The 57,671-nt window shown below is 41.6% G+C and carries 46 protein-coding genes (1 of these 46 running past the window's edge); 18 read left to right on the top strand and 28 right to left on the bottom strand.

Going from position 1 to position 57,671, the window contains the following annotated elements:
* The first annotated feature begins 220 nt into the window (after positions 1-220).
* Together N482_RS17750 and N482_RS17755 are read left to right on the top strand one after the other, a co-directional pair.
* Positions 221-610, top strand: coding sequence for a helix-turn-helix domain-containing protein (locus N482_RS17750; protein WP_063378313.1), 390 nt, complete (start codon positions 221-223; stop codon positions 608-610).
* Positions 611-679: 69 nt separating this feature from the next.
* On the top strand, positions 680-859 hold the full coding sequence (locus tag N482_RS17755) for a hypothetical protein (protein ID WP_063378314.1): 180 nt from the start codon (positions 680-682) through the stop codon (positions 857-859).
* Between the two features lie 316 nt (positions 860-1,175).
* On the opposite strand, the gene N482_RS17760 is transcribed toward N482_RS17755, so the two are convergent.
* From N482_RS17760 to N482_RS17800, 9 genes are all read right to left on the bottom strand, one after another.
* Entirely contained in the window at positions 1,176-4,268 is a 3,093-nt protein-coding gene (locus tag N482_RS17760; protein WP_063378315.1) for an efflux RND transporter permease subunit, read from the bottom strand.
* Positions 4,265-5,338, bottom strand: coding sequence for an efflux RND transporter periplasmic adaptor subunit (locus N482_RS17765; RefSeq protein ID WP_063378316.1), 1,074 nt, complete (start codon positions 5,336-5,338; stop codon positions 4,265-4,267). The genes N482_RS17760 and N482_RS17765 overlap by 4 nt, the downstream gene beginning before the upstream one ends.
* 242 nt (positions 5,339-5,580) lie before the next feature.
* On the bottom strand, positions 5,581-6,432 hold the full coding sequence (locus N482_RS17770) for a formyltransferase family protein (protein ID WP_063378317.1): 852 nt from the start codon (positions 6,430-6,432) through the stop codon (positions 5,581-5,583).
* Positions 6,432-7,547 carry an acyl-CoA dehydrogenase family protein gene (locus N482_RS17775; protein WP_063378318.1) on the bottom strand — a complete coding sequence of 372 codons (1,116 nt, stop codon included), beginning with the start codon at positions 7,545-7,547 and terminating at the stop codon, positions 6,432-6,434. The genes N482_RS17770 and N482_RS17775 overlap by 1 nt, the downstream gene beginning before the upstream one ends.
* Entirely contained in the window at positions 7,544-7,990 is a 447-nt protein-coding gene (locus tag N482_RS17780) for a type II toxin-antitoxin system RatA family toxin (protein ID WP_063378319.1), read from the bottom strand. The genes N482_RS17775 and N482_RS17780 overlap by 4 nt, the downstream gene beginning before the upstream one ends.
* 9 nt (positions 7,991-7,999) lie before the next feature.
* Positions 8,000-9,223, bottom strand: a complete 1,224-nt coding sequence (locus N482_RS17785) for an aspartate aminotransferase family protein (RefSeq protein ID WP_196763645.1) — start codon at positions 9,221-9,223, stop codon at positions 8,000-8,002.
* Between the two features lies 1 nt (position 9,224).
* On the bottom strand, positions 9,225-10,238 hold the full coding sequence (locus N482_RS17790) for an SDR family oxidoreductase (protein ID WP_063378321.1): 1,014 nt from the start codon (positions 10,236-10,238) through the stop codon (positions 9,225-9,227).
* A 336-nt stretch (positions 10,239-10,574) separates the two neighbouring features.
* A complete protein-coding gene (locus N482_RS17795; protein WP_063378322.1) occupies positions 10,575-12,461 on the bottom strand; it encodes a M6 family metalloprotease domain-containing protein in 1,887 nt (628 codons plus the stop codon).
* Between the two features lie 74 nt (positions 12,462-12,535).
* Positions 12,536-13,582 (bottom strand): tetratricopeptide repeat protein, encoded by a 1,047-nt coding sequence (locus tag N482_RS17800; protein ID WP_063378323.1) that lies wholly within the window; start codon positions 13,580-13,582, stop codon positions 12,536-12,538.
* A gap of 717 nt (positions 13,583-14,299) precedes the next feature.
* Here N482_RS17800 and nudB point away from each other — a divergent pair.
* On the top strand, positions 14,300-14,728 hold the full coding sequence (gene nudB / locus N482_RS17805) for a dihydroneopterin triphosphate diphosphatase (protein ID WP_063378324.1): 429 nt from the start codon (positions 14,300-14,302) through the stop codon (positions 14,726-14,728).
* Positions 14,729-14,771: 43 nt separating this feature from the next.
* On the opposite strand, the gene N482_RS17810 is transcribed toward nudB, so the two are convergent.
* Complete coding sequence (locus tag N482_RS17810) at positions 14,772-15,392, bottom strand: class I SAM-dependent methyltransferase (RefSeq protein ID WP_063378325.1); 621 nt, start codon at positions 15,390-15,392, stop codon at positions 14,772-14,774.
* Positions 15,393-15,624: 232 nt separating this feature from the next.
* On the opposite strand from N482_RS17810, the gene N482_RS17815 reads away from it, so the two are divergent.
* From N482_RS17815 to N482_RS17825, 3 genes are all read left to right on the top strand, one after another.
* Entirely contained in the window at positions 15,625-16,578 is a 954-nt protein-coding gene (locus N482_RS17815) for a slipin family protein (protein ID WP_063378326.1), read from the top strand.
* Between the two features lie 2 nt (positions 16,579-16,580).
* Complete coding sequence (locus N482_RS17820; protein ID WP_063378327.1) at positions 16,581-17,036, top strand: NfeD family protein; 456 nt, start codon at positions 16,581-16,583, stop codon at positions 17,034-17,036.
* A 1,010-nt stretch (positions 17,037-18,046) separates the two neighbouring features.
* Complete coding sequence (locus N482_RS17825) at positions 18,047-18,253, top strand: hypothetical protein (RefSeq protein ID WP_063378328.1); 207 nt, start codon at positions 18,047-18,049, stop codon at positions 18,251-18,253.
* A gap of 140 nt (positions 18,254-18,393) precedes the next feature.
* On the opposite strand, the gene N482_RS17830 is transcribed toward N482_RS17825, so the two are convergent.
* A complete protein-coding gene (locus N482_RS17830; protein WP_081228056.1) occupies positions 18,394-19,500 on the bottom strand; it encodes an SGNH/GDSL hydrolase family protein in 1,107 nt (368 codons plus the stop codon).
* Between the two features lie 186 nt (positions 19,501-19,686).
* Between N482_RS17830 and N482_RS17835 the strand changes: the two genes are divergently transcribed.
* From N482_RS17835 to N482_RS17850, 4 genes are all read left to right on the top strand, one after another.
* Positions 19,687-20,427, top strand: a complete 741-nt coding sequence (locus N482_RS17835) for a response regulator transcription factor (RefSeq protein ID WP_063378329.1) — start codon at positions 19,687-19,689, stop codon at positions 20,425-20,427.
* The gene (locus N482_RS17840; RefSeq protein WP_063378330.1) at positions 20,414-21,745 is read left to right on the top strand and encodes a HAMP domain-containing histidine kinase; all 1,332 of its coding nucleotides are present in this window, start codon (positions 20,414-20,416) and stop codon (positions 21,743-21,745) included. The genes N482_RS17835 and N482_RS17840 overlap by 14 nt, the downstream gene beginning before the upstream one ends.
* Positions 21,746-21,902: 157 nt before the next feature.
* Positions 21,903-23,918 (top strand): TonB-dependent receptor domain-containing protein, encoded by a 2,016-nt coding sequence (locus tag N482_RS17845; RefSeq protein ID WP_063378331.1) that lies wholly within the window; start codon positions 21,903-21,905, stop codon positions 23,916-23,918.
* Positions 23,919-24,102: 184 nt separating this feature from the next.
* Positions 24,103-24,738, top strand: a complete 636-nt coding sequence (locus N482_RS17850) for a hypothetical protein (protein ID WP_063378332.1) — start codon at positions 24,103-24,105, stop codon at positions 24,736-24,738.
* A gap of 85 nt (positions 24,739-24,823) precedes the next feature.
* On the opposite strand, the gene N482_RS25725 is transcribed toward N482_RS17850, so the two are convergent.
* Positions 24,824-25,132 (bottom strand): hypothetical protein, encoded by a 309-nt coding sequence (locus tag N482_RS25725; RefSeq protein ID WP_063378333.1) that lies wholly within the window; start codon positions 25,130-25,132, stop codon positions 24,824-24,826.
* Positions 25,133-25,227: 95 nt separating this feature from the next.
* Entirely contained in the window at positions 25,228-25,497 is a 270-nt protein-coding gene (locus N482_RS25730) for a hypothetical protein (RefSeq protein WP_063378334.1), read from the bottom strand.
* A gap of 388 nt (positions 25,498-25,885) precedes the next feature.
* On the opposite strand from N482_RS25730, the gene N482_RS17865 reads away from it, so the two are divergent.
* Together N482_RS17865 and N482_RS17870 are read left to right on the top strand one after the other, a co-directional pair.
* A complete protein-coding gene (locus N482_RS17865; RefSeq protein WP_063378335.1) occupies positions 25,886-26,761 on the top strand; it encodes a GGDEF domain-containing protein in 876 nt (291 codons plus the stop codon).
* 150 nt (positions 26,762-26,911) lie between these two features.
* A complete protein-coding gene (locus tag N482_RS17870; protein ID WP_063378336.1) occupies positions 26,912-27,094 on the top strand; it encodes a hypothetical protein in 183 nt (60 codons plus the stop codon).
* 96 nt (positions 27,095-27,190) lie between these two features.
* Here the strand turns inward: N482_RS17870 and N482_RS17875 are convergent, their stop codons facing one another.
* Positions 27,191-27,829, bottom strand: a complete 639-nt coding sequence (locus N482_RS17875) for an ABC transporter substrate-binding protein (RefSeq protein WP_063378337.1) — start codon at positions 27,827-27,829, stop codon at positions 27,191-27,193.
* A 234-nt stretch (positions 27,830-28,063) separates the two neighbouring features.
* Between N482_RS17875 and N482_RS17880 the strand changes: the two genes are divergently transcribed.
* The gene (locus N482_RS17880) at positions 28,064-28,600 is read left to right on the top strand and encodes an acyloxyacyl hydrolase (protein WP_063378338.1); all 537 of its coding nucleotides are present in this window, start codon (positions 28,064-28,066) and stop codon (positions 28,598-28,600) included.
* Between the two features lie 594 nt (positions 28,601-29,194).
* On the opposite strand, the gene N482_RS17885 is transcribed toward N482_RS17880, so the two are convergent.
* The 4 genes from N482_RS17885 to N482_RS17900 are packed head-to-tail and all read right to left on the bottom strand — an operon-like array spanning position 29,195 to position 35,972.
* Positions 29,195-30,202 (bottom strand): zinc-binding dehydrogenase, encoded by a 1,008-nt coding sequence (locus N482_RS17885; RefSeq protein WP_063378339.1) that lies wholly within the window; start codon positions 30,200-30,202, stop codon positions 29,195-29,197.
* A 39-nt stretch (positions 30,203-30,241) separates the two neighbouring features.
* Positions 30,242-31,660, bottom strand: coding sequence for a TolC family protein (locus N482_RS17890; protein WP_063378340.1), 1,419 nt, complete (start codon positions 31,658-31,660; stop codon positions 30,242-30,244).
* 1 nt (position 31,661) lies between these two features.
* On the bottom strand, positions 31,662-34,790 hold the full coding sequence (locus N482_RS17895; protein WP_063378341.1) for an efflux RND transporter permease subunit: 3,129 nt from the start codon (positions 34,788-34,790) through the stop codon (positions 31,662-31,664).
* Positions 34,791-34,799: 9 nt separating this feature from the next.
* The gene (locus N482_RS17900) at positions 34,800-35,972 is read right to left on the bottom strand and encodes an efflux RND transporter periplasmic adaptor subunit (protein ID WP_063378378.1); all 1,173 of its coding nucleotides are present in this window, start codon (positions 35,970-35,972) and stop codon (positions 34,800-34,802) included.
* Positions 35,973-36,097: 125 nt separating this feature from the next.
* On the opposite strand from N482_RS17900, the gene N482_RS17905 reads away from it, so the two are divergent.
* Positions 36,098-37,045, top strand: coding sequence for a LysR family transcriptional regulator (locus tag N482_RS17905; RefSeq protein WP_063378342.1), 948 nt, complete (start codon positions 36,098-36,100; stop codon positions 37,043-37,045).
* 75 nt (positions 37,046-37,120) lie between these two features.
* On the opposite strand, the gene N482_RS25295 is transcribed toward N482_RS17905, so the two are convergent.
* The 5 genes from N482_RS25295 to N482_RS17930 all read right to left on the bottom strand — a co-directional run bounded on the left by N482_RS25295 (position 37,121) and on the right by N482_RS17930 (position 48,020).
* The gene (locus N482_RS25295) at positions 37,121-37,342 is read right to left on the bottom strand and encodes a hypothetical protein (protein ID WP_196765349.1); all 222 of its coding nucleotides are present in this window, start codon (positions 37,340-37,342) and stop codon (positions 37,121-37,123) included.
* 318 nt (positions 37,343-37,660) lie between these two features.
* Positions 37,661-40,429 carry an Ig-like domain-containing protein gene (locus N482_RS17915; protein ID WP_063378344.1) on the bottom strand — a complete coding sequence of 923 codons (2,769 nt, stop codon included), beginning with the start codon at positions 40,427-40,429 and terminating at the stop codon, positions 37,661-37,663.
* An 85-nt stretch (positions 40,430-40,514) separates the two neighbouring features.
* Positions 40,515-43,157, bottom strand: a complete 2,643-nt coding sequence (locus tag N482_RS17920; RefSeq protein WP_063378345.1) for a glycosyl hydrolase family 18 protein — start codon at positions 43,155-43,157, stop codon at positions 40,515-40,517.
* 24 nt (positions 43,158-43,181) lie between these two features.
* Positions 43,182-44,783, bottom strand: a complete 1,602-nt coding sequence (locus N482_RS17925) for a lytic polysaccharide monooxygenase (protein ID WP_063378346.1) — start codon at positions 44,781-44,783, stop codon at positions 43,182-43,184.
* A gap of 66 nt (positions 44,784-44,849) precedes the next feature.
* Positions 44,850-48,020 (bottom strand): glycosyl hydrolase family 18 protein, encoded by a 3,171-nt coding sequence (locus N482_RS17930; protein ID WP_063378347.1) that lies wholly within the window; start codon positions 48,018-48,020, stop codon positions 44,850-44,852.
* A gap of 718 nt (positions 48,021-48,738) precedes the next feature.
* Here N482_RS17930 and N482_RS17940 point away from each other — a divergent pair.
* On the top strand, positions 48,739-49,149 hold the full coding sequence (locus tag N482_RS17940) for a DM13 domain-containing protein (RefSeq protein ID WP_231100889.1): 411 nt from the start codon (positions 48,739-48,741) through the stop codon (positions 49,147-49,149).
* 151 nt (positions 49,150-49,300) lie between these two features.
* On the opposite strand, the gene N482_RS17945 is transcribed toward N482_RS17940, so the two are convergent.
* From N482_RS17945 to ahpC, 5 genes are all read right to left on the bottom strand, one after another.
* A complete protein-coding gene (locus tag N482_RS17945) occupies positions 49,301-49,687 on the bottom strand; it encodes a hypothetical protein (RefSeq protein ID WP_155730635.1) in 387 nt (128 codons plus the stop codon).
* Positions 49,688-50,338: 651 nt separating this feature from the next.
* Positions 50,339-51,139 (bottom strand): hypothetical protein, encoded by an 801-nt coding sequence (locus N482_RS17950; protein ID WP_063378351.1) that lies wholly within the window; start codon positions 51,137-51,139, stop codon positions 50,339-50,341.
* Positions 51,140-51,153: 14 nt separating this feature from the next.
* Entirely contained in the window at positions 51,154-52,989 is a 1,836-nt protein-coding gene (locus N482_RS17955) for a motility associated factor glycosyltransferase family protein (RefSeq protein WP_063378352.1), read from the bottom strand.
* A 325-nt stretch (positions 52,990-53,314) separates the two neighbouring features.
* A complete protein-coding gene (ahpF, locus tag N482_RS17960; RefSeq protein WP_063378353.1) occupies positions 53,315-54,886 on the bottom strand; it encodes an alkyl hydroperoxide reductase subunit F in 1,572 nt (523 codons plus the stop codon).
* Positions 54,887-54,997: 111 nt separating this feature from the next.
* On the bottom strand, positions 54,998-55,567 hold the full coding sequence (gene ahpC / locus N482_RS17965; RefSeq protein WP_063378354.1) for an alkyl hydroperoxide reductase subunit C: 570 nt from the start codon (positions 55,565-55,567) through the stop codon (positions 54,998-55,000).
* A 267-nt stretch (positions 55,568-55,834) separates the two neighbouring features.
* On the opposite strand from ahpC, the gene N482_RS17970 reads away from it, so the two are divergent.
* The 3 genes from N482_RS17970 to N482_RS17980 form a co-directional block, all read left to right on the top strand.
* Positions 55,835-56,257 (top strand): DUF3429 domain-containing protein, encoded by a 423-nt coding sequence (locus N482_RS17970; RefSeq protein WP_063378355.1) that lies wholly within the window; start codon positions 55,835-55,837, stop codon positions 56,255-56,257.
* Between the two features lie 296 nt (positions 56,258-56,553).
* Positions 56,554-57,396, top strand: coding sequence for a GGDEF domain-containing protein (locus N482_RS17975; protein WP_081228059.1), 843 nt, complete (start codon positions 56,554-56,556; stop codon positions 57,394-57,396).
* A 228-nt stretch (positions 57,397-57,624) separates the two neighbouring features.
* On the top strand, positions 57,625-57,671 hold the 5' end (the start) of the coding sequence (locus N482_RS17980; RefSeq protein WP_063378356.1) for a methyl-accepting chemotaxis protein. The gene runs 1,039 nt beyond the window's last position; the window shows 47 of its 1,086 coding nt (coding positions 1-47); its start codon is at positions 57,625-57,627; its stop codon lies off the right edge, out of view.

Consider the following 57,671-nt stretch of genomic DNA (forward strand, 5'->3'; position numbering starts at 1 on the left):
CGATGAATTCGGGGCGATTCACGATATCACGTGTCTGCCATTTATCAAACCAAAATGATGCTTTCATAATTAAACCTATATAACAAAAACTCAGAGGCAGCTTACAACTTAAAGCCGACTTTAAGTCAAGCTTTTAGTTGAGTTACGCACAGACTTAACAATGCTCTGTTTATATGCCAAGGTAAAAAATATAAGACAGGCTATTAATCAGGTAGGTAACATGCTCGACATTGGAAAAGTGACAAAAATGACTGGAATAAACGCTTCAGCTTTACGCTACTATGAATCGAAAGGGTTAATTCAACCTGCAGGACGCAATGGCATTCGGCGTTACTACTCTAACGATGTAATAGAGCAATTGTCTATTATTGCACTCGGACAACTAGCTGGTTTTACACTAGATGAAATTGCCTCCATTTTCACCGAAGAAGGCGTAAATATTAGTAGAGAAAAGTTAATAACAAAGTCCCACGAAATAGAAACTAAAATTAAGCAACTTCAAGCCATACAAACAGGTTTACAAAAGGCTGCAAATTGTCCTCATTCAAACCATTTAGACTGTAAAAATTTTAGAAGGTTAATGACGGTCGCCATTAATAGTAACAGTTAATAAAAGATTTCATTGATAAAATTAAAATTTGTGATAAGTTTATTAAGTAAGTTAAATAAGGATGTGAATATGAAATTAAAGATAAATAAAAAGTCAATTAAGTCTCTTTGTGTTCAGAGTAAACAACTGCCTGTTTTCCAAACGCCAAACGTCGGTGGCGGTGTTACAGCGTTTCCACCTACACGCATTGAACAAGGTTGCCCTTGGTTTACACATATTCAAGCAAGAACCTGTCCAAATCCTTATTAACTTCAATATTATATGATTTAACTCCCTGGAATGAGTGCCCCAAATCGCTGGTGGTATGGGGCACTTGTTTTCACACTGAATTATCAATATTAAAATCAATAACTACTCTCTAAGATATTTTAAAAGTCACCAATTACAATTGTATTCTTAAAGAAGCCACCTCCATGTGGCTCTACTTGCTTGGAAGAGTATAAAAGCTTTAATCGCTTCATTTTGAGCAAGTTTACTTTTTAAATATGCAAAGAAAATTAATTCATCAATTATCTCATTAACACTAATATAAAATAAATCTTTTTTATCGGCATATTTATTCTGGTTAATTTGTACTAGTCAGTTTATTAAGAGCTGAGCAACTTTTGTGCTTTTTCATCATCCAATAGCAACTCGGCACAAAGAAAAAAGACAGCACAGTTGTTAACACTGTTCCTCCCGCAATTGCAATTGCAAATGGTGGCCAAAAGCTCCCACCAGCTAAAATCAAAGGTAAGAATCCACCAACGGTCGTAATGGTTGTTGAAGTAATATGTCTTGCACAAGTCATTACAGATATCACAATCTCATCCGTCGTGTTGACGTTATTAGCGCGTAATTCAGATAAAATCACGATTGCTGCGTTTATCGCCAGCCCCATAAGTCCAAGCAAGCCGATAATTACGGTAAAACCAAATGGATGCCCCGCAATGTAAACGCTTAATATGCCAAGCATTGCTGATTGAAAAGCGGTAACCAAAATCAGGCCTGTCGTTGTAAATGAATTGAATGTTAGAACTAATACGGTGATGAGCAGCACAAAAATGACCCCAACCTTTCCAAGCAAACTCCCTACGGCTTGATCTCGTTGTTGTGACTCGCCCCCTATTTCTAAGCGATAACCTACCGGCAATGAGAGTTTCGACTGTTCGAGTTGTTGCTGGATATCTTTGAGTACTTTAGCAGGCAGTACATCTGTGCGTAAAAAAGCTTCAACTACGTTCAGGCGTTCACCGTTTCGACGGTGTATAGTACTTTGTTCAGGTACTATTCTGCTGGTTGCAAAAGCAGAAAGCAGCAAAGGCTGGCTTCCCATCACTTCTACATCTGCTAATCCATCCAAATCAGCGCGATAATGATCATCAAACCTGACTCTAACAGGTACTGTCTCGGTACCTTCCAATATACTTGCTACGCTGACTCCCTGAGATTGCGCTTGCAGTTGTGCGGCAACACGTTGCGCTTGAGCCCCTGCGTGAGTTAACTGGGATTCTAATGCAAGCACTTCTACCTTAGCTGCGCCGGATTGCAACGTCGTTCTGGTGTGAGTTACATCTTGATGCGCGATCACTGTTTGCTTTACTTGCTGCCCTATCTCTGCCAGCTTATCAAGTTCAGGTCCAAAAATACGGATTTCAATGGGCGCGTTGAATGGCGGCCCCTGCTCTAACTTTCTAACTAATGTTTGTGCCTCAGGAAACGCTCTGTCTAGTTCATACTGCAAGGTTTTAATCAGTTCATTGGCGCGCTCAAAGTTTGTTACCTTAACCATTGCCTGAGCATAGTTTCGAGCACCTTTGTCGCGTTGTAATAAGTTGTAGTAAAAAATAGGAATATTGCGCCCCACCATCCAATCAAGTCTTTCAATACCCTCATGCTTGAGAATATGTTTGTCCATTTTTTCAACTAATGTTTTGGTAGCTTGAATACTAACGTTATCTGACAAGCGAACTTCAATATGGAACATATCTCTGTCGGCCGGTGGGAAAAATTGCTCTGTTAGCTGCCCTGCTGAAATAAAGCCTAATACAGGTAAAATCATCACGGTTGCTATCGTCAACAGAGGTTTTTTTAAAGAGCGCTTTAAAATCTTTTCAAACCACAAACTCAGTTTTGCAATAGAAAGCCCTTGGGCTACTAACCCGTTATATTTACTATCGTCGACCAATACATATTTGCCTGCAAACACCGCTATTAAAGTGTGTGAAATCAAATAAGAGCCAATCAAGGCGAAAATTACACTTAGCGCTATTCCACCCACAAACTCGCCAGACGGGCCAGGCATTAACACTATTGGCATAAAGGCTAAAATAGTCGTCAAGGTAGAGCTAAGTAACGGCATCCAAAAGTGGTTAACTGCTTTTGCCACTGCCTGCAACGCATTCATACCTTTCTGTCGAAACCTTTGCACAGCATCAGTAATTACAATGGCGTTATCCACCATAATCCCCAGCGCAACCACAAGTCCAGTAACAGATATTTGATGGATTGGTAATCCATAAATATTCATGCACGCTAACGTAAACATCACGGTAAGTGGCAGTGCCAAGCCAACAATAAGTGCTGCACGCAGCCCTAAGGTCAAAAACAAAACGGCCAGTATGAGCCCAAAACCAACTAATATGTTGTTTAGTAACCCGCCCAACCTCTCTTCTGTATATCCTTTTTGGTCAAATAAGCTATGCAGCTGAATGTTACTAGGCAGCGTTTGTTTAAATTGTGCGAGCACCTTGTCAATGTCGTTCGAAAACTTATCTATACGCACATCTGGCAGCATCCTAATACCCAAATATGCACCAGGCATACCGTCTATCCACGCTATCTCAGGTTGGGGATCCGCTAAAGTGCGCTCTATCGTCGCGATATCGCGCAGGAGTACTTGACCAAAGTTTGCATCACTTTGAATTGGAATCGCAGAGATCCGCTGAATTGATGTAAACTCACCGCTCAGTTCAACTTGCATTTGAGTTTGTTGATTGCTCAACATACCGGCAGCAACTTTCGCATCTGCATTTTTTACGGCTTGTGCGACTTGTTCAAAAGAAAGCCCCGCCAATTTTAACTTTGCGGGGTCTAGCGTTATCCTGATTTCTTCGTCCGCCACACCAAATAAATGGACGACTTCAACACCACTTTGGTTTCGCAAGCGGTTACGTAGCTCTTTAGTATAGCGATTAACAGCCACTTGTTTGGCCTGCTGAAGCGAAAGGGAGCTGTTATTGTCTTGCTCGATAGTTAAGGCCACTATTTTGGTGTAAGCATAACCCCTGTCATCTTCCAAAAGTGGCGAAGAGGCTTCTTGAGGTAACTCAATCTGCACATCATCTAATAAATCTCGTAACCTTGACCACACTGGTAAACTATTGGTGACATCGTCACCTAGTTCAATACTGAGTACTGAAATTCCAGAGCGAGACATTGCAACAAGGGTTTTAATTTCCGACTGCTGCTTTAATTTTTGCTCTATTTTTTCTGTAACTTGCGCCTCGACACGCGCAGCAGATGCGCCGGGTAAATATGTGGTCACAAACGCAAAGCGATTATTAATTCGTGGATCTTCAGTTCTTGGCAGACTGTTTAATGCGGCAAACCCAGATACCAACAACAAAGCCACAAGCAGCGCTTGAAACCTAGCGTTGTTAAGTAAATATGAGATCATCTTTGCTCACCTCGGGTTGCCACTGATTGCACGATATCTACTTTTATATCTGCAGCTACCTTGTGAGTGCCATTGGCTAAGATAGACACACCACTTTGCAAATCACCATCGATATACGCATATTGACCATCACTATGTAACAGTTCTACTGTGGTTGGTTTGAGGTGCTCTGATACGATTTGATATACTTGCCAAGTCCCACGAGTACCATTAGTTAACGCACTCATGGGGATCCAATAACCCGCTTTGTCTTGCCTTTTTGAAATGGTCATTGACGCCATTTGACCTGAATAAACTTGCGCCTCATGTGGCAGTGAAAATCGCAATTGCAGTGTTCTTGAAACAGGATCTAAATTAGTCCCACCGGAACGTTTAATGGCCTTATAAAAACGGCCACCTATATTTACCGGCATAACTTCTTGAATATTAGCTAGTAAACCCTGTGGTACACCAATTCTTACTTCAGAATTTCCTTGCTCCAAGACTCGAATAGCGATTTGACTAGGCCCCACTATTTCACCCACTGCGATCTCCCTCGAAGCTATCACACCATCAAATGGAGCCTTTAATTGGGCTTTATCCAAGCGTACATCCATGCCTTTGAGTTTGACGTTTAAAACTTGCTGCTCAGCCTTTAAAACCGAGATTTGAGACCTGTTTTGATCTAGCTGCTGCTGAGCCGAGTAGTTAGATTTACTCAGTTTGAGTAACCTTTCACTATCTTGCTCCGCAAGGGTTAACTGTGCTTTAACTTTGTCTAGGTTAGCCAGTAATTCTAGCTTTTCTATTTCGAGTAACTGAGTATCTTGCTTCGCCAAAACTTGACCACGTTTGATAGTGTCACCCTGATCAACATAAAACGAAGCAATCACCCCATTAAACTCAAAGCCTATTTCCGCCTCTTGGCGTTTAACAACTTGTCCGGTTACTTGTCTTGTTTGAAAAAAGCCTTCGGCCTGTTGTAAGCTGTATGCAGCAACAGGCAACCCCTTACTTTGGGTATCACCGCTCACCTGTGCCAACACCCACAATGAGTTAACTAGCAGTATCAAACTCAAAAACACTTTCATACAATTTCCTTGCGATCTTCTTTACCCTTTATACTTCTGTAACCAGCCAAAAGTTTGTATTTGGCCTTATCTCATTTTAACAACTTTCCAAATATGGTATTTACATGAATAAAGTGGGCTGAGCTTTTCAGCCCACTTCTCGTTGGGAAGTAATTTCAGCCTAGAATAAATACCCTAGTTTTCATTGTAACTCCGTGCAATTTAGATACTACAAATATCTATAAATAAGACTTAAAATTATTTCACTTTTCAATCTGGCTACTCGGAAGGTCATCTCGAGAACACTTTGATGTAGCCCCAACTGCCCACCACCAATTAACCATTTTTAGTGATTTACTCAGTGTTTTTAAGTGTAATTTGTTTGGATAGGAATAGTAGCTCCCTTGATGATTTTGTGCCGTAGCAACACCCTCGCCACAAGCTATTTTATTTATCACGCTCCCGTATAACGTCGGCAAGAAATTGCTCACCTGCCTATCTATATCTAACAAGCAACAGGCATTTGATAATTCAATTTTCTGCTGCTCTATGATTGGCCCAGCATCGATCTCGGTGTTTTCTATCCAATGCGCTGATATGCCGTATTTTTGTTCGTTATACAAATAACTGAACATGATAGGAAATAAGCCTCGACAGCTTGGTAAAAATGCAGGATGAAAGTTCACAACCCCTTTACTAGGTGCCGCTATTACTTCTGGTTGTAATATCTGGTCAAAGTAATAAATCGTCAGTAAGTCAATTTTTTTACTTTTAAGCAGCTCAACAACCTCACTTCCATTAACGTCTTTTACATGAATATGGCTAATTCCAAGCTCGTCACAGCGCTGCTTAATACTCGGCAATACTTGCACTCCAAACAGCTTGAGTAGAGGCCTAAACACATTTAAGAACACCATTTTCACAAATAGGTATTCGGTAAATCGATAACCACGATTAAGGATGTTTTGGTACGCTTGACTTAAAAAACCACCATTTTTCGACGAGTACGGATCACTTGTTATCACCAGAGAAATCGCATCTTTATGATTTTCAATAACCTGTAAAATAGCCGGCTGAGTTGCCATGTTTTCGATATTGCAAAGCGCTAAACGCATTACACCATCTCCAATTTTTTACCACTAAAGTACTGGTTTAAGGGGGTGTACATCGCTTGCTTAGCCGGTGGATGAAAATTAAAAGCGTGCACAATCTGAGCAATAGTGCCAAAGTAGCCTTCATTGATGTAATTAATGCCACCTACTAAACTTAATGTATTCTGGGTGACATGTGCGAGTACATCTTGTAGCTGATAACGTACCGCCAAAATCTGCGCTAACGTATCCTGAGTTTGATTATCCATCTCTCCTGAAACCGCCTTAAGTGATAATGCGCTTGCTTCTAACTTGATATACGCACGTGCTTTGTCATCCCCTCTCAAACGACCCTGCTCACAAGCGCGAGCCACCAAGCCGTAAACCATGCCAAGATAAGATGCGCAGGTGATCAATTCAAACCACACGAAGCCGGCGATATGTGATTGGTAAGCTGACTTCTCATCTACATTGACTATCATTGAGTGCGGCACAAATACATTGTCGAGTATGACTGCTTCACTTTGGCTCGCTTGCAAAAAGGGAGCTTGCCAGAACTTTTCAACGGAGATACCTTCAGTGGCTTTGTGGATCATAGCTACTGCAAAATAGGGCTCTCCTTGCTTAGGCTCCACCTGAACACTGGCAGTTAACAAATCCATGCAATACGCCAAGCTACATGGTTTTTTTACACCAGATATAACGTAACCCTTGTCTACTTCTTTCGCCTTGATTTGGCTTTTCAAAATACTCTTAGAAATTTGACCTTCGCTGAACGCAGAAGAAACCAACAAGCTAGAGCGAGAAATTCCCTCAAGCATCAAAGACTCCAATCCATTGCCAACTTTGGCCATTTCTTGCAAAGTCGCGATTGAAAACTGATGCATCCCAGCTGCAATGGCAAGTGATGGAGATGCCCCCCCTATTGCCAATTGCAGCAGCACCCCCTCCCATGCTGTTAATCCTTTGCCGCCATACTTTTCTTTCACAAGAGTTGCGATGCCACCAGATTCACGAAACACTTCGATGGCGTCACTTTGCTTTCCCTCCAAAACCTCAAAAGGTGTTTCTTGCAAGTAAACAGCTAAGGCGGGCAAAGTATCTTGTAAAAACTGCTGCGCTTGCTGATGAATACTCATGCCACCGCCTTATCATTTGTCGCAAAAAGCTCACTCAACATTTGCTCAACATTCTGTTTTATTGCTGACTCTGCGATGGGCTCTAAAATATCTGCGAGTGTCGGGATCCCCATACAAAAACGTGCATCAAAAGACACCTTAGACTCAGATTCATTCACCGCTTCAATCGTCCAGCGTCCCTCGAATACGTCTGCATCTCCATCTGTTTGGGTAAAATCTATGGTGAGGTTTTTTACATCAAAAATGTCTCGCTCGGTCCAAGACATCTTGCCATCATGAAAATGTACAAGCCAAGCAGACTCAGATTCGTTCGGTGAAATTTCTTTTACATCAACAGAAATAACCGCTTGGCAATGGCTTTCAAACGATTTAAAGTCCGCGATCTTGTCAAAAGCGATTTGTGCAGGGGCTGCAACTGTTTGTGTGTAGATAACTTGTCTCATGGTATTTCCTTAAATTTTGTTCAGGGCGTTTGCAAATGCGTCATATAAATGAACTAACTGTTGTTCAGATAAAAATGCACACGGCGTCAACCTAACTGTTGATGCGTTGCTAAGAGAGTGGCTGGTTAAAACGTGCTGACTCAGCAGTGACAATGTCAGTTGACCAGCTCTAGATGGTGTTTGAACATCAATTCCAATTAATAGCCCTTCTGCGCGAATAATGATTTGATCTTGGTGTGATTGGTTATATGTGGTGACAATTTGATTTAACCGAGCTGCAATCTGATCACCCAACACCTTAGCGCGCGCTGCGACTTGTTCATTTACAAGTACATCAATGGTGGCTTCGGCCGCAGCGAGGGCGATGGGTGAACCGCCAAATGTGCTAGAGTGCAGCATAAAGTCTTGATTTAGCGGTGCAAAAGCAGCTTCGGTGGCAACAACAGCAGCACAAGGCACTACACCACCACTTAAGCCTTTCCCGACTAACATTACATCTGGTGTTATAGCAAACTTATCTATCGCCCACATCGAACCTGTTCGAGCTAGTCCAGATTGGATCTCATCACAAATAAATATCCCTTTCGATTGCGTGCAAAGTGACTTGGCTTTATGCAAAAATTCATAACCGAGAGTGTAAACACCCCCTTCTCCTTGCACGGGCTCCGCGATGAAAGCCACTTTACCACCACATTTTTTAAAGGCTGCTTCAAGTGCACTTAAATTATCTCTTTCGACAAATTCAACATTGCTAAAAAGCGGCATAAATGGGGCTCTAAATTCATCTCGATGCGTCACAGACAAAGCGCCCAAAGACTTACCGTGATAACTGCCTGTCACCGCGATGATATGTTCACAGCCGTTTGCTCGGGCCAATTTCAAAGCAAGCTCCGTTGACTCAGCCCCTGAATTGGTAAAAAAGGCATACTCTAGCGTTTTAGGGCAAATATCCACGAGTTTTTTACTTGCACTGGCAAGTACAGGATTGACCAAAGTGCGTGAACTCATAGGCATACAATCAACTTGTGCCTTCACAGCCGCCACAACTCTGGGGTGGCGGTGACCCAAAATGAATACCCCAAAACCGCCAAAATCTAAATAGGCTTGACCGTTTTCGTCAATAATTTCAGCGCCTTTTGCACTGTGCTCAATTGGCAAGTTCATTAAGCTAGAAAGCCTTGCCTTAGACCGATTGCTATGCGCTTTTAGTACTTCCAACGTTTCTGCTCGCACGTTAACTCTCTCCATCAAGCGTTGCAATTAGCGGGTGTTGATGGTCATAAGCAACCAGATTTTTCGCTAAAGTATGGCGAATATCATAATGGTAACTTTCACCTGCTACTTCAGCTAAGGTGCTAATGTCTGATTGAAAACCTTCTGACATATCAAGGTATTTAAGATAAATAGAAGTTTCTTCAAACATGCGTTTAAAACGTTTGGGTAACGCAGGCATAAAGACTGGCTTAACAAGCCTTTCAAAGGTCGTTGGGCTCATTAATTTGGGCGCTTTAAAGCCTATTTGATAAAGGGATTGCAACTCCTCATCTTCGCCTAATGTTAATAAGTCACCTAGTGTTTTTGCCAACCCCCCAGCAGTTAACCAAAACTCGCCTTTTAGGTTCTTATCCACGACAGTTAAAATGCATTTTGCGACAATATCTCGTGGAATTACATCCACAAGGGTATTGGCGTCTCCAGGTACAATTGGTATTACTTCTTTCGTTGCCAGTTTTAGCATATTGTGGATCCCTTGCTTTTTCGGCATTAATCCAGCGACACTATCACCGATAATAACCGAAGGGCGGATCACCGTTACGTTGTCACTAAGACACGCTTCGGCTTCGCGTTTACTCTGCTCATAATTGTTAAAATCATGGCCGTTACGCCCTTTCACAAATGCTGTGCTGATATGAATTAACGGCACATTGAGCTGCTCAGATAAATTAATGGCGTGCTTTAAACCAGCTACATTAATCTCTGCAAGTACTTGCGGGTCAGCGGTAAAGTCCGTCAGTGCAGCACTGTGTACAATGCACTGAATGTCCTTTAACTCTTCTATTTGACCTGTGCTTAACCCAAACTTTTCTTTACGAATATCGCCTTGAATTTGACGACTCACTCCAACTGGTAACTCTTTGAAAGATCGTTGATTAACTAGAATAACAATCTCATCATTGGGTGATAAAAGCTCTATCATCGAGAGCCCCACGACTCCAGTCGCGCCAGTCAATAAAAATCTACGAGACATAATTACTCCTTAATCATTAAACGTATAAGCGTCACTTAACATACCAAAAGTACCCTATACAGGTAATAATGATAATGATTTTCACTTTTATATCAAACAAATAATTTACTAAATTTTAACCTTGGTAATTCGTTTAATATCAATGCAGTAAATTGGGTGTAAACTTTTACCTAAACGTTGTAATAACAAAAAGTGCAAACTTTATGTACGAGGGAGAAAAATAAGATGGGAATTTTCAACAACGCAAATCGGTTACTGAATATCAATGTAACGCTAAAAGTGGACCAAATACTGCGTTATCAAGGTCCACTATTTGATTGTGAGCTTTCTGTCTGGTTACTTGTTCACAACTAAAGTGTAATCACCAGCACCAGAATATGAATAAACTACGATGCGATAGTAGCCACTTGTTGCGCTATATGAAATCGACTCTACAGATGTTGGAGTCTCAGAAATAGCGACTTGCTGCCAAGCACCTCCTTGCCAGCGTTCAAGTTTTAGATCAAAATCGGCTGAACTTGGGCCAGTGAGATCTAATTTGAGCTGACCACCGGTATACTGAAACCAGCTACCGTTAGGCTCAATTTTCTGCGCGCTGCTTGACAACGTCCCTTTATACACATCACCTTTTGGTGGTTCAACTACGGAGGAATCAAGGTCAAAATATATCGTTTTGGCAGGGTCTGAAATGCCAGAAACCGATAAACCAGAATCACTGCCATTCCACCAAAGTGCATTAGTACCTCGAGAAGACAGTGTATTCGGTAACACACTGCTAAACTCCCCGTTTACACCGTATAGATCTGTGCTATCTCCGCGGTTACGATCATTTTCTGGATCGCGATTGCCATCAGCATGTTCCATTTGAATATAGGGGTACCACTCATTTGAGTTATTGCCTCGGCTATCAACGTGCCAAATCGCTAAGCCTTGGCCTGGCTGCTCTGAGTTTTGTCCAGATTTATGAATCGTCTCAATGTAAAAGGCTTCGTTACTATTGCTTGGGTTTGACCATTTGTATGATGTATGAGTACCGGATGTATGACTCAATCGGCCGGTAGGTGCATTTGAATTAACCGCGGGGTTAAGTTCAATAACCGTATCCCAACCAGCGATCGCTCTAAAATGTGCAACAGGCGGCGTGGGTCGATATTTGTTGGTTGTACCAATCGCACCAAAACCCATAACGCCATAACTTGCAACAGATCCTTCTGAGCTGCCATCATAGTCATACAAATCAGGCCAGTTTGTTATCAAGTGTCCCGACTCATGAACAAAAGTACCGATAGATAAACTCGCGCGCATATCAGTGATCTGATATCGGTCAGTACATACGCCATCAGCACAAAACCTTGGGCTCAATCTAGCCATGTGCGGCCACAAGCCCTTAGACCAAGCGCTATCTGAGTTACCCGCGTAGAATATGTTAAGACCACGAATTTGACCGCTGCTATTTGTTGTGAGTGCTGAAAAGTTAAAGCCCTGTTGATACTCAAGCCAATCCAGTGCTTCTTTTATAAGCTCTTGAGAGCGCACAGTAGAACTTAAACTCGAATCCGCATAGTACGCTTTGTTTTTCTTAGCCGTGTAATATGCCGTCACCGTATTTGTATAATCTAGTTTCTCACCTGAGACCTCTAAAAAGTAGCCTCTGACAGACTGCGCATTACCAAACTCGGTATAAGTCCTGTCATTTAAAAAGCGCTCTACTTGAGATTTGGTAATTGTGCCGCGCTCATCTGGGAAGTCGATAATTATCGTCAGCCCCTTTACTTCACCGCTAATTTGCGTATTCACCGAACTTGTCTGCGTACGTGTCATTAGTGGACTTTCTATGGTGGGCATCAATTCTTGCTGTTTTTGTAAAACAAGGGATTGGATCGCTTGCTTTGACAGGCCTTGCTGCTTGATCAAAGCAGAGCTGACGGTATTTGCGTGTATGGCGTTTAGCTCTGAAGCAAGCTCACCTGTTGACACAAGGTGGGTACCATCACCACTTACTTTCGCATAAGCCATCCCTTTCAGCTTTGTATCAAACACCAATAACGCGCCTGACTTTGTTTTTTGTTCAGCATAATATGTATTACCGTTCAAATATACCGAGAGCACTTCACCGTTAGGCTGAGTGAACTGATACGCTTCATTTTGATACGGAATTGCAGCCTGTGAAAGCATAGGAATGGTCAGCGAAGAAACCGCCAACATTGACTTTATTAACTTCATTATAGTTTCCTTTACAAGTTTTCCTGATACGGAAACTAAAGTATTGACTTTTATTTAACCAAATACAAATAAATTTAATAATCTGAAAAATACTTTTTCGCTACTGAATTATGGGAACACCATTTACTCAGCTCTACTCTCACCCCTGTTGGATTTTCTATATCTTTGATATTTGGTGTTTTCTTAAGCTGTTCTTGTAACGCTTGTTGAAGCTGCTGGCTTTTGTACAGCTTTGTATATAATTCTAAAGATGGCCCCAATTCACTCTTTAGCAACAATGGTATAGAATCAATTAATTGACTTAATGTTTCGCTAGAAGGTTGAGTGCCGTGTTGTACAAAGTCGAACAGTAATTGCTGCCACATGAAAAACGCATTAAATACAGGCTGATTGCTCGCCTTAATTTCCAGCGCTACGGAGCTTTTATACCTTGTAAAGCTTTGCCAATCTCCCAAAAATATTTGAGTGTTGAGCAAGTTAATCCCCGTACCAGCGGCATAGACCGACTGACCAACCTCTGAATGATATCTAAATGCACGCCTATACATTAATTGTGCGTTGCGATATTTTTTTTGATCAAAGAAAATATTACCAAGGTTGTTTTTGATGTTTGCAATGATTTCTCTGTCATCAGCTAATAGCAAAGACTCCTTTAGAATTTTACTCGCTTTTGGAAGTTGATCACTATATCGATAAACAACAGCCATATTGTTTGCAACTCTTGCGAATTCTTTAGGATCAGTAGCGTAAGAAATTGCACACTCATTTAGCAATTCAGCGTGCTTATAATCATGAATACGTCGGTGATAAATCGCAAGTGAGCTGACTATATCAAGCTCACCACCCTCAACCATATTCTGCCATGGCTTCGAGGCCAGCACAGTTAGAATGCCGTTAACAATTTCAGCATCTTGCACCCGCACCCCCGACTCCAAACCAATACGATAAAGCTCGTATAAGCCCCGGCTCGGCTTTCTAGGTAGCCGCTCCTTGACGGAGTTGAACAACTCAGCAGCTTGAGACGGGTTTTTCCTGTTAAGCTCTTTAAGCTGGTTTAATGTTTTAAACATTTCACTTGGCGACAAAGCCACTGTGACTGATAACCAAATCGCTACTAGCATATCGCTGAAATCTTTCTAACGCCCGATTAAGCATGGTATATAAAGCCACTAATTCCAAGCTAATCAAAAGGGATTTTTATACTCGAAGTATTATCGCTAACAACTGCGCAATACTTTTGAGCGTCAACCCTCACACCACAAAGAAACATACAATTTGTTAACAAATAATGATATTCCTCTTCAATCTAAAGTTTCAGAACAAAATCAACGCACCTTTCAAAACCATAGTTTTCATACAATTAAAAACATCAATGTAAAAATTCTTTTTCAGGAACTAATAAAGGCTTAGATGTCGAAAATTTATATATTACTGTAAATATTAAAGTTTAAATATATAATATGAATAAAAACATAAAACAAACAAATTTGTATACATTTTAAACATTCAAATTACATGTTAAATTTTTTACCCCAAATATGTTTACAAATAAAAAACATAAGTGTACGATGATGTCGTTCCTTTGGAGACTACACTTAGTTTTAAGTGCCTCCTAGAACTCCCGAGAAGTAGAGCTTACTGATAAGGATGTTGGTTTATTGGGTATTTCCTTGGCACAGATTGTTGCTTTTGGAGATTGGGCAGGCGTTTTGCCTGCCTTTTTTTTGTCTGTCGCTCAGCTTTTAATCTATTACTTTCCGAACTAATCAAAAAACCACGCGCTTTCGTACCAATTTGGTACACTATATTTGTATTCAAGAAACCATCAGGATTGGACTATGCTACGCCAACCAGCTTCAGTGCTTGTTGTTATTTATAATGAAGAAAAACAATTCTTGTTATTGCAAAGAGAAGATGACAGTGAATTTTGGCAATCGGTAACGGGTGGAATAGATTGCGGTGAATTATCTATAGACACTGCTTACAGAGAGCTTAAGGAAGAAACAGGGATCGACGCCAAAGCACTGAAAATAGAAATCAAACAACATAACACCGAAAACCACTATGAAATTCGACCGCAGTGGCGACACAGGTATGTTGAAGGCGCAACTATAAATACTGAGCACGTTTTCAGTATATGTGTACCTAGCCAAACTAAAATCCAGCTCTGCGCTGAAGAACACACTGACTTTATATGGTTAACTCAAAGTGAAGCAGCTAAGAAAGTGTGGTCAGAGAGTAATCGAAAAGAAATATTAGCCATATGATCAAGCATGCTAAGCGTGCTTTGCCACGCCCAGCAAGCACAGTTTAAATAGGTCTAAATAGTATAGTTTGCCAAGTTGTATGTTGGCGGCCCTGAGCATCAACCTCACTTTCTGTTATCTCTTCACAAACTAAATCAGCATTCTTTGCCATTTCAGTTAACTTAACCGCCTCAATATTGACCAATCCTCTTTTCTTTAACTCTGTACTGTCATTGCAGTGGCGCAATTTAACTATGAATAGGCTTTTTGGCTTAAGCAAATTCCGTATCGTCAACAGTGCCTGAATACTGGTATTCTCGTCTAAGAAGTTAAATACAGAACTTACCAAAATGACGTCAAACTGTTCGTAGTGTTTTTTTACTGTATACAAGCATGGTAATTGGTCTCTATACCAATCAATTGATAAATCTCTTGTATAGGCCTGCCCAAGTCGATTTAAGGAGCTTACCGGTTCTACTGCTACTACCTTCGCTTGATGACCGTTTTCAGCAATAAACTTTGCATCTCGGCCTGCGCCTGCACCGATATCAAGGAAGGTCATTCCTTTGATAGATAGGAAAGGTTCTAAATGTGTTAGCCAATTCGCGTGTAAAGATTCAAAACAGTGAGACTGGTATATTTTTGCCAGCTCCAACGCATTGGTTTCATAATATTGCGTTGCCATAGTGCCAATGCTTCCTTTTTTAGGTTTGCTCACTGTATTCATGATAGGTAATTAGGATAACAAGAATATGACAGTTAAATATCCCAATTTCATGATGAACAACTCCACCGATTATTAGCTATATTAATACAAATTACCCCCAACAACTGGTAATCCTAACCCAACTTCGTTCTACTTTTATACACGACGTGCTATGTTATGCACTCAGAAGAACTAAATGGAAGTTATTAACATGGACCCAGTATCCACTATTTTAGAGCTACTTTTTTCAGTAGAAGCCATAATATTAATCTTTGTGATCATCATTTTAAGAGGCTCAATTATATTTGTTCCTCAAAATAGAGCTTGGATAATTGAGCGATTTGGAAAATACCAGTCAACCAAAGAAGCAGGCCTTAACTTCATAATCCCTTTTATCGATCGCGTGGCAGCAAATCGTAGTTTAAAAGAACAGGCTACAGATGTACCTTCTCAATCAGCGATTACTAGAGATAATATCTCTCTTGTAGTTGACGGTGTTTTATATTTCAGAGTGTTAGACCCATATAAAGCGACATATGGAGTCGATGACTATGTATTTGCGGTGACACAGCTTGCGCAAACAACCATGAGAAGCGAGCTAGGTAAAATGGAGCTTGATAAAACCTTTGAAGAGAGGGACCTGCTCAACACCAACATCGTAGCGGCCATAAACGCGGCGTCAGATCCTTGGGGTATTCAAGTATTACGTTATGAGATTAAAGACATTGTACCGCCAAACTCTGTTATGGAGGCAATGGAAGCACAAATGAAAGCAGAGCGTGTTAAACGTGCACAAATCCTTGAGTCCGAAGGTGATAGACAAGCAGCCATTAATGTCGCAGAAGGTAAAAAGCAAGCACAAGTATTAGCCGCAGAAGCAGAAAAAACTGAACAAATTCTTAAAGCCGAGGGTGAAGCAAAGGCCATCATCGCGGTTGCGGAAGCACAGGCTGATGCACTTAAAAAGGTTGGTGAAGCCGCAAACACAGACGAAGGTCAAAAAGCAATCCAACTTGACCTAGCCACAAAGGCCATTTCAGCAAAAGAAGCCATTGCAAAAGAGTCATCAGTCGTTTTGCTTCCTGATAATGCCACAGATGCAAGCTCGCTGGTTGCACAAGGTATGTCTATCATTAACACTTTAAATAGCAAAAAAAGTAGCTAAATATGGAGCTTTTATCTAGCAACTTACCTCAAACGCTTATTGTCGTAGGTCTAATAGCGCTATGTGTCGAAGTCATAGTTTTGGGCTTTGCCACTTTTGTACTATTTTTCTTGGGTTTATCTTTAATTATTAGTGGCACATTCATGCACTTTGAGGTTTTTGAACCGACGTTACTAAATGCGCTTTGGATCAATGCCTTGATAACCACTTTATTGGCAGTAGTTTTGTGGAAGCCTTTAAAAAATATGCAAGAGCAACAAGAGTTAAAGTCAGTCAATAGCGATTTTGCCGACCTGCAGTTTGCACTAGAGCAAGACCTGAATGCTGATAGCCAAGTTTACTACCAATACTCGGGTATTGAATGGCAAGTAAAAAGCAAATCAGACATTCCAAAAGGCACACTCGTCAAAGTGATTGAAAAGTCAGTAGGCGTACTATGGGTTGAAAAATCAGAGTAACGACCTCTTACAATAAATTATGACTGCGCTTGTGCAAAAAAATGCGAGCAGAATTATTGCTCGCGTCTTATTCATTGCAATAACTTTGTCACTTCATCCCCTATTATCAATGCACAATAGTTAACGCTTAACCCGACTACTCTCGACACTAAAAATATAACGCCCCTTAAAACTTACTCTTTTCAATCTCAGCTATTAGTAGACTTTTTATTTAAATCTCGTGGTAAAAGTCAGGCAGCTCCAATTATCAATATGTTCAAAAATAGATTAAAGCAAAATTTAAGAATGATTTAACAACAGTTTAACGCAGGAAGGGTTTTTTTTAGGTACATAGAGACCGCCAAATGGACATTATATTTTAAGGAAAAAGTAACTTATGAAATTGACATCTTTAGCTACTAAATTGTTCGCAAGCATGGTTATTTGCCAGCGTCTTTATCTGCTCATGCGGGGTACAAGTATACGAGTAACGTAGAAGTGACAGGCACAACTATTAAAGGTTCGCTTGGCATAGCAAGAAACTCTAGCGACAGTCGCCAAATCTTATCTATCATTGACTATGTAGTTTTGTGCATATCTTCGCTAAGAGTGCTTCTGGGGTAATTAAAACCTGTAGCACAAGTGACCAAACCAAAAAAGAACAGCTGCGAGACGAAACATCTGACTCTTACTTGAGTATCGGCCTTTCAGGCAGCTCTTGTTCAAGTGTTTACGCGGACAACTCATCTAAATAAGAAGCAAAGCGGTAAGCGCGACATGCAGCGTTCACTAATTGGTTTGTATTTGGCCGTTGACTTTGTAGCTGGACTACAGATGTTTCACCTGTGCTCCGGCTGCCATAGTAATAATTCAAAAGAAATAGGCGGCTCGTAACACCTAGAAAAAATCGGTGTAACAGTACGAGAGAATATACACAGTGCGACACTTCACCCAATCCAATATTGCATGAATACATGCAGACGGAAATTGCCAAGCAATTGGCAGTCTAGACGAAAGAATTCAAACAACTCATGAACCAACTTAAAGAACAACAACCCATAATCACGACAGAAGCTTATGAGCAAGACGATGAGACTGTCATACAAAACGAGATGTTTACACACTCATTGAGTACTTTAGATGCAAGTATTGCGTGGGGTATTTTGACGACACCACAGCTTCTGAGGTTATGTCCGGTTTTAATGACCTTTCAGATGAGCAAAAGCTTAAGCTCATAATCAAATATTCGGATGCCATTAATGCTGGAAAAATATATTTCGAAAAACCGTTAGTGTGTTTATAAGCTAAGCATAATTACAACAGCAAGTTGGCCAAAACCACATCACACAATAGCACTGGAATTGGCCAATATATTAAACTACTCTAGTAGCTCATGCTGACTAATAAATTTACTGAGCTTTGTCGCAATATCTAAATGCTCAGCGCGAGTTGGATGCCAGATACATCCTTCAAAGGGTGAGATAAACGAATGTGAATATAACTGCTCAACTCCCTCTTCTTCTAATCTTGACTTAGCTTCTAATGTTGCTGGAATAATAAAGTCATAGGGGTACGCTGGCCTTGGCATAAAAACAATTGGCGCATTAGGGTAACGATAGCGAAGTGTGTTCGTAAACTCCACCATTGTATTTATCCATTCTGCCTTCACTTCTTGAATATTCTCCCATGGTTCATGAGGTTGCGGATCTGTGCTAAAGTCATTCGTCCCTACTTCCAAGACAATTAAATCAGGGTGGGTATCTTCATAACCTTGATCGTCTCCAAAAACTGCCGAAACCTTGTCATAATATGTCCGTAAATCATGGTGACTGTCATTGCCATTCCAATTGCGTATTAGACCAAGACCTGAATAAGAAACTTGGGTGAAACTGGCTTCTAATTGAGCGGCTGTTACAAATGGAAAAGCTACGCGAGCGTTGCTGCTGTCAACGATTTCACTCCATGTACACTGTCGCTTATCCGACTCACTGCCAAACCCAGCGCTGATAGAGTCACCAATGAATAAAATGTGAGGTTGCTGCTGCCAAATACCTTCTATTCGACCACCTGCACTGAAGCTCAGTACCTTAGTATTATTAGTATAGTTTTCCCAACGCTTAACTATCTCTATTGAAACAGCTTTCGGTTCACTTTGTTCGTAAACAATATGCTCTTCAAAATTACCGTCTTGGTTAGTGACTAAGCGTTTGTGAAATTTGCCATCCACAAGTACATCAAACTGATCGCCATATCCTGCCATTGTCATTTTTAACGACTTGCCGATTAGCTTTGTTCTGAGTTGAGTACCTGGCCAGTTAAACTCAACCTGTCCTTTACCGTAATGCTTACTAACTCTACCCTCATAGACAATTGCATGGTGTGTAGCTTGATAATTTTTACCAATAACTGTGAGTGGAAAAAGTGTGCCGATAATACTCGTTATAAATACCACCGTAGATAGCTTGCTTGAAAGTAACCTTAACATGTGTCATTCCTTAATGTTGTTGTATCCAAAACTGTACTTTTTTTGCCACTAAGCGAACGAGACTTAAATACTCACCGCTTCTATACAATTCATTACAACTACTTTAGTTACTAGGGTTTGAAATAAATTCATACAACACACATCTGTTCATTCCTCGACCATGTCACTATTGTAAAGACAATAACGATGGCTATAAAATACAATCATTCTCATTTTAGAAGACCCTTGCCAGTGAACAACCGTATATTAGTCGTAGAAGATGACATCACACTCAATCAACAAGTTTGCGCATTGTTGAGCAATAGAGGCTATCAGGTGGACTGTATCCACGATGGAGAACAAGGGCTTAGCCAAGCATTGGCTATCGACTACGATTTAATAATATTAGATATACGGCTGCCAACCATGGAAGGGTACGAAATTCTAGCGCAACTTAGAAAAGTGAAACACACCCCGGTACTCATACTTTCGGCATGTGGTGCAGAGCAAGAACGTATTAAAGGGCTAAGTTTGGGAGCTGATGATTATCTATCCAAGCCTTTCAATCTTGATGAGTTAGTACTGCGTATCGAAGCTATTTTGAGACGCGTACATGCATTGCACTCTCAGGCTAAAACACCATTTAAAATAACCCTTTTAGACCTTCATCTAGATAGACAACAGCAGCAAGCTTACTTTAAATCAGAACCCGTCGACATTACCGCGATTCAATTTAAGCTACTGTGGCAATTGGCACAAAATCACAATGAAACATTAAGTAAAGCCTTTCTATACCAAAGTGTACTAGAGCGCCAGTTTAGCCGTTATGACAGAAGTTTAGACATGCACCTCAGTCGACTTCGCAAAAAGCTAGTGGCTGTTGGTTTAAGCGCTGAGTCAATCAGCACCGTACATGGAAAAGGTTACAAACTGCATGTTGCACTTTAACGCATCCTACTTTTTTCGTCTCTGTGCACTTGTGATAGTGGGCTCGATTATCTTATTTGGTGTTATTGACTACCTTGTAAACCATACCGAGTTTAGAATGAGTCAGATTAAGACAGAAGATCAGCAAACACTGCTTAAAATAGGCGTTCAAGCTGAACAACTGTATCTAAATGGTGAAATGGATGCCCTAAGTAAATACGTCAAGCAAATAGAGCAAGAACATAATACGTGGGTAGCCATTGTTAAACGCGACTTAACACCACTGGCTGGCACTCACTTAAAACAATACTATCTGGATGAATTTGTACTTGGCCGCGATGTCAGCTGGAAAATTCACCTTTACTTTGCACGAAACCCAGTGATGGATATTCCATTTGCTGAGGACGGTACACACTTTATTATTCAACTTCCGAACAGCATGCGCCCTGGTAATTACTGGCGCGTAACTTATATCCTATTGCAGTTTGGGATCCCTTTAGTTGTGCTCGCTGGGATCTGTTTAGTCCTATACCGCGCAATCATGAAACCACTCAAGCAGCTCGAGCAAACAACGCGAGCGTTCGCTGAAGGAAACTTAGATAGCCGAATTGGAAACAGCATCTCAAGCAGAGACGCTGAATTTAAACATATCGCCGCAACCTTTGACAAAATGGCGGACTGTACGGCAAATACAATCCGAGCCCAAAGGCAGTTCATTGCTGATTTTTCTCATGAAATACGTACTCCTATCGCACGGATAGAAACCGCTATAGATTGTCATAAATCAGGGCTCTCAGAGACTGAGATGCTAGAACGTGTTGCAAAAAACACAGCTACAATGCGAGAACTTGCCGAAAATACGCTCACCCTAACATGGCTTGAGAATGAGCGTTTTTGTCCAAACACTGATAATGCCAACTTCGATTTAGTCGATTTAGTCGAATGCATCGTTGAAGAAGTCAAGTTCGAAGCACCCCAAATCGAATTTAACTTATTGCTGCCTGAATCTAAAGAAGTCACCTCTGATGCAAGAGTACTAGGCCAAGTAATTGAAAATGTTTTAAGAAATGCCAGCCGGTACGCAACGCAGTACATCAATATTCAATATCAAAGCAACCAACTCGCAATTTGGGATGATGGACCAGGCGTGCCAAACGATGAGCTTGAAAGCATTTTTCAGCCTTTTTATCGCAGTCATCGATATTCACATACACAACCAGACAGCCACTCTTTTGGGCTGGGGTTGGCACTGTGTAAAAGACAAATGGAGCGAATAAACGGCAGGATATACGCGAAAAATATGCCCAATTCAGGTTTATGTATTTTGATTCTACTTTGATCTCTTGTCACTCGATAAATTTGAGTGAGTAACATGGCAAAAGCTGAAGTGTCACAGCAAATGTAACAGTTGTAAAAGTACTTTGGTTTCCACCGATTTCGTGAATAATACGCATCGTATTGATAACTATTTTCATTTAAGATAAAGGAACATACCAATGCAGTTTGGTTTTTCTCGCTCAGCACTTGCGCTTGCCGTAGCTTGCGCAACGGTCAGTTCACCAGTCGTTTTCGCAGACGATCAACAACAAAAAATCGAAGTCATCGAAGTACACGGTAAAGTGTCTGATGCAGACATGATCATAGACCAAACTGATCTCACACAGCTTCAAGCCAATGACTTATCAGATATTTTTAGGTCCCTGCCTCAAGTCTCTGTTGGTGGTTCAAACCCCATTGCACAAAAAATTTACGTTCGAGGCCTTGAAGATACCATGCTAAACGTCAGTATTGACGGCGCATTGCAAGCCGGCTACTTATTCCACCACCAAGGTCGTTTATCGATTGAACCTGAGCTTTTGAAACAAGTGGATGTTGTTGCGGGTGCTGGAGACGCGACCTCAGGTTCAGGGGCTTTAGGCGGAGCCCTTCGATTCAAAACAAAAAGTGCTGACGACTTACTTGCACCAGATGAGCGTTTCGGTGCACTTTTCAAACTAGGTTACTACGGAAATAGTGATGGGTTTAAAGCCAGCTCTACGCTATATGGCAGAGCGACCGACGACATTGATGTGCTTGTATCTTTGATCAAACGAGATACCAAAGATATGAAAGATGGCCAAGACAAAGAAATTCCGTACTCGGCGTCTGAGCAAGAAGTTGGATTTGCCAAAATTAGTGGTGACTTAACTAGCTCACAATCATTTAGCTTTAGTCACGATATTCGTCATGATGATGGCACACGCTTATTACGAGCACATTGGCATCCAAGCAAAAAGAACTTCCCACTGGCACAAGAAAGCGAACGAAGCACCAGTACACTAAACTACTATTATACGCCGAAAGGCGACTTAATCGACCTTGAGGTAAGTGCTTACAGAACACAGAACTCGATCACGCACACACATCCAAAAGGAAAAGACCGAGCAGGTAATGTAGCTCAAAACACTTATTTTGCTGAATATGACTCAACTGGGTTTGACGCACGCAATACATCAATTTTTGACGCTCACAAGATAGTTGCAGGGCTTGATTATCGAAGTGATGAAGCAATGCTTGAAGATCAAGGGTTAGTTTACGAACTTTCAGGTGTGGAAGAAGGTAAGGTATACGGGCTCTATATACAGGATTACTTTCAAGTAACAGACCAGTTTCAGGTTAGTGCCGGTGTTCGCTTCGATAAATATGAACTAACTGACGACAACAAACAAGACTTCGATTCAAGCGGCTTTAGTCCAAATCTCAATTTAACCTATGAAATCACACAAGAGTTCTCTGTAAATACAGGCTATGCAAAAGCGATTCGTGGTCAAAAAGTAAAAGAGTTATTTGTACTTGGTTACTATGACAATGATAAAAATATGCGTAAAGAAGTGGCAGAAAATGTCGAGCTCGGCTTTAAATACTTAGGCGATAACCTAGTAGTCCAAGCAGACGTTTTTCAGTCTACCATTGACGATGCAGTCTCTACCGCTAAAAACTTAGAATCACAATCACCATATTTGTTCAGTAACGTGGGGGATTTAGAAAACAAAGGCTTTAACATCAATGGTCGCTATAGCTTTGACCAAGCAGCTGTTTCTTTTGCTTACAATAGTAGCAGACCAAAATGGAAGTCTCACATTAATCCAGCTCTTGTAGGGACTGCAATTTCAGACCAAGACTGGTCAATTGGTACCTCCGTTGGTGATACTTTAACGTTAGGTGTTGATTACACTGTAACTGATGTACTTGAAGTTGCATGGCAAGCGCGTTTTGTTAAAAGGCTAGATGACGCAGGTACGTACGTTTGGGACAATACACAGCTCCCAGAAAAAGTCGGCTATAGTGTGCATGATCTAAAGGCAACTTGGTATATAACAAACGATGAAAAAGTAAAACTGGATGTTGCTGTTAAAAACATCTTTGACAAATTTTACTATGATCATGCAACTTATGCAGCGCTCGGACCAATTGATACAGGCGTAGCAGAACCAGGTAGAGACATTCGGGCCACAATTACTTGGCAGTTGTAATCTAAGCTTTAGTGGGGCTAGATAGGTCTGCCCCACTAACACTTCCAGTAAATTCTCTAGCCATCAGACTGTGTAAATCTTGAAACCTTATTTCGGTGAGCTATTTGCTGTAATACGTTGAAAGATACATTTGTAATCAGGCATACTAAAATTCCTTTTAGTATTTTAAATAAAGGAACAATACATGCAGCACAAAGTCCATGTCACTAGTGACAAACATCCCTCAATCAAGGTTTTTATTATTGCTATCGGGGCGATTTTTCTATCTGCATGTGCAGCAACCGATTTAACCTCTCAAAAGGTTAACAAAGAGCAAATTACTGCGCACTGTGCAGGCCAAGTCGAACAACATAACAACCTAACGCTGCTCACCAATGCACAGATCCCAAAAGGCGTCGTTCAGCCTATTGGTAAAGGTGGTCTGTGTACTGCTCAGGTGTTTATTGCCAGAGAGGATGTTACGATATGGCGTGCATGGAACAGTGAGTATAATGGTTCAAAACTCGGTAAATGGTGGACTTTTAATAAGCCGTTGGGCTCTATATCAAAGTATCGTAGAGAGAATGTCATCTGCCCTAGTTACTCTCCTTTAGACATGTTAGTTAGCTGTAAATTAAAGGCTGGCACTGAGGTAGTTGTCGGACCGGGACAAAGTGCACAATGTAGTGAGTATTTCACTTACCCAGCTTCAAAAACCAATCAAATTTATGTCGCAGATGCAAAAAACACTGTAACAGAGTGCCAAACGTATGATGGGCGATTTTCTTGGCAAACCGAACCCACACAAAAAGTACAAGCAACTGACTCACAACTACAATAAACAAATCAAGTGCCGCGCAAGGCTCTCATGTTTCAAACGCAAATACAGCAAGTGACCAATCAAAGTTACTTGCTGTCAGAACTCATTAAAGTAGGTCGATTTTCACTTCAATCCACGTGCCATCTGTGCCACCTTTTCCGACAGTCGTAATCCTAAACCCACACCAGTTATCTGTGTATGTTTGTCCGATGAGTAGCTCAGAATCAGTTTGATCATCTCCCCACCATCTCAGAGTTTTAGAACTCGGTGTCATATCCAACAGATAAGAGGTCGTTTTCCAAAACCGTTTGTCGTTATCGTTTTCAAAATACCCCTGTAGGTTAATCAATACACCATTTTTAGTATCAGGATAATTACGGTTTGTAGTTCGGTATTCAAGCCAGTAGGTATACAAACCATTACCAGATAATGGTTATTGGGGTTACGAATTACAATACATTCTGAGTTGCCAGCCCTTACTGAACTTGAGTCACTTCCATCTAAGCGAGGTCACCCTCCACTTTTAGTGTACAGGATTAAGTTTCCAGATCCATAACCCGTTGTTATCGCGATACTGCTCACGTTATTCGTATCACCAATACTGAAGTAAGTTCGAGAACTTGACGGTAAGCAGATTAGCTTATCGTCTTCGACACTTCGACCTGTATATGGCGATGATGACTTGTATTCATCTTTTAAACTGGCCGCAATAGTATCTCCGTTAAAGGCAATACAAGATGCAATTGCAACAGCCTTAAGGTGCCATTTGTTAACCTTCATGTTGTATGTCCTATGTTGTTTTTACTTTCGCAGAATCGCGAGAGCAAAAACAGCTTAGAACACAACCAATATAGTATATAAAATGCATCATCCAAAAAAATACACATACCAAGCGTAGTCTTTGTACCTATACGGCAATAATGACTTCTTCAAAATATTTAATTTATTCATTTAGCACTTATAGTTGATGAATTATTTTTGTGTTTTACAATTAAAGAAAGCTACAAATTCATAACTATACGGCCAATCTCAACTTTGAAATTAAAAGAACGTTTTGGTGCTTTGACTAAGGCACAACCCCATATTAATAAATCGCTACCCTATTTACGCAGCTTACCTTTTGCTGCTCACATCCGCATTTTTATGCTACTACCCTATTCATTATGTGATGCAACAAAAGTACGCATTAGGCTTGGCTGTAGTTATCATCATTGCCGTCCTATTTTTAACGGCCGCACGATTAATTCAAGGTAAGCTGAGTGTCTGGAAGTGCTTTTTAATTTGTGCAATTGAAGGCGCTATGTTGATATATTTATCCATACAATCGCCAATCATTTCCGTCATTTGGTTACCAGCCTTTCTGGTCGGTATGTTTATGATGTTCCCATTTAAAATGGCTTGCGTAATAACCTGTGGGTTCTGGATAGTTCTCACCTACCTTGGTTTTTTACAGCTTGATGTTGAGCTTGCTTTAAGATCTGCGATGTCGTCGTGCCTCGTTATGATGCTATGTGCAGTCATAGTAAAAACTTACAACGATGCCATCATAATTGCGGAAAGTGTGGCAGTAAAAGACCCGCTAACAGGCGCGCTTAACCGAAGAACATTGGTTGAACAAGTAGAACTAGAATCAGAGTGTGTAAGCCGATATTCTCAGGTTTGCTCTATCATAATGATAGACCTCGATAATTTTAAGATGCTAAACGATAAACTGGGTCACGGTGTTGGCGACGAAATGCTCGTCAGTTTTGTTAAACTAATTAATGAATATACACGCCGTAATGACAAGCTATTTCGCTTGGGTGGCGACGAATTCATGCTTTTATTGCCAAGTATGAATGAAGAAAATGCCTACACATTTATTGAGAGAATACAAAACTTAGTGCCCAGTAAATTAACTATGGGCTCAGTTTCTTTAGGAATGAGTTTTGGTGTTTGTGAAATTACTGCTAACACCTCTGTTGAAACACTGTTAAAGCAAGCAGGTAAAGCACTTTATCAAAACAAACATCAGAGAAAGCAAGAAAATGAGTTTTCTAAATAGAATGCAGACACCTATGAAAATTATACTTTTATTTTTTGAAAAGAAACTTAAATTTTATATTTTAAAATATAAATAAATATTTTAGTTTACTTTTAAAATACGCAACACTAATCTGTAAGAGCAGTTTATCTGGCATAAGGAAATAAAAAAATGAAAGTACAATTAAAAAAGAAAAACCTGAAAAAACTAAATGAGAGCAACCAACTAGCTAACCAAGCAACACCGCAAGTTGCAGGCGGCGGTAAAGAGTACTCTGTATTCCCACAATGTAGGCCTTCAAACCCTGTTATTTGCTATACCGAAGGCGGTTGGCAAGGCTGTGTTCCAAAATAACAAACCAACGCTTGTAAAGGGCTTAAGCCACATTGGTACTGTTGTATGACCTATGTCAAAAAGCCTTTATAACCGTAACTCCTGCGCTTTTGGTTGTTAAATTTGATTTTGCTTCCTTAAGCGCAGCTCTTGGTTTAGCTGCTCGAAACCTACTTCACTTATTTTAAGTACCAAGCTTTGACGTTTTACACTTAACTGTGACACCTGCCTAGAAACTACGTCATATATGCGCCATTGGCCTGTTTCACTTTGTCTAAATTTGAGAATCAATTGTGTATCGCTTTGACTGGCTCTATTGATTTGAATCGCAGCTTCTGCAAATTTACGACCCTTATTAGTTTGTAAGGTATGAAGCGCTATCTCTGAATTTTGATACTCAATCAGTACTTTTGCATACATCTTGATAAGCTGGCTTTCTATCAGTCCTGTAAATTCTGCCATTTGTTGTTGATCTAGGTGGCGCACGTGTTTACCCAACATCTTTAAGGATGAAAATCGCAGATCTAAATGAGGGCTCAGCTCACTGCTCACGATATGTAGAGCCAACTCTTCCCGTTCAACTTCAGGTGCAGCATTTAAACTTTCAATTCCATTTATTAATTGTGTGCTCAACCTTTGAGCTAGCACAGAAAACGGCTCTTGAGCGCTTGCTTCAGAGTTTGATTGGGCGAGCACCTTGGCATTGGTAACTAAGCTCAACAGTAACAAAACAATGATAGTGAACGGGCTTTTCATACTAGCATTCCAAATCAATAAACTTTATAGCTTACATTTTACACCTTATTTTAACGCCCAAAAGGCATCAATTAGCACATTATTGATTCCAATTAAGCACCAATAAGTTTTATCAGTAAAATCTCATAATTACCATATATGTGCAAAATCAACATCAATGAACTGAGTTTATTCATACATATATCAACAAAAGAACGAGAGAAAATACGCAAAAAGCACTAGGTATAATCAATTATGAAAAAGTTCACTGTATTTACTCTTTCACTCTTACTGCCTGCTTCCGTGGTGGCATCAAACAATCATGGATACGGCATACACTATATTCATGGTGAAGGAGACGTACGTGGCGTTAAACTCGCTTATGAATACCACGCAAATGAATACCACGCAGATGAATTATTGCCAGAGGACTGGCGCAATCTCAGTGTTTACTTTGAATCAAATATTAATTTTTGGCGGTTTGGCGACAGTGGAGACTACGACCAAAACCTTGCATTGGCCATGTCGCCCGTATTCAGATATCCAATCGCAACTTACCACAACAAACCTCTGAAAGTTGAATTTAGAATAGGCGTTGCCTTACTTGAAGATACTCAATTTGCAGGGAAGAATGTCAGTACCCATTATCAGTTTGAAGACAGGGTTGGGCTGGTTTATGAGCTCGGTCAAGCTAATGTGGCGTTTAGGTATATCAACTACTCTAATGCTGGGTTTAAAAGCCCAAATCCTAGTCTAGATTTTTTATCCCTTTCTTATTCATCAAGGTTTTAATAGGCGTTGTAATTTTAATATGGGCGGGTTGTTAGTCAACTCGTCCTACAAAGCAATTATTAAACTCCAGAGGGTTCCTAACCAAATGGTTCATATTTTAGCCATAATAGATGCTCAATTTAATTGCTAATAAAATTCCTTTGTGCTTTATATTTATATTGGGAACTATAAATCAAAAAACGTTCTAGAAAATAAAAAGCAATACAGTCAATACCTTGATTCAATATATAAGGAGATAAATAACCGTACATAAAGGAAGAGCTTTTACACCCGCTCTCTTGCTCACCAATGCTAGGCAGAGTTTTGACGGTGTCTTAGCGATGTTTACGCAGCACCTTCACCTAGTTTGAAACAATTTGACGAGAGGCAATTTAACAACCTTAAAAAGTGATCCATTTTAGACGACATACCACAGGAAAACTTGGGACTTCAACAAGTGCTGAATATTCTTAAAGTGTTGGGTATTCAGGTGGTAGAAAGGCACCCTCTTGTGACCAAACAACCATGGGGATTGGATTGCATGTTTTGATATAAAGCGAAAATTGACTAGAACGTGACCAAAAAGCCACATACACACGTGGCTTTTTGGTTAGATTATTCATGCTCTATTTTAATGACCGGTCGCTTCTGCATTGCACTTGTTAACAGTGAAGCTAAGGCGTCTTTGACACAATCAGCATCAAACTCAATCAGCTCTATATCAGGTACTTTAATTTGCCCAGATGTAACATCCGCTAACAGCTTTTGTCCCATAAAACTTAAGTGCTGTTGTGCACATAAGCTGTTTGCAAGCCAAGCACCACCAATTGAGACAACACCAATATTGGGCGCTTTTTCAAAAAGCAGGTCCTCAGGAATATGGCCAAAGCCATTAAGGCAAGCCATACGACCACAGAACCTTAGATGCTTTAAATCTTCAATAAATGACTCACCGCCTGGAGTATTTAACATGCAATCAAAACCACCAGCACCGATTTCGCGCTTAACCTGATCGCACACATTGTCTGACTCGCAATCAAATGCGAAGTCTGCACCGAGTTTACGTAGCCTTTTGTGATGCTGCTTTTGAGCAAAAGCAAACACTTGAGCACCCTTTTGCTTCGCATATTGAATAGCAAAATGAGCAACAGCACCTTGTGCACTATTAATCGCCAACGAATCACCTTCTTCCAGTTTCAACTTTTCTATTGCTAAAAGTGCCGCCATACCAGCATTAGGTAAAATAACAGCGACTTCTGGTGCAATATCGTTAGGCAATTCACACACTGTATGGTTTGGTACCACAGCGAACTCTTTTAACATGCCTTTTTGCGCCAAATTGGCATTAAAAAGCACCCGACTACCCGCTTTTGGAAATACACCTTTGCCCGCTTTCATTACGGTGCCAACTGCATCGAGACCAAGAATATGTGGATATTCCCACTGACTAAAACCATCTCTAGCCATACGAGCATCTAAATGATTCAAAGCGACGTACTCAATGGCCACAAGCAATTCGTTATTGCTTGGCTCAGGCATAGCGTGCTGCGTCATTACTAAGTCGAACTCAGCACCCGGTTTTAGTAATTCTATTGCGTTCATATTCGCTTTTTCGATAGACATAATTACACGTTTCTCCGCAATTGGCGCAATGTGCGAGTATTAAATACTCGCAATAAGTGCCTGAGACCATTGACCGTTGAGCTCACCGTACACATCAACTGATGCATTCAGTAGCTTATTTCGAATGGCCATTTGTGATTGTTGCGCTATTAAAACATCTTGACGCGCATCCAACAACTCAAGATACCCTAACTGCCCTTCTTGATAGCCAGCTGTAGCCTGTTCATACGCCTTATTTGCCGCACCCACTTGAGAGTCGACATACCCAAGTTGTAACTTTATTTGCGCCAGCGCTCGAAGGGAATATTCGGTCTGAGCAAGCACTTTCGTCAATGTCTGACGGTACTCATAATAACTCGCTTCTGTTATAGCTTCTTGCCTGTCCATTTGCGCTAACAACTGAGGATAGCTAAATAAAGACCAATTTATGTTTGGCATAACTTGCCAGCTAGACTGCGTATCATTGAAGTTTGCACCTGTCGGGTTAAGCACGCCAGCAAATGCAGAAAAGCTGATGTCTGGATATAACGCTCGCTCAGCACTTTGTGTTAAAAAGCTCTGCTGTTTTAAACGTGCAACCGCACTTTTAACATCACCTCGTTGCATTAATGCATCTGAGGCAGAGTTTACGTTCACCGATATAGACAACTCTTCAAACTGCGGCTTAGTCAGTGCGGTCAATTCTAGCGCATCAACTTGCTTGTTAACTAGCACCGCAATGGTTTGTTCCACGGCAGCAAGTTCAGTTGCAATTTCTGGGAGTCTCTGTTTATGTTCAAAGTACTGAGATTTAGTTCGATTGAGTTCAAGCTCAGTCGCGACACCTTCTGCCACTCGCACCTCAATGATTTCTATCGACTCTTCGAGTGCATTTAGCTGCTCGACAGTAAGTTGATGTGTTTGCTTTAGTGCTTGCCAGTTTAAGTAACTTTGAATGCTGGTTGTAACCAGCTCTCCTACTAAAGCTTGGTATTGTGCTTGACTAGACTCTGCGCCAGCTGCTGCGGCATCTGCAAGTTTGGCAATGCGCCCCGATAAATCGACCTGCCAACTCAATTCGCCACCCGCAGTAATTGATTCCTGCACACCACCTAGAGGTGATACTAGGCTTGGGGCATTTGCGCGCTGAGCACTTACATTCAAGCTACCTTGTGGCAATCGTGTTCGCTGTGCTTCAGATAATCCTGCGGCGGCGGCGCGCAAACGCGCCGCTGAAGCTTTTAAATTTTGATTCTCTGTTAGAACACCTATAACCAAATTGTTGAGAACAACATCCTCAAGCTGCTGCCACCAGCGGGCTTCTTCCGATTTTGCTACTGACGTTAAACGGGCCATGTTGATTACTTGGTCATTAAACGAATCATGGTTTAATGCAACTTGCGGCTCATAAGAAGTGCTAGTACACCCTATTACACTCGCCATTGCCAAACTTAGCATTGAGATTTTAATAAGTTGCATTTTATTGCTCCTTTGGTGTTACAAGGCGATAGAAAACAGGTGTAAACAGCAGACCGAATACAGTCACACCAATCATGCCAAAGAACACCGCATTACCCATTGCTTGACGCATTTCTGCACCGGCGCCCGATGCCAATACCAACGGTACTACCCCCGCAGTAAATGCAATAGAAGTCATAAGGATAGGACGCAATCTCAAGCGACATGCTTCAATAATGGCTTCAAGGTGTGTTGCGCCTTGTACATGCTTATCTCTTGCAAACTCCACCATTAAAATTGCATTCTTTGACGCCAATGCGACCAGTACAATCAAAGCAATTTGCGTAAATATGTTGTTGTCGCCACCTAGCATGTAAACACCTGCTAATGCTGAGAAAATAGTCATAGGTACAATCAAGATAATAGCTAGAGGCAAACGCATACTCTCGTACTGTGCCGCAAGCACCATAAATACTAAGACCACAACTAGAGGGAACACATAGACCATTGTATTACCAGCTAAGATCTGCTGATAGGTTACTTCTGTCCACTCAAATGCCATGCCTTCAGGTAGTGTTTTTGCAAGTACTTTCTCAATCGCTTGTTGCGCTTGATCTGAACTGTAACCCGGCGCTGGGCTGCCATTTAATTCAGCCGTTACATAACCGTTGTAGTGCATAACACGGTCAGGGCCCGTTGTCGCTTCAACCGTCACCACTGAACCAAGCGGTACCATGTTGCCAGCGGCATTGCGCACTTTTAGATTATTAATTTGCTCTTTTTTGGCTCTAAATTCCGCGTCAGCTTGCGCTTTAACCTGATAGGTTCTGCCAAATAAGTTGAAATCATTCACGTAAACCGAACCGAGATATACTTGCAGTGCATCAAAGACTTCTTGAAGCGGTATGCCTTGGATAAGCGCTTGCTCACGGTCGATATTAATGTCCATTTGCGGTACTTGAACTCTAAAGCTTGAGTAAATACCGGTTAATGCAGGGTCTTGTTGCGCAGCACCAATGGTCGCTTGTAACGCTGCGAACAACGCCTCAAACCCTTGGTTTGCACGGTCTTGAATTTGCAGTTTAAATCCACCCGTTGTACCCAAGCCTAGGATTGGTGGTGGTGGGAATACCGCAACAAACGCTTCGTCAATAACTGCAAAACGCATGTTTAACTGCATTGCAATAGCTTGTGCCGACAAGCTTGGATCATTACGTAGTGCAAAGTCATCCAATGGGGTAAATACAATGCCGCTGTTAGTGCTGTTTGTGAAACCGTTTACCGACAGCCCAGGGAATGCCACTGTATTTGCAACACCCGGTACTTCAAGTGCAATTTCTTGCATTTGACGTATCACTTCTTCAGTTCTGTCTAAACTTGCTGCGTCAGGAAGCTGTGCAACTGCCACCAAATACTGCTTATCTTGCTGCGGAATAAATCCACCTGGAACCGAGTTGAACAATCCAATGGTTGAGCCCACAAGACCTAGATAAACCACACCAACGACCACACTCATGCGGATTAGCTTTTTAACAAGCGCTTCATAGCCTTTGGCACCTTTATCAAACATACGATTGAACGGCTTAAATAACCAAGCGCCAAATAGTTTGTCTAACACACGTGTAAGCCTGTCTTTTGGTGCATCGTGCGACCTCAGTAAAATGGCTGACAGCGCAGGAGATAGCGTCAATGAGTTAAATGCTGAGATCAAAGTCGAAATCGTAATCGTCAACGCAAATTGCTTGTAAAACTGGCCTGATAAACCGGTGATAAATGCTGTTGGAATGAATACCGCACACAATACAAACGCAATGGCAATGATTGGGCCCGTTACTTCAGTCATGGCAATTTTGGTCGCCTCATATGGGCTGTGGCCATCGGCGATATTACGCTCAACGTTTTCAACTACAACAATGGCGTCATCAACGACGATGCCTATTGCTAATACTAAGCCAAATAGAGACAGTGTATTGATAGACACACCTAATAGTTGCATCACCGCAAAAGTACCAACCAGAGAAACAGGTACCGCAATTAATGGAATAATAGACGCGCGCCATGTTTGTAAGAATACAACCACGACGACAACAACAAGAAGAATGGCCTCAATAAGCGTTTTAATTACCGCATCAATTGAACCACGTACAAACACAGTCGGGTCGTAAGCGATCTCATAAGTCATGCCTGCTGGGAAGCTCTTTTCAAGGCGTTGCATAGTTTCACGCACATCATCCGAAAGCTCTATAGCATTAGTACCCGGACGCTGGAATACAGGCATTGCAAGCGCAGGCTGATTATCTAACATCGCACGCAGTGCATAGTTTTCTTGGCCAAGTTCAACACGCGCAATGTCTTTTAGGCGAGTTAAAGCGCCATTATCACCCACTTTAATGATAACTTTTTCAAATTCTTCGATGCTTTCTAAACGTCCTTTTACATTTAGAAGGATCTGGAACTGATTTTCTTCTGGCGTAGGTTGTGCCCCGAGAGAGCCTGCTGCAACCTGTTGGTTTTGAGTACGTAATGCGTTCACAACGTCTGATGCAGTTAAGTTGCGCGCCGCAAGTGCATCTGGGTCAAGCCAAACACGCATAGAATACTTCGCACCGCCAAATAGCTGCAAGTCACCGACCCCTGGTAAGCGCTTTAGCTCATCTTTGATATAAAGGTCAGCGTAGTTTGCCATGTATGCAGTATCTTGCTCACCATTAGGGGATACCAAGTGCACAACCAGTGCTAAGTTTGGAGAGGACTTTTGTGCAGTCACACCTAAACGTTGTACCTCTTGTGGTAAACGAGGCAAAGCGTTGTTTACACGGTTTTGAACCTGTACCTGAGCTTGGTCAAGGTCTGTACCTAACGCAAATGTGACAGTCAGAGTTAAACGGCCATCACTAGTTGCTTGCGAACCATGGTACAGCATGTTTTCCAGCCCATTAAGCTCTTGCTCAAGGGGGGTTGCCACAGTTTGGGCAATGACTTTAGGGTTTGCGCCAGGGTATGTGGCATTAACAACAACCGTTGGTGGAACCACTTCTGGATATTCGCTGATCGGTAGTTGAAACAGTGAAATCGCGCCGGTGATGATAAATATCATCGACAGCATGGCCGCGAATATCGGTCGATTTATAAAAAAATGGGAAAATTTCATGACGTTCTCTTAGTTTGCAGCGCTCAATAAAACTGGTAAAGACTCAGACTGCTTCAGTACAAATTGAGTATTTTCAAACGCTAAGTTCACAGGGTTAGGCGTGATAGGCATACCAGGTCCCACTCTCGCTGGGCCGTTTATAGCAATGCGGTCGCCTTCGACTAAGCCAGCTTTAATAGCACGATATGCACCGTATCGTTCGCCAAGCTCCACTAAGCGATATTGCAATACGTTGTTTTCATCTATGGTCAATACAAAACGATTTTTAAGATCAGTACCAATTGCTCGCTCTGGCACAATAGCCATTATTTGTGGGTCTTGCGCACCAATTGAAATACGAGCAAACGCCCCCGGTTTCAGGTTGTGCTGCTGTGCATCGAAAACCGCTCGCACACGTAAAGTACCTGTTGTAGGGTTGATTTCGTTATCGATGAAGTCTAGCTTGCCTGCAATCTGCTTTGTTTCACCTAGGCGTTGCAGCTGCACTGTTACTTCATCTTGTGCGGTTACGCCAGCAAATTGGCGACTCCAAGTACGCTCATCTACATCGAAATAGGCATAGATCTCTTCATCTGAAACAATCGTCGTCAGCTCTGTCTCGCCGCCTTTTACATAGTTGCCTTTGGTTACAACTGCGCGCGAAATTTTACCGGTGATTGGTGCTGAGACTTGGCTGAACTCTAGATCAAGAAAAGCGTTTTGCAGTTGAGCTTCAATTGCATTTTTATTGGCAATTGCACTGCGTAGTGTTGCGTTACGCTGCTCTGCTTCTTCTGTTGAAATAGCCTTTTTAGTGACCAGTCGATTGGCACGTTGCGCTTCACCGCGCGCCTGCTCTAACGCAGCATCTGCGCTGCCAAGCTGCGCTTTAAGGGTATCGATTTGCGCTTCAAAAGACCTTGAGTCTAGACTAAATAATAGTTGTCCTTTACTGACTCTTTCACCTTCGGTGAACGCCATTTTCTCAATTTGGCCAGATACGCGAGGTTTCAAAACAACGCGCTCAGGGGCCTCTAAACGTGTAGTAAACGTATGCCAAGACTGAACTTGTTCCAATTGTACATTAGCAACGTCAATGGTTAGCGGTGGCGGCTGCTGTCCTTGCTGTGCATTAGACTGACCACAACCACTTAACACAAGTGCGAGGGCCACTGCACTTAGAGTAAAACCTAACTTTTTCATTTTTTGCTCCGCTGGGAATTTGGTATATAACGATCCTACAGCGGTAATTAATGTCGAAAAATAGTAGTTTTTTAAAAACATTAATGCCAATATGGCACCAATAAAACATAACTTAATGTCAATCCATGGATACAACTAGTCGCTTAATCATGCTTTTAGAAGTGGTTGAACAAGGTTCTTTTTCCAAAGCTGCTGAACTTAGAAATATAGATCGTTCTGTAATTTCAAAGCAAATCAGTAAATTAGAAGAAGAGCTAGGTGTAAGGCTACTTAACCGAACCACACGCTCTTTTTCGCTGACAGCGGCTGGAGCTGAAATGGTTAAAAAATCGGCGGAGCTGAGGCTGTTACTTCAAGATACAGTACAGATGGCAGAAAATTATCACCAAGAGCCAAGAGGTCTATTGAGGATCACGTCATCGAGCTACATTGGTAAATACTATTTGCTTCCCGTGATCAATGATTTTCAAAAACGATTTCCGCAAGTCAATATTGAACTGAGATTAGATGATAGGGTCATAGACATGGTCTCGGAGGGGTTTGATCTGGCGTTTCGAGTTGGTGAGCCTAGGGACTCTTCGCTTATTGCGCGAAAAATTGCACGCAACCGAATGCTTATCTTGGCGACACCACAATTTATAGAAACCTATGGTGAACCCAAAACAATGGCAGATCTAGCTGAGCTTCCAGCAGCGGCTTATACCAGTAACCATATTCGCTTTGAGTCAATCAGTTACGTTGATGACAAAGGGAAGCATCAAGAGCAACCTATTAACCCTGTATTTAGATCTAACGACGGAGAAGCCTTGTTGGAAAAAGTGCTCTCACACACCGCCTTTTGCACATCGCCCGCATTTTTCTTTGCCGATCATATAGATCACACGCAATTGGTACCTCTGCTGACGCATGTAAGCTTGCCTGACTACAGCGCAATGTATGCGGTCTACCCACATAGAGATTTACCCGTTAGAACAAGGTTATTTTTGGATGCGGCTAGACATTATATTGGTGAGGCAATTCCTCGTTGGGAGCATAATATCCCGGGGCTTGATAAGATGTATCAACCGAAGTAAACCGCTCTCGATTTACTACAAGTTGTCATATCAACTGACTAGCTTGTAAAAATGAGCCTAGACTAGGCTACTCTATCAACGCGATTTCTTTTTTTGTGAGATACGCTTTACAAATAACAGCTGAGTGTCACTCATATCTGAGATAGACGTGACATGTTTATCTACCTGCTTAACCTCTTGATAGGTGTGTGTTTTAAAATTATAACGCCACAGTATGTTACGTTTCGTCAGTCCATATAAAGTACCCCTGTGTTCAACAAAATGTGCCTTATGCGCATGCTGATTCAATATTGTCAAAGCACCCACCGCCTTTGCCTTTTAGCCAAGCAATATAAAACCGCAATAACTTTAGGCGTTCAGGTCGAAGGTCGCTGTTGGTCTTTCAGAGTGATTTGGTTTCTCACGGTATCAATGATCCGCGCGTTTATTATCATTATTTGTCGCACGTCTTCTTGCTAGCTTTTCTTATTGGTGCTCATTTATGCCCACAGTAAAGACTTTATTATTATTTTATACAATTCGTCTCACCACCACTTTATATTACTATTATGTAAGCAAAATAATAAACCCATGATTTAGAATATATAAATCATGGGTTTTTAGATTTAATGAGTGTTACATACACTCACCTAGGTGCTTCCACACTGCCCAGCGACTTGAGTATTGCGCGGGGTTTTGATTGCGCGTCCACCATTTTGCTTGGTATAGCTGACCATCAAGACTCGCTTGTTTACCCGATGTATAAACACGGCTTGCCTGCCACGCCTCAACATCACAACTTGGCTTGCTGCCAGTTATTTTAAAACTATGGGTTTGTGACTGTGTATTTAAACCCTCTGCATCTGTTGCGATTGCAAAAATGCTGTAACTACCAGGTTCGGCTGTATAAGAGACGCTATATGGCGCGATGGTCGATACTGCAACTTGTTTACCATTGACGAAGTATGCTACTTGCTTGAGGTCATTGTCTTTATCACTGGCAATAACAGACAACGCAATTTGCTCACCTGATTTAAAGCTACTGCCATTTACTGGACTCGTTAAGTTCACACTTGGTGCTTCAGGTATTGGCTGTGGCTCAGGCTCAGTCACTGTAATCGTACGACTCACTTTTGCAGATTGTGCTCCATTATTATCAGTCGCAACAGCACTCAATTGATACGTTTCGACTTCCAGTGGTTGATAGTTGAAAGCGTATGGCATGCGAGTTAGTTCAGTTAATGGCTTACCATTAACACTCACGTTGACCCTCGTAATATCACCATCAGCATCATTGGCAACGAATCTGACTGATACTGACTGCCCAAGTTCAATCGAAGCGTTGTTTGTAGGTGCGGTCATACTCAAAGTTGGTGCTTGATTTGGCTTATCACCTGACCCGCCACATTCAAGGCCCTTTTTCCATACGCCCCAAGAGCCGGAGTTGCTTGCAGGGTTTTGATCTCTATTCCACCATTTGGCTTCATATTCAAACCCATCAAAGGCGACTTTGTTGCCTTGCGTATACACTTTGCCATCCTGCCATGGTGCAGTTTGACACTGGCTCGGGTCAATAAGACTAAATGATACCGGCGATGCATCTGTTGATAGGCCTTCATTGTCAGTAACACGAGCGGTAACCGTGTATTTCCCTGTATTGTCACTATTAAATGCGGCCTCAAACGGTGCTGCCAATGCAGTATCATGAAGCTTGCCATTGATGAAAAACTCTACCTTTTCAACCACGCCATATTCATCTTGTGCATTCGCTTTAAGGGTAATGTCTGTGCCAATCATGTAGCGGCCATTATTATCTGGGCTTGTAATCGAAATCGTTGGCGCTTTGTTCTCAGTACATGCAAATACGCCCACAACTTTAAACGCCTCACCAACAGCTTGGGTATCATAGCCTAAATCCGCAGCGGCATCTGTCACACCACATGCCAGCGATTCAAACTTCCCGTTGTATACCCAAAAGTTTTTGTTGGCATGTAGCATGACTTCATAGGCTTTTTTTACACCCCAGCCTTCGGTATTAGCAAGTGAGTAAAAAGCACGGTTAAATACACCAGAACTGTGGTGTACTCCCATGCCTATTTCATACTTGCTGGCATGGCCGATAGATCTACCATCGCGTTCAGGAATTTCCATGTAGCGAAGTGCAGTTCGATTTTTAAAAATACTTGCGCCGATTAACCAGTCGACTTCACAAGTTCCGTCCGGTTTTTGATTCATGAAACACTCGAGTGCTTCTGAGGTCATATCTGAAAATGACTCATTCACACCGCCCGACATGTTGCTGTATACTAACTTAGAGTTTTGATGCGTGACACCATGGCCTATTTCGTGGGCTACAACGCCAAGAGAGGTGAACGGATACACACCGTATTCATCGAGATCACCATCACCAAAGGTCACTTCTTTACCATTCCAAAAGGCATTTAAGTAGTTTTTTCGGTAATGAATTCGCATGACTAAGTCGCCAGACAATGCGCGGCTATCAAACCAATCTTTGAACATATCTATCGTCGCTTGACCATAGAATATAGCGTCATTGAGCGGCGAATAGGCACCATTCACATGCTTATGCGTATTTTCATAACAGGGGAACTGATAAGTCTGCGTATTTGTTGTGCCATGTTCCATATCGATAACACGAATGTCTGTATGTGACATTTCACAATTGCCATTGCCCAAGTCCTTTGCATGAAACTTTGGCATGTCTTCACCGTAATAGTGTTTACCTATTTTTTCGTTACCACCTGGACCCATGCCTATTTTAGAATGGTTTAGCATTTCAATGCGCGAAAGTACTTCACCTGTATGCGCATCAATAGCAAATTCAGGACGAAGCGGCTCATGTTCAGTTTCCGCAAAAAACGTCACTAAATAAGCCAATTTCAGCTTGTCACTATGTGGGTAAATCACTAGCTCAACATGTTCATCAGACGACGTGATTAGCTCAGCGATTTGCTCTTTTGCAAATTCAACGGCCTTTTGCTCAGAAAAGCTAGGCTTAACGGTATCAAGAGTTAGGTGTGGCAAGACCGAGCCACTAATTGAAGTTATTTCCCCTTCTGGCTGAAACCAGACACTTAAAAAGCTCTGCTCGTCGTGATGAGTGACGATTTCCCCTCCATACACTCGTACACCTTTATAAAATTGGCTACGACGCATATGCCTACCATCTTCAGTTTTATGGTGAGTTCTAAACTCAAGCTCTGATTGTGTATCAGTAGCACTAGACCTGAAAATACTTTGATTTTGAGACAGCTGAGATTTAATCGTCGCCTTCAATTGTGCATTGTTGTGCAAACTCACAGGCTCTTGTGCCAAAGCAGCAATGCTCGAAAACACGCCAGCACTTGCTGCGACCAATACAGCGATTTTTTTTGCTTTTAACATGGATATTTACTCTGTACTTGTTGTTTTTTTCGTTGTTAGAAAGGTGCGTCCGTGCACCTGATTTGAACTTTGTTGATTCAGTTTGTTATAGCTTACGCCAGACTGAACTGCTGCCAGGAGCTTGACCGCGCGTCCACCAGCGGGCTTGATACGTTTCACCGTTATGCACGACTTTGTCACCACCGGTGTAAACTAAGTCACTGCGCCAATCACGCACCTTGCCATCATCTGGAATGATCTCAGCCCACACGCCGCCATTACTTGGAATAGCACCACGCGTCCACCAACGCGCTTTGTATTGAACGCCCTTGTACCAAACAGTATTGCCTCCGGTGTAAACCTTATTGGCATCCCATGTTGTTTTGCCATCGCCCGGTGTTGGTTCAGGTGTCGTCTCGACATTTTTCACTGTAACGTTGAACTGACGCGTCACGCTGTTCACACTGTCAGAAACCACAACCATACCGGTAATTGTTTCTGTTTTTGTCACCTCTGCCGCTTTTACGGCAACCGTACTACCACTGCCAACCACTGTGTGGCCAGGCACTTTCCAAGCAAAGCTCAGCGCTTTACCTTCAGGATCGGTCGCTGAAATACTGACTGATTTACTGGTGTTTTCGTCTAATGAGATTGCAGAAATGCTGCCTACTACTGGCGCTTTATTTTCAACAACTGGTGCTTTTACAACCACCTTAACTGTGCGATTTACAGTGTTCATGCCGTCGCTTACCGCAAGGTTTACTGTATAAACAGAATCGTTTGTGACACTCGGCGCAGTGACGATAACGCTGTCATTTTCACTTTGAAGATTTAAAGCAGCATCACCTTGCCACTCAAATGAAAGTGCTTTACCTTCAGGATCAGATGCTTGAGCCGTTAAAACATGAATATCACCTGCATTTAACGTAATCTCACTCGCCAGAGATACCACAGGTGCCTTGTTAACTGGTTTAGGAGGTGTCACTTTGCCAGCCAGACCTTCGTGCATCGCATTGAGAATATCACCGTTATCCGCGTCAATTTCCCATGCGAATAAACCACCTAAATTATGCTCACGTACATAACGACCTTTTGCACGCACAGAGCGAGGGCTATCGTAGGTAACCAAGGTGCCTTTCTGGCGATTCCAAACATATGCAGCTTCAGCTTGTTCATCGTACCCTACTTCAAAACCATTAATGCCTTGCTCATCATGACCTATCATATGAGCCTTAAGTCCCTTGTAGTCGATAACGCCTGCTTCCCAAACACCTTGAGACGTTGACCCGCGTAGCTTACCATTGGCTGGTGCCGTCATTGGGTTATCCGCAATTTGTGCATTTTGTGGGTAAACACCTTCCCAGCCTCGACCGTACATCGCAGTACCAACAACTAGCTTTTCACTCGGTACACCTTGCGCTAGGAGCAGCTTGATTGCATTATCGAGCGTGTAGGCAGGCCCTTTTCTCGTCTCTCCATTTTCATCAACACCTGTTCCGTTGCATTCATCTGTAGACATATGCGTGCCACAGTAAATTGCCGTTTGGTGTCCTGTTACATTGTTCCAGCCGCCGGCAAAGTCATACGTCATGGCAAAAATGTAGTCCATGTACTGAGCGGCTTGCTGGTAATCAACGTCTTCTATTTTGTCGTAGCCTGTACCAATAGCGGATGTCAGCTCAAACTCACGACCCATTTCAATCTCAAGCTCATCTAACATTGCTCGGAGCTCTTTCATTAGAATGATGTACACTTCACCATCTTTGTCTGAGCCTAAGTTTGGATTCGCACCATCACCACCTGGGAATTCCCAGTCAATATCAATGCCGTCGTAAAACTTCCACGTCTTTAAAAACTCACGCATTGAATTTACAAACGTGTCGCGGTGCTCTTTTACATCAAAGTCAAAGAATGGATCTGACAATGTCCAACCACCCACTGAAGGTAAGATTTTCAGTTCTGGATTACGTTGTTTAAGTGCCATTAACTGTGCGTAAGTACCTCGAATTGGGTCTTTAGCGCTGATCCCTGGAAGTGCTTTTTGCACTGCCGCCCATGGGTCGTGTATAACAACTTCATAATCTTTTGAGCTACCACACGCCAATTTAAGCGCGCGCAGGCTATTACCATTTTCAATCTCAGCGAGAGAGTCATTAGGACCACATACTGGGATAAAGCCGTATAGTAAATGCGTTAGATTGTCCGCGGGGATCTGAGTAACATCGAACTTACGGCCGTAAATGCCCCACTCAACAAAGTAGGCACCAACCACTGTGTTTGGATCCGTATCAAACTTTTTGTTGTTTGGATCCACGTTTAACTTGAGTGGCTCTAAATGACCTCCGTCCGTATCTGCAATTACGATTGGTTTGGAGGCTGACATGGAGCAGCCTGATGCATCACACAACGCTATTTTTAACTCGTGGCGCCCTGATTTATGATAAGGGAAGCGGATTGTGCCACCCGTGGTCCCTTCTGCAAGAGTGCCTTCATTGACTACTTCATTGTCAAAGTACACTTTGTAGCTGTTGCCACCTGTTCCTGACCATGCGTTCCACTCAATTTGAATGTCTACAACGTCTTTAGCCTGAATTAACTGTTTGTATGAACCTCGGCCATAAATATTCACGTCTACAAACGAATAGTTTTGTGGCTTCCAGTTAATACTTGGCGTAGAAGGAGCTGCGACGGCAGCTGCACTTGCAAGCGCAGCACCTACAGCTGCTGCAGTTGTTAAATACTTAAACATGATTAGATTACCTCTTAGATATACTTATAGTTTTTTCCAAACAGAATGCTGGTCTGGTTGCTGATTACGCGTCCACCAGCGAGCTTGATATCGCGCGCCATTAAACGTCACAATTTCACCGCCTCGATAAGCTTTACTCGCCTGCCATGATGAATTGCCTGCATCTGAATCATCACCAGTTGTTACAAGTTCCCAAGCATGACTTGATGTTGGCAATTGGCCTCGTACCCACCACTTGGCTCGATAGGTTTTCCCTTGATACACAACGGTGTCGCCTGCTGTGTATACTTTGCTTGGTTCCCAAGTATCATCGTTTGGTGTGCCTGGATCTGTTTCGATGTTTTTCACATTGATAACCAGCGACACAGTCTTGCTTAGGCTGCCGTCAGACACTGTTACCTTGCCGTCAAAGCGAGTATCAGTGTCCACTTGAGGCGCGGTTATCGTGATAGTAGAGCCAACCCCAGAAAAACTCAGTGCACTTGGTAATTGCCAGTCAAATTTCAGCGTCGCTTGCTCATCGTCAAAAGCATGCACATGTAAATGTTTAGTTTGGCCTTCATCAATTGTGATCGGTGCAGGTGCGTGTACAGTTGGCGCCGTGTTTGTAGGTTTTGAAATGACCGTCAAATTGTAGCTATGTGCCTTATCCGATAAAAACACCTGATTACTGCTTAAAGCATTTGCTTCAAAGACTATGTTACCCTGTGCGTCTTTAACACCAATGCGAACCATTTCGGCAAATTGCGCATTGAGTTTAGACGCGAACAATGACTGCCAACGTGATGCATTGTCATCTGTAATATTCAGCTTCTCTTGGATAATTTCGTTGCCATTGCCGTTAAAGACACGTACCCAAACGGTGTCACCGGCTTTGGCATCTTGCCCTTGTTTAACAAAGTACCCGACTGGATGCCACGTATCTGGCGTAGGTGTAGAGTCGGTACTGCGTAAAATTGTCACGTCGCTACAGTTATAAAACCCTTCACCGACCACGTCATCACGCTGCCAGCGGCTATATAAAATGGCGTCGCCGTTGAACTTTTCAGGAATTGCGACTTCCATTTCATAGTAACGCTTGCCATCAGGTGCCATAAAAAATGGAATGTTGCCATGCTCTTGCACCAGTTCCAGATCATGCCAAGCAAGTGGGTTTTGCTCGAAGTCCACACCTGGCTTAGTCAAATAAAACTGCCAAAAGCTCGGATTGTGTGGTGTTGTTGCACGATAACGGATTTTCACTTTGCCATCTGCGTTTGGCGTGACCTCCGTTTTTTGCCAATCTTTGGAAGGTATATTCATACCTGCTTTTTGGACATCGCCTGCGCCACATAGTGTGCCATTTGGAATATTTGCTTCTACCGCTGCTTGATTATGAAAATCCACGGTATTGGTCGCAAACTCATGTTTTTGAATAAACTGTACATGTTCAGATTGCACGTAAGCCGCGCGGCACGCTGCATTAGGAATTTTAGAGCCATCTTTTGGCCACCAAAATCCCCCCTGCTCCTGACAGATTGCCTGCCTCGCCTTAGGAAAATCCATATAGCCATGTGCGTGCACTTTGCCAATGACGCCCACACCTATGGCTACGCCTAGCGCGCATAAGGTTACTTGCTGTCTCATAGTTTTCTCATTTATTGATTGTATGAGTGATCCGTAGATCACTCTGGTTAGGAATATTGAACCCGGTTACAGGCTACATACCTTTTGCCAAGCACCACCATCACTTGGTGTACCATTAGTCCACCACCTAGCCTGGTAAACAGCACCATTGTGTATGAGCATATCGCCACCTACAGCATGGCTAGGATCGCCAGCCCAGTTAGTGCGCGGCCAGTTTGGATAAGTGTTGATGTTTTCAATTTTTACACCTTCACACTGTGTGCCGCTTGGCGGGTTTTTGTCGCCATCACCGGGAGTCGGTACGTGCTTTTTAACCACAGGTAGTTCAGGGTATTCAGACGTAAACGCATACTCTTTGCCGTCTTTTTCAACTACAAAGTTAACAGGACCTGTGATCGGCATGTAGTACATCACTTGCGCATTGACCGTTTCGCCTGGTTTAAACGACTCTAGCTGACCGCCCCATTCATTTTTAAAGGTGATAGAGAAACGGTGAAATTCATTCTCAAAGCCACCAATATTGTTGCCAGCACTGTTAGAGGCATCGTGCGCCACTGTCATACCCAGCTTCTTGCGCGCATTCCAATTTGACTTAAAAATGGCAGACGTTGACGTTGGCACATTGAACGTAATCGTGGAACCGGTTAGGTCAATTTCTGAATTGTTAGTAAAGACAAACGTTGGACGAATTGGGTAGTTTTGGTCGCCCACAGGGAAGTCTTTTGCTTCGAATTCAATATCAACCGCCTCGCTTGGTGTCGCAAACTCGCCGTCACCAATGTGGGCGTCATACACCACACCACTTTGGTTGAACGTGTTATATGCCAGCGCTGTCATTGTCGAGCCCATATAGTACTCGCCCTTGTCAGCATGATAGTCAAAATCACCCGCCAGCTCCCAGAACATCACGCCGCCAAGTCCTTTATCAACTACGTAATTTAACTTGGTTTTCATAGACTCGGTGTCTTCCATTGATAGGAATACCTTTTTCTCGGCGTTATATAACCATGGTGCTACAGCAACATCATCGTAGTAACGAACATAGTCACCGCGAAATACATCATCTGCATCGGTTGCAGGTGTCAAACCGTACTCTTCTAAATAGCTTGGGTTAATGCCATGCTCCAAGTTTTTAGCGTGCCAAAGTGGGTTAGAGCCTGCTGCAACCTCTTGACCATTTTCAATGTCGTGCCATAGGTTATCGATACCAATTGCGCCGTTACCACACTTGTTCTTTTCACCAATACCTGTGCCTTTTGGACAGTTATTTTGGTTTGGAAGTGGCGCGCGTCCCCAAAGGCCATTTTCGCCACCGCGCACATCTCTAAAGCCACGGGTGTAATATGGAATACCAATATTGATTCGACCTGCCGGCAATGCACCACGGAAGTAGTTCACAGCCCAATCAGTATTCAAATAACCAATTCCGCCAAACTCTTTAGTACCGTACACATTCCAAACTTTAAGCTCAGTATCTTTTCCTGTGTCGTAGAGTGGCGCATTGTGACCAACGTGATCGTTCCAAGCTCCGTGAAGGTCATACGACATGATGTTCACAAAATCTAAGTACTGAGCAGTTTGGAAGGTTTCCATACCACGCAACAAGTAGCCTGATGACGGAGATGCGATAGTCAGCATGTAGTGTTTGCCATCTTGTTCACCCGCTTTATCAAGCGCTTCGCGCAGGTCTTTCATCAAGACTTGGTATGATTTATTCAAGCCCGCACGTCGTGCATTACTAACAGGGAAGTCTTCTGGGTGACCAGAATCTTTCATTGAAGAAGGATATTCATAGTCAACATCCAAGCCATCAAAACCATAAGTTCTTAAGAACTCGACAGAGCTTTTAACAAACTGGTCGATGCCTGCTTGGTTTACACTGCCATCAGCATTTGTGGTCATAGTATAAAAACCACCAGTGTTTACACGGTTACCGTTCTCGTCAAAGTAGCCACCGGTTTCGGCCCAGCCACCCACAGAAATCATGGTTTTTACATGTGGATACTGCTTTTTATATTTATTCAGTAAGTTGAAGTGGCCCTTGTATGGCAAGCTTGGGTCCATCTCTGCACCAGCAACACCTGGCCATGTCATATTAGTCGCGGCATTACCTTGTGCGTTTGTATTACCAATGCTAATTTCATTTTGGCTGTTTACATGGGCAAACGCATAATTGATATGGGTGATTTTGTCCCATGGAATGTCTTTAACTAGGTAACTTGGTTGATCATTTTTACCATGACGCCAGCTGGTGAAGTAACCGATCACACGCCTTGGATGGTCAGCCCCCATTTTTTCACGACCTTCGCTGTCGTAAATATCACAATAAGCAGGTGTCACGCCGGGGGTTTGGTATAACCCTGCAGGACGACAATCTTCATGGCTCGTTTGAGTACCGTCTGTCGCCTTAACCGTGAACGTGCGCGTTACTGATTCAGACTCTAGGCCATTTTCATCTTTCGCCACCAACGTAAATGTTTGCTGACCTTTCGCTTTTGCAGTCCACACAAATTCGTATTCATTTTGCGATGTTGAGATTAGCTCCACACCATTCAAAGAGAGTGATTGAGTAAGCTGATCCGACTCTTTGTCGTTAGCAATCAATGTAAATACGATTTGACTACCTACTTCCAATTCACTAGGTAGCTGTGCCGCTAATCGCGCAATTGGCGCAGTGTTTTTGTCGGCTGGAGGAAGCGCTTCAACGCTCACTTTTCGGCTCACTGACTTAGCCGTTGCGCCATCATCATCAAGCGCCACACCATGAAATTCATGGCGCCCTTGTTTTGCTTGCCATGTGAAACGATAAGGCGCTTCATTTAAAACTTTGACCAGTTGATCATTATGATAGATAGCAACATGCCTAACTTCACCATCGCTGTCTTGTGCCGAGAAATCGATAATGACTTCTTCATTTTCAACAACAGTAATATCCGCAATTGGTTTAAGCAGCTTAATTGACGGCGCAAGGTTAACAGGTTCAGCCCCTTTACACTCGCCGAGTTTAGTCCACTCTTGCCACTGTCCCGAACGGGCTTGAGGTGAGGATCTATTCCACCAGTTAGCTCGGTATGCAACGTTATCTTGTTGCACCTGATTGCCACCAACATAGATTTTTCCTGATTGCCACTGGGCAAGATTACTACAATCAACATTTGCAAGTGCAGATGCACTGAATAATCCCATAGTTATGGCACTTAACTTAAGTGCCCTATTGGGTAGGATTGACACGCTCATTATTATTTTCCTAACTTATTTAATTTCATATTCACAAAACTACATCTGGTAACATGTGTACCTAATGCAATACTGAGCGAAAGCGATTGTACCGATCCGAAAAATCACCACAAGGGATTGGTTAAAATTAAAAAACACAGACCAAATAACTAAAAAAACAACCAAAAATAAGAAAATATAGAAATTGTAAGCCATTGATACATCTACCCTTGTTGATTTAAACACAACAAAGATCAAGTTGTAAAAATTAACAAAGTTAACACCCATTTTGTTTACCTTTATTTACATTATAAAAAGGTCCAACCAGAAAACAACAACTTTAGGTTTGGTTATTTTTTACTTACTAATACTTTTTAATATAAATAACGCATCAAACTCAACGTAGAACAAACTCAACAGATAAAATAAAAATACTGATAGTTAACGGTTAAAACAGAATAAACTAGTAAAAACAGTAGATTGTATATAAATAAAGGAAAAGTTGAATTGCAAAAAATAGAATTAAAAATATCAATAGTACTTTTTACCTACTTACAACGTGGTGTTTTTAAATAATTTCGCGCCTTAAACTAATTTAACAAAAATAAAACATTCTTAAGTTGACACATATATTTGCCACGCTAAGGTTAAAAAATAACTTCAGATTAGAGATTAATATTTCATGCGCTTTTTGTTTAAATTAATGTTTACAGTGTTGGTTTTTTGTTTTGGATTTGCGATGGGGGTCTATTCTTTGCCCATTATGATGGCTCCGTCGGCGCCAACTCAAACAGCGCTTTCTGATGTAGCGAACGGTGCTAAATTTACAGCACACTTTACAAAGGACTTGCAAGGTTCTGATTTTTTGCACTTTGGAGAAGGTGACATATTTATCGGTGAGCAGAGTATAGGCTTTGAAGGAAGACTTGCGCCAGGGCCAGATTATCGCCTTTATTTATCCCCAATCTTCGTCGAAACTGAGCAAGAGTTTGAACAACACAAAAGCTCGATGCAGTTTGTCGCTCCTGTTTCAAGCTTCAATGGCTTTATTGTTGATGTGCCCCAATCCATTGAGATAGACAAATACTCAACAGTGATAGTCTGGTGTGAATCATTTGGCGAATTTATTACTGCCGCCAAATATCAGTAACCTACTATTTTTCATAAACTTTTGGGTAGGATCTTATTTAGCTACTAGATACATAGCTTTGGAAGCTCAACTCACATGATTGGCATTTCGTAACAATCGTGAATAATGGTGCTCTTATATAAGAGCACCATTATTTTAAAGCGTGATGGCGTTAGTATTTAGTTCCTAAGCTATTCTCACACCCTTCGGCAATATAGTTATCACTGCCTTTGTAGTAAGCTCTTAAAGTACCCAGACGGCTCTCATCGTTCAAGGTAAACCCTTCAAACTCGTACTTACCACCTGCATATTTTAATAAAGTAATAGACTCTCTAAATTTATAGTGCTGAGAGTTTAGTTCTAGGGTCAAAGCCCCATAATCGGATCCATACTGACTAGTAGGTTGATAAGTGCCTTGTAAAACGTACCTGTCATTACGTGCATTTTCGTCAAATTGTGATTGAGCCCCCAATATCATACGATCATTTGCTTTAACGCATATCCTCATATATTCATAGTAACTACCAGTGTCGTATTCATCTCTCTCAACATACAGCACACCATAATGCGTATAGCTATGTTGATTTAATTCACCAGCGGGGAATGACTCAAAATCATCTGGTCGGCTACCGAACGAATCGCCTGCACTATTGAAACTATTAAACTCTGAGTTGTTGAAGCCTTTTCCTACTTGAGCAGGTTTATCTTCCGATATCTAATATTCTATTGTTTGTGAAATTGCTTTACCTGAGTGCGCTGCAACGAGTGCGATTGGCAAAACTGTTTTTAAGTTAAACTTCATGCATTTTCCTTAATTAATGTTGCTATTGGTAAAAGAATTCATTTTCAATTTTGACCGTCTAGCTGTAATTACTTAAGTCCGTGTTTCTAAGCTTTTCTGCCTCCCCTCTACTTTCAAACCAAACCTCAGCGCGTCAAAGTAAATCTCATGAACAAATCAACTAACAAAACAAGGTTTGCGGCCCTTTACTCACAATAAAAAATATTGATTACTTGATACCAACCCGCAATTCAAGAGCTTTATATTGGCAAAGCGATTTTACCATTAGGCTGGAAACAAAAAGCCGTACGCTCTCCAAACTCATGGTTCCATAGTAAATTCTTTATTCGAGCTCTAGTAACAAATTAAAGTAGCGGCCAAAAGGGAGCAAAGTAATGCTCCCCTATTAAAGTATTAGGCAGGTTTAGTTTAGTACTGACCCAGGTACGAAGCACAGCCTTCTAACTCATATGCTTCTATTCCTTTATAATAGGCTCGAATATCTCCTATTTTCTCTTGGCCGCGTTGTACTTCGCCATAGAATTCAAAACTCGACGTATCATTTCCTTTAAACAGAGTGATTCGCTCTACTTTAGATTCTTTGTAGTGTTGCAGGTTTAGCTTCAGCACAGCAAAGTCTTTTGCTCCTTTGTAGCTGGCTCTATAAGTGCCCTTACCCATGAATTCGATACCTTTGTACATCCCGTCATAAAGCGAATTGGAAGCAATAACAATGCGCTTGGTCGACTTAACGCAAACCTTAAGGTATTGCTCAAATGTTCCGAAAAATGGGTTATCGCTTTTTTCGATGTATAACACACCTTGGTGCATTCGATTGCCATTGATTGGGTTCAAGTCCGTTGTAGGAAACGGAACAAAATCAGAAGGTCGCCCGTCATTTTGATCACCTGCACCGAATGAATCACCTGCACCGAATGAATCGCCTGCACCGAATGAATCGCCTGCACCGAATGAATCGCCTGCACCAAATGAGTCGCCTGCACCAAATGAGTCGCCTGCACCGAATGAATCACCTGCACCAAATGAGTCGCCTGCACCAAATGAGTCGCCTGCACTTTGGATGCTATTAAACTCTGAACTATTGAAACCATGGCCAACTTGGGCTGGTTTTTGGTCTTCGGTGTAGTATTCAATTGTTTGTGAAATCGCTTTTCCCGAATGAGCTGCAACCAACGCGATTGGCAAAACTGTTTTTAAATTAAACTTCATTAATTTCCCTTAATTTAAGTTGTTATTGGAAAGAGTTTTTGGAGGACTTCAGCGAGCATAGAGTCTATATAGTCGCGCGCCTTTATCGCATACTGAGGCCACATATTAATAGGTAAATGGTTTATATGGCTGGCAATCGTTGCGACTACATATTTTAACGTACCGCTTAAAAGCAGCTTATTTATTTGATTATAATTGGCATATAAGGTTTGAACAGCCAAGTTCAGCTCATTAAGAATATCAACAATTGATGGCGCTGATTGGATTTTTCTTTGCAAAGCTTTTATGGACGTAATAACTTTTTCAAGTAATTTAATATCATTTGCGCTAGTCCTTTCACCGTTTTGAGTATAAGTGAAAACACTATGCATAACTTTATGTTTTTCAGACGCTTCGATGACTAATTTGTCATAATCTATAGACTTAGCCCCCATAATTAAAGCGCCATCACTGGTATTATACACCTTTAATTTAGGGGTCAACTTAATTAACTTTTCTTGAGCAAGCCTCGCCTCATTAAAAATGCGAGAAGAATATACATATTCTCTAAAATTGCCCTTAACCTTTAATTCCGCATCGAATTTAGCCTGAGATAAATCACTTGCACTATTAAAATAGTCTGATAGCTGGCTATGGTGCGCGTTTGGATCTACGTAGCCGTAATCACACCCCAGTAAAATTAGCTTGTTAAACCCTAAACGGGAAAATGCAGCGGCTGCCATATTTGTAACTGTAGGATTACAATGAAAAAGAGGTTTAATCGTCGTCAAACCATTTGAAAACAGCTCACTCCCAAGATCGTTACCTTTGGTAAATACAATTTTATGATGAAACTGGTTGATGAGTTTTGGATAGACAGTGCTTAAAGTAACTAAGGCCACATCTTTTAACCTGTGATCCGTTAACTGGCGCTCTTTCAAGTAATAGTTTGCTGGGGTTCGTTCCATTTCTATATGAAAGTCAGGAATAATCCCCTCTTTCAGCAATGCACCTAGTGCAGTACCACATGACGCAACAATCATATTAGCAGAGTCTTGTCGCAACTTTTCCAGATTTTTGTCTAGTGACGGGCCATTTCCAATTACGGCCACCGGTATATTTGAATAATCGTCGAACACATTTTCATGACTGTTCACTGCACATAGCTTGCTATTTTCTATACTGTGAGTAAGGCCTAATAATTCATCTTCGAAAAAACCCCACATGCTCGCTAAGTTATTGCGCCACTGCTTAAACTCTGTGTAAATCTGGTCGAATAAAGGCGTGCTATAGTGCCGATACAAACTGATGTCTACTAATGTATTAGCGCCCCTTTTATTCACATACGCTCTTAATTGGCCAATAAATTGCTCATAGCTAGTAAGATTGAAAAAAGTGAGAGAGCCGTGGCGCGTTTTACATTCACGTTCAATGCTGTTTAGATCAATGTTTGCACAAGCTGTTGCATACTGCTCTATATTAGATTCAACAACGATCACATCAGTGTAATGAATTAAAGAAAGTAATTTATGGATATGATAGCCAGCCCCAAGCCCGAGTACTAGCAAGGTTCCCCTTTGCGGCTTAGAATTGGGATTACAGCCTAGTTCTTTCGCAACCAAATTTAGGCCATTGATACATTTTTGGTGTGTATTCTTTGTTGCATTATCGGAAAGATAGTTTAGTCGCAGATGCGTTGGATGTTTTAAGAAAAGTGAAGCTTGATCTTCGCAGCTTTTTTTAGCGTCAGAGCCATAAAAGTTATTTTGATAGACTTGAGTATCTTTAGTATTTTGACACAACAATTGGTGATAAAAATCATGCGACAAATGTTGTTTTAATAATCCATAATTATGATTAATAAATTCCATATCCTTTATTTATTGTTACGCAATTAACGTTGCGCATTCTTCCATAGCTACTTTGTATCGTCAATCAGAAAATCTATTAAAAAAAACAATATTATGCCTATAGTATAGTAACCAAACAGTTAAATTTGATAGTAATTGGATATATCTTAGCTAGCTATTATTAGATATTAAATGACTTCCGTGAAAATATAAATTATTTCATGAGTTGTACATCTAAAAAGCATAAAAAAAACCACGCATAAAAGCGTGGCTGGAGACACATTGCATGGGTGTATTGCAATGAATTAAGTCGGGCAAGATGAATACACCTTACCAAAGGGAATATTTAAGCTGCTTGATTGGCTGAGTCCTGTGTTCGGATCAAGTAATCAAAGGCACCTAAGCTTGCTGTAGCACCACTCCCCATCGCGATTACAATTTGTTTGAACGGGCTTGTGGTAACATCACCAGCGGCGAAAACACCTGGCATATTAGTAGACCCTTTACCGTCAATTTCTATTTCACCAAATTGATTTAATTCTATTTGTGTACCTTTCAACCACTCTGAGTTTGGGACTAATCCGATTTGAACAAATACACCAGCGACCAAGATCGACTGCTCTTGATGAGTATTGAGCTCGATGTACTTAAGCCCCGTTACTTTTTGCTCATCACCTATAATTTCTGTCGTTTGTACACTAGTGTGAATTGTGATGTTAGAAAGACTACGTGCTTTTTCTATAAGAACCTGGTCAGCTTTTAGCTCATTCGCAAACTCCAAAACAGTTACGTGCTCTGCAATATTCGCGAGATCTATCGCAGCCTCAATACCAGAGTTACCACCACCGATGACCGCCACTGGCTTTCCTTTGAATAAAGGACCGTCACAATGAGGGCAATAAGCAACTCCCCTGCCTTTATATTCTGCTTCACCAGGCACATTTACAGATCTCCAGCGTGCACCTGTGGAGATAACAACGGATTTTGCTTTCAATTTTGCGCCGTTTTCTAATTGTATATCCAGATAATCATTGCGTACAATATTAGCAACCCTGTTACTCGCCATAATATCAACGTCGTATTGTTTAACATGTTGCTCTAATTGCGCGACTAATTTAGGCCCATCAGTCTCTTTAACGGAAATAAAGTTTTCGATACTCATCGTGTCAGCTACCTGACCACCAAATCGCTCAGCTACAACCCCAGTATTTAGCCCCTTTCTTGCAGCGTATACAGCAGCGGATGCGCCTGCGGGCCCACCACCAATAACCAATACATCAAAAAGAGCCTTGTCATTGAGCTTTTCGACTTCCTTTTGTGCCGAATTACCGTCAAGCTTTTTTAGGATATCTGATAGGCCTATCGCGCCTTGGCTGAACAGTTCACCATTCAAATACACACTGGGCACAGCCATGATGTTGCGCTCTTCCACTTCACCTTGAAATAGTGCGCCATCTATCATAGTTGTTGAGATGTTCGCATTATTCGCGGCTAAGGTATTGAGCGCTTGCACTACCTGAGGGCACGTCTGACAACTTAGAGATACATACACCTCAAAGTTCAATTTCTGAACAATTGACTGAATCACTTCTATTTCGTCGTTATTCAATCTACTGGGGTGTCCACCGGAGTGCAGTAGCGCAAGCACTAAACTAGTAAATTCATGACCCATTGGAACACCAGCAAAACTAATTTGCGTGCTCGTTTTTTTAGAGCTAACAACAAGTGAAGGCCGTCTAGCATTCATATCGTAGTTTTCGACCACCGAAATGTATTCGCTCAACGAGGCAAGATCTTGAGCTAGAGAGTTTAATTCATTGGACTTGTTGCTACTATCCAATGCTATTTTCAGCTCGATTGGTGATGTTATTTGTTTAAAGTGCTCTTTTAACTGACTTTTAATTTGCGCGTCTAACATATTTATAATTCCTCATTGAAACGCTAAGCACATGCTTGCTGTAAAGCGGAGATGCAAATTTCTGATGTTCGCCTGCTAGTAAAAACCGGCAGGCTTAAGGCTAGAAAGGGCTTAGATTTTGCCGACTAAATCAAGAGAAGGAGCTAATGTTTCCTCACCTGGCTGCCAAGAAGCAGGACACACCTCACCATCATGCGTTGCAATGTATTGAGCAGCTTGTACTTTGCGAACAAGTTCTTTTGCGCTACGACCAATCCCCAAATCGTGTGTTTCAACAACTTTAATTTCACCTTCTGGGTTAATGACAAATGTGCCACGCAGCGCTAGGCCTTCTTCTTCAATCATTACACCAAAATTGCGAGTAATTTTGCCTGTTGGGTCGCCAATCATCGGGAATTCGATTTTCTTAATGGTATCTGACGCATCATGCCATGCTTTGTGAGTGAAGTGCGTATCAGTAGACACCGAGTAAACTTCTACACCCATTTCTTGTAGCTGTGCATAATAGTCTGCAAGATCGCCCAGCTCAGTTGGACATACAAAAGTAAAGTCCGCAGGATAAAAGAAAACAATGCTCCATTTACCCAGTAAATTTTGCTCTGACACATCAACAAAGTCACCTTTATGGTAAGCTGTCGCGTTGAAAGGTAAAAGTTTTGTGTTAATCAATGAAGTGCTCATAACTATCCTCTTTAAGAAGTATGTAATTTTGTTTTAAGCCGTAGAGGCCTTGCTTGAACACAAAGATATAAGCTTGCAGGAATTAAATAAAATTGATTAAAACTATCATTGCTATCGAATAATTTGATTGAATATTCTGAAAAGCAAATTAAACCTTAGGTATAATCAACACGTAGAAACCAAAGAAGTGCAATAGCACAGCAGTTCACCTGTACCAGTTGCTTATATGCAGCCGAACATATTAAACCACATAAGAAAAGAGTATTTATGCATCCATATTTCAACCACATACAACTAGGCTACTTGGGTTTTGTGCCATTTTTACTGTGTATTGCCGCAACGCTCATGCTGGGCAGCTCTGAATCCCTAGTCGACGTGTTTAGCTACTACAGTATGGGCATACTTGCATTTATGGCAGGTACTTTATGGCGAGCTGGAGAGCAACCGAAATCACACGCAGTCTTCGCTGTGGCTACAGTGATCCCATTCCCATTACTTTCGTTTTTGTCACCAACGCTGACACTAAGTTACTTAGCCGTTTGCTTTTGGGTGGTCCTTTGGACGGAAAAAGCGATGCCTAAATGGCAAGATACGCACAAAGATTACAAGCAAATGCGCTTTATTTTAACATCCGTTGTGTTTGTTTCTCACTTATTCATGATATCTCAAGCAATTGAATTGACTAGATAGAATAATTCCTCCGAAGCTGAGTAGGTTTTACTCTTCAAGTATTCTTTTAATGTAATGTAAAAAAGCTACAAGTTCTCAACCTGATAGATTACCATGGCGAAATAGTATCAGGAGTGTGAAAATTGATATATAACACTCACAGGCCACAGAAATAGCCCTAATTACCTATTTAGGGCCTTCCTGAGATAAAAATAATTATTTTAAGCGACTGAATAATTGTAGTAAGTTTATTTGCAGGTGAGCAAATCAAGGCGATAGCTGCTATAAGTTAGAGGGTAGCGTTGGGAGTGCAATTTATGTATCAAAAGCTGCTTTATGCCGCGATTTGGATCTTTGTTTTAGGGTTTTATATCTGGATGCAGGAACAGCCGGGCGACTTACTCGATTCTCTAGAGGAGTTATTCTGGTTTAGTGTTGCGTCAACAATGATAGTGTACTCAGCGCCGCACCTAAAAAATCGCGTCCTTATTTGCGCTTGGGCCATATACTGTTTTGGTTTATTACTTGATTTGCTAGACGACTTTATTGCCGTTGATATACTCCCAGTCATTGTGCTTGATACCTCCTTTAAGCAATTAGGCTTTTTGCTCATTTGTTATGCGCTATACACCATGATAGCGCGAAAACGCGAAACCATAACCCAGCTCAATAACGAAATACATCAACGCAAACAGCTTGAAAACAAGCTGAAGTTTGATGCGACACATGATGAACTAACTAAAATAGGTAATCGCAGAGCCTGCTTTGCACAATTTAATACACTATGCCAGCAACACCCTACGCTGTTCTATTTTGATTTAGATGACTTTAAGTGCGCTAACGATAAATTCGGACACAATTGTGGTGATGGCATTTTAAAAAAGATAGCAGCCTCATTAAACGACGTATTTGGGCAAGATAACTGCTTCAGAATTGGCGGTGACGAATTCGTTGCATTTGGTTCATTAAAGCAAAATAATGATGAGCAGCTCAGAAAAAAACTCCTTGAAGAAGTTTTTGAATATGGTGTCGGGATCAGCATAGGCCATGCTGACACCGACCCTGATACTGCACCTGATAAGCTACTACACTTGGCAGATGCAGCAATGTATAACAATAAAAGTTTAAAATCCGTACGGTCTAGACCAAGACAAGGGTAAAACATCGCATTTACCCATTCCTACCTCGTTATTGTGTACCTGACTGATAAATTTTAATTTACAGAAAAATAGATCTGCACCAACACATATAAAATACTTAATAAAAAATTTGTGTCACAATAGCAAACAATGCAATGTATCATTGTTTTAAAATAAGAACGAGTAGTGTGGCGACTGTCTGCGACGCACTCACGCAAAGTAAGCGAATATATAAAGGGGACTAAATCAGTGTTTAACAACTTATTCTCTAACACCGATTTTAAGGAAGAGCTACA

It is taken from the genome of Pseudoalteromonas luteoviolacea NCIMB 1942, from assembly GCF_001625595.1.
GTDB classification, from domain to species: domain Bacteria; phylum Pseudomonadota; class Gammaproteobacteria; order Enterobacterales; family Alteromonadaceae; genus Pseudoalteromonas; species Pseudoalteromonas luteoviolacea_A.

Bases quoted from the DNA above. Each gene is read 5' to 3' on its own strand.
- N482_RS17810 (WP_063378325.1), bottom strand. From the start codon at position 15,392: ATGGCAACGCAATATTATGAAACCAATGCGTTGGAGCTGGCAAAAATA.
- N482_RS17820 (WP_063378327.1), top strand. From the start codon at position 16,581: ATGGAGCTTTTATCTAGCAACTTACCTCAAACGCTTATTGTCGTAGGT.
- N482_RS17750 (WP_063378313.1), top strand. From the start codon at position 221: ATGCTCGACATTGGAAAAGTGACAAAAATGACTGGAATAAACGCTTCA.
- N482_RS17885 (WP_063378339.1), bottom strand. From the start codon at position 30,202: ATGTCTATCGAAAAAGCGAATATGAACGCAATAGAATTACTAAAACCG.
- N482_RS17950 (WP_063378351.1), bottom strand. From the start codon at position 51,139: ATGAAGTTTAATTTAAAAACAGTTTTGCCAATCGCGTTGGTTGCAGCT.
- N482_RS17825 (WP_063378328.1), top strand. From the start codon at position 18,047: ATGAACCAACTTAAAGAACAACAACCCATAATCACGACAGAAGCTTAT.
- N482_RS17975 (WP_081228059.1), top strand. From the start codon at position 56,554: ATGTATCAAAAGCTGCTTTATGCCGCGATTTGGATCTTTGTTTTAGGG.
- ahpF (WP_063378353.1), bottom strand. From the start codon at position 54,886: ATGTTAGACGCGCAAATTAAAAGTCAGTTAAAAGAGCACTTTAAACAA.
- N482_RS17835 (WP_063378329.1), top strand. From the start codon at position 19,687: ATGGCTATAAAATACAATCATTCTCATTTTAGAAGACCCTTGCCAGTG.
- N482_RS17915 (WP_063378344.1), bottom strand. From the start codon at position 40,429: ATGTTAAAAGCAAAAAAAATCGCTGTATTGGTCGCAGCAAGTGCTGGC.
- N482_RS17890 (WP_063378340.1), bottom strand. From the start codon at position 31,660: ATGCAACTTATTAAAATCTCAATGCTAAGTTTGGCAATGGCGAGTGTA.
- N482_RS17900 (WP_063378378.1), bottom strand. From the start codon at position 35,972: ATGAAAAAGTTAGGTTTTACTCTAAGTGCAGTGGCCCTCGCACTTGTG.
- N482_RS17955 (WP_063378352.1), bottom strand. From the start codon at position 52,989: ATGGAATTTATTAATCATAATTATGGATTATTAAAACAACATTTGTCG.
- N482_RS17765 (WP_063378316.1), bottom strand. From the start codon at position 5,338: ATGAAAGTGTTTTTGAGTTTGATACTGCTAGTTAACTCATTGTGGGTG.
- N482_RS17840 (WP_063378330.1), top strand. From the start codon at position 20,414: ATGTTGCACTTTAACGCATCCTACTTTTTTCGTCTCTGTGCACTTGTG.
- N482_RS17895 (WP_063378341.1), bottom strand. From the start codon at position 34,790: ATGAAATTTTCCCATTTTTTTATAAATCGACCGATATTCGCGGCCATG.
- ahpC (WP_063378354.1), bottom strand. From the start codon at position 55,567: ATGAGCACTTCATTGATTAACACAAAACTTTTACCTTTCAACGCGACA.
- N482_RS17905 (WP_063378342.1), top strand. From the start codon at position 36,098: ATGGATACAACTAGTCGCTTAATCATGCTTTTAGAAGTGGTTGAACAA.
- N482_RS17850 (WP_063378332.1), top strand. From the start codon at position 24,103: ATGCAGCACAAAGTCCATGTCACTAGTGACAAACATCCCTCAATCAAG.
- N482_RS17775 (WP_063378318.1), bottom strand. From the start codon at position 7,547: ATGAGTATTCATCAGCAAGCGCAGCAGTTTTTACAAGATACTTTGCCC.
- N482_RS25730 (WP_063378334.1), bottom strand. From the start codon at position 25,497: ATGAAGGTTAACAAATGGCACCTTAAGGCTGTTGCAATTGCATCTTGT.
- N482_RS17755 (WP_063378314.1), top strand. From the start codon at position 680: ATGAAATTAAAGATAAATAAAAAGTCAATTAAGTCTCTTTGTGTTCAG.
- N482_RS17815 (WP_063378326.1), top strand. From the start codon at position 15,625: ATGGACCCAGTATCCACTATTTTAGAGCTACTTTTTTCAGTAGAAGCC.
- N482_RS17865 (WP_063378335.1), top strand. From the start codon at position 25,886: ATGCAACAAAAGTACGCATTAGGCTTGGCTGTAGTTATCATCATTGCC.
- N482_RS17830 (WP_081228056.1), bottom strand. From the start codon at position 19,500: ATGTTAAGGTTACTTTCAAGCAAGCTATCTACGGTGGTATTTATAACG.
- N482_RS17760 (WP_063378315.1), bottom strand. From the start codon at position 4,268: ATGATCTCATATTTACTTAACAACGCTAGGTTTCAAGCGCTGCTTGTG.
- N482_RS17845 (WP_063378331.1), top strand. From the start codon at position 21,903: ATGCAGTTTGGTTTTTCTCGCTCAGCACTTGCGCTTGCCGTAGCTTGC.
- N482_RS17925 (WP_063378346.1), bottom strand. From the start codon at position 44,783: ATGAGACAGCAAGTAACCTTATGCGCGCTAGGCGTAGCCATAGGTGTG.
- N482_RS17970 (WP_063378355.1), top strand. From the start codon at position 55,835: ATGCATCCATATTTCAACCACATACAACTAGGCTACTTGGGTTTTGTG.
- N482_RS17940 (WP_231100889.1), top strand. From the start codon at position 48,739: ATGGGGGTCTATTCTTTGCCCATTATGATGGCTCCGTCGGCGCCAACT.
- N482_RS17920 (WP_063378345.1), bottom strand. From the start codon at position 43,157: ATGTTTAAGTATTTAACAACTGCAGCAGCTGTAGGTGCTGCGCTTGCA.
- N482_RS17800 (WP_063378323.1), bottom strand. From the start codon at position 13,582: ATGCTAGTAGCGATTTGGTTATCAGTCACAGTGGCTTTGTCGCCAAGT.
- N482_RS17770 (WP_063378317.1), bottom strand. From the start codon at position 6,432: ATGCGTTTAGCGCTTTGCAATATCGAAAACATGGCAACTCAGCCGGCT.
- N482_RS17875 (WP_063378337.1), bottom strand. From the start codon at position 27,829: ATGAAAAGCCCGTTCACTATCATTGTTTTGTTACTGTTGAGCTTAGTT.
- nudB (WP_063378324.1), top strand. From the start codon at position 14,300: ATGCTACGCCAACCAGCTTCAGTGCTTGTTGTTATTTATAATGAAGAA.
- N482_RS17930 (WP_063378347.1), bottom strand. From the start codon at position 48,020: ATGAGCGTGTCAATCCTACCCAATAGGGCACTTAAGTTAAGTGCCATA.
- N482_RS17795 (WP_063378322.1), bottom strand. From the start codon at position 12,461: ATGAAGTTAATAAAGTCAATGTTGGCGGTTTCTTCGCTGACCATTCCT.
- N482_RS17870 (WP_063378336.1), top strand. From the start codon at position 26,912: ATGAAAGTACAATTAAAAAAGAAAAACCTGAAAAAACTAAATGAGAGC.
- N482_RS17780 (WP_063378319.1), bottom strand. From the start codon at position 7,990: ATGAGACAAGTTATCTACACACAAACAGTTGCAGCCCCTGCACAAATC.
- N482_RS17790 (WP_063378321.1), bottom strand. From the start codon at position 10,238: ATGTCTCGTAGATTTTTATTGACTGGCGCGACTGGAGTCGTGGGGCTC.
- N482_RS17880 (WP_063378338.1), top strand. From the start codon at position 28,064: ATGAAAAAGTTCACTGTATTTACTCTTTCACTCTTACTGCCTGCTTCC.